49 protein-coding genes (1 of these 49 running past the window's edge) are annotated in these 57,671 nt (G+C 55.7%); 24 read left to right on the top strand and 25 right to left on the bottom strand.

What is annotated here, in order from left to right; genetic code table 11:
- The 4 genes from AC6I8B_RS22075 to AC6I8B_RS22060 form a co-directional block, all read right to left on the bottom strand.
- On the bottom strand, positions 1–118 hold the 5' portion of the coding sequence (locus AC6I8B_RS22075; protein ID WP_010256805.1) for a substrate-binding domain-containing protein. Its footprint begins 803 nt before the window's first position; the window shows 118 of its 921 coding nt (coding positions 1–118); it begins with the start codon at positions 116–118; the stop codon falls past the left edge of the window.
- A gap of 68 nt (positions 119–186) precedes the next feature.
- On the bottom strand, positions 187–966 hold the full coding sequence (locus tag AC6I8B_RS22070) for a TIM barrel protein (RefSeq protein WP_497816587.1): 780 nt from the start codon (positions 964–966) through the stop codon (positions 187–189).
- Positions 966–1,979, bottom strand: a complete 1,014-nt coding sequence (locus tag AC6I8B_RS22065) for a Gfo/Idh/MocA family oxidoreductase (RefSeq protein ID WP_497817796.1) — start codon at positions 1,977–1,979, stop codon at positions 966–968. The genes AC6I8B_RS22070 and AC6I8B_RS22065 overlap by 1 nt, the downstream gene beginning before the upstream one ends.
- Complete coding sequence (locus AC6I8B_RS22060; RefSeq protein WP_497817795.1) at positions 1,976–3,439, bottom strand: sugar porter family MFS transporter; 1,464 nt, start codon at positions 3,437–3,439, stop codon at positions 1,976–1,978. Before AC6I8B_RS22060 ends, AC6I8B_RS22065 begins: the two co-directional genes overlap by 4 nt.
- A 189-nt stretch (positions 3,440–3,628) precedes the next feature.
- Here AC6I8B_RS22060 and AC6I8B_RS22055 point away from each other — a divergent pair, with 189 nt between their 5' ends.
- The 4 genes from AC6I8B_RS22055 (at position 3,629) to AC6I8B_RS22040 (ending at position 8,987) form a co-directional block, all read left to right on the top strand.
- Entirely contained in the window at positions 3,629–5,587 is a 1,959-nt protein-coding gene (locus AC6I8B_RS22055; protein ID WP_064689854.1) for a sigma-54-dependent Fis family transcriptional regulator, read from the top strand.
- Between the two features lie 144 nt (positions 5,588–5,731).
- Positions 5,732–6,346, top strand: coding sequence for a TetR/AcrR family transcriptional regulator (locus tag AC6I8B_RS22050; protein ID WP_497816585.1), 615 nt, complete (start codon positions 5,732–5,734; stop codon positions 6,344–6,346).
- Between the two features lie 237 nt (positions 6,347–6,583).
- Positions 6,584–7,867, top strand: coding sequence for a beta-ketoacyl-ACP synthase II (gene fabF / locus AC6I8B_RS22045; protein WP_497817794.1), 1,284 nt, complete (start codon positions 6,584–6,586; stop codon positions 7,865–7,867).
- A 241-nt stretch (positions 7,868–8,108) separates the two neighbouring features.
- Positions 8,109–8,987: an ROK family protein gene (locus AC6I8B_RS22040; RefSeq protein WP_010256830.1), complete on the top strand. Its 879-nt coding sequence runs from the start codon at positions 8,109–8,111 to the stop codon at positions 8,985–8,987.
- A 114-nt stretch (positions 8,988–9,101) separates the two neighbouring features.
- Here the strand turns inward: AC6I8B_RS22040 and AC6I8B_RS22035 are convergent, their stop codons facing one another.
- The 3 genes from AC6I8B_RS22035 to AC6I8B_RS22025 form a co-directional block, all read right to left on the bottom strand.
- On the bottom strand, positions 9,102–10,052 hold the full coding sequence (locus AC6I8B_RS22035) for an Rpn family recombination-promoting nuclease/putative transposase (RefSeq protein ID WP_497816584.1): 951 nt from the start codon (positions 10,050–10,052) through the stop codon (positions 9,102–9,104).
- 330 nt (positions 10,053–10,382) lie between these two features.
- Positions 10,383–10,505, bottom strand: coding sequence for a hypothetical protein (locus AC6I8B_RS22030; protein WP_254920079.1), 123 nt, complete (start codon positions 10,503–10,505; stop codon positions 10,383–10,385).
- 8 nt (positions 10,506–10,513) lie between these two features.
- Complete coding sequence (locus tag AC6I8B_RS22025; RefSeq protein ID WP_497816583.1) at positions 10,514–11,299, bottom strand: MipA/OmpV family protein; 786 nt, start codon at positions 11,297–11,299, stop codon at positions 10,514–10,516.
- A gap of 129 nt (positions 11,300–11,428) precedes the next feature.
- Here AC6I8B_RS22025 and AC6I8B_RS22020 point away from each other — a divergent pair, with 129 nt between their 5' ends.
- From AC6I8B_RS22020 to AC6I8B_RS22005, 4 genes are all read left to right on the top strand, one after another.
- Complete coding sequence (locus AC6I8B_RS22020; RefSeq protein ID WP_010256840.1) at positions 11,429–12,127, top strand: response regulator; 699 nt, start codon at positions 11,429–11,431, stop codon at positions 12,125–12,127.
- Positions 12,124–13,293: a sensor histidine kinase gene (locus AC6I8B_RS22015; RefSeq protein ID WP_033770228.1), complete on the top strand. Its 1,170-nt coding sequence runs from the start codon at positions 12,124–12,126 to the stop codon at positions 13,291–13,293. The genes AC6I8B_RS22020 and AC6I8B_RS22015 overlap by 4 nt, the downstream gene beginning before the upstream one ends.
- 93 nt (positions 13,294–13,386) lie before the next feature.
- The gene (locus AC6I8B_RS22010) at positions 13,387–14,520 is read left to right on the top strand and encodes an efflux RND transporter periplasmic adaptor subunit (protein WP_475010308.1); all 1,134 of its coding nucleotides are present in this window, start codon (positions 13,387–13,389) and stop codon (positions 14,518–14,520) included.
- Positions 14,517–17,561, top strand: coding sequence for an efflux RND transporter permease subunit (locus AC6I8B_RS22005; protein WP_497817793.1), 3,045 nt, complete (start codon positions 14,517–14,519; stop codon positions 17,559–17,561). Before AC6I8B_RS22010 ends, AC6I8B_RS22005 begins: the two co-directional genes overlap by 4 nt.
- 50 nt (positions 17,562–17,611) lie before the next feature.
- Here AC6I8B_RS22005 and AC6I8B_RS22000 read toward each other — a convergent pair whose 3' ends face one another.
- Together AC6I8B_RS22000 and AC6I8B_RS21995 are read right to left on the bottom strand one after the other, a co-directional pair.
- Complete coding sequence (locus tag AC6I8B_RS22000) at positions 17,612–17,857, bottom strand: hypothetical protein (RefSeq protein WP_010256845.1); 246 nt, start codon at positions 17,855–17,857, stop codon at positions 17,612–17,614.
- A gap of 71 nt (positions 17,858–17,928) precedes the next feature.
- On the bottom strand, positions 17,929–18,834 hold the full coding sequence (locus AC6I8B_RS21995) for a LysR family transcriptional regulator (protein WP_497817792.1): 906 nt from the start codon (positions 18,832–18,834) through the stop codon (positions 17,929–17,931).
- 104 nt (positions 18,835–18,938) lie between these two features.
- Here AC6I8B_RS21995 and budA point away from each other — a divergent pair, with 104 nt between their 5' ends.
- From budA to AC6I8B_RS21955, 8 genes are all read left to right on the top strand, one after another.
- Entirely contained in the window at positions 18,939–19,721 is a 783-nt protein-coding gene (gene budA / locus AC6I8B_RS21990) for an acetolactate decarboxylase (RefSeq protein WP_033781025.1), read from the top strand.
- 14 nt (positions 19,722–19,735) lie between these two features.
- Positions 19,736–21,415 (top strand): acetolactate synthase AlsS, encoded by a 1,680-nt coding sequence (alsS, locus tag AC6I8B_RS21985; RefSeq protein WP_346454720.1) that lies wholly within the window; start codon positions 19,736–19,738, stop codon positions 21,413–21,415.
- 21 nt (positions 21,416–21,436) lie between these two features.
- A complete protein-coding gene (locus AC6I8B_RS21980; RefSeq protein ID WP_163763561.1) occupies positions 21,437–22,210 on the top strand; it encodes a (S)-acetoin forming diacetyl reductase in 774 nt (257 codons plus the stop codon).
- Positions 22,211–22,415: 205 nt separating this feature from the next.
- A complete protein-coding gene (locus AC6I8B_RS21975; protein ID WP_124890774.1) occupies positions 22,416–23,867 on the top strand; it encodes a flagellin N-terminal helical domain-containing protein in 1,452 nt (483 codons plus the stop codon).
- 340 nt (positions 23,868–24,207) lie between these two features.
- Positions 24,208–25,521, top strand: a complete 1,314-nt coding sequence (locus AC6I8B_RS21970; RefSeq protein WP_157354252.1) for a CitMHS family transporter — start codon at positions 24,208–24,210, stop codon at positions 25,519–25,521.
- Between the two features lie 167 nt (positions 25,522–25,688).
- Complete coding sequence (locus tag AC6I8B_RS21965; RefSeq protein WP_045139830.1) at positions 25,689–26,528, top strand: MBL fold metallo-hydrolase; 840 nt, start codon at positions 25,689–25,691, stop codon at positions 26,526–26,528.
- Between the two features lie 184 nt (positions 26,529–26,712).
- Positions 26,713–26,964 carry a YoeB-YefM toxin-antitoxin system antitoxin YefM gene (gene yefM, locus AC6I8B_RS21960; RefSeq protein ID WP_010256861.1) on the top strand — a complete coding sequence of 84 codons (252 nt, stop codon included), beginning with the start codon at positions 26,713–26,715 and terminating at the stop codon, positions 26,962–26,964.
- Positions 26,961–27,215: a Txe/YoeB family addiction module toxin gene (locus AC6I8B_RS21955; protein ID WP_010256862.1), complete on the top strand. Its 255-nt coding sequence runs from the start codon at positions 26,961–26,963 to the stop codon at positions 27,213–27,215. Before yefM ends, AC6I8B_RS21955 begins: the two co-directional genes overlap by 4 nt.
- A gap of 55 nt (positions 27,216–27,270) precedes the next feature.
- Here the strand turns inward: AC6I8B_RS21955 and AC6I8B_RS21950 are convergent, their stop codons facing one another.
- On the bottom strand, positions 27,271–29,817 hold the full coding sequence (locus AC6I8B_RS21950; RefSeq protein WP_157354249.1) for an excinuclease ABC subunit UvrA: 2,547 nt from the start codon (positions 29,815–29,817) through the stop codon (positions 27,271–27,273).
- Between the two features lie 663 nt (positions 29,818–30,480).
- On the opposite strand from AC6I8B_RS21950, the gene AC6I8B_RS21945 reads away from it, so the two are divergent.
- The 3 genes from AC6I8B_RS21945 (at position 30,481) to AC6I8B_RS21935 (ending at position 32,419) form a co-directional block, all read left to right on the top strand.
- Positions 30,481–30,939 (top strand): STM2901 family protein, encoded by a 459-nt coding sequence (locus AC6I8B_RS21945; RefSeq protein ID WP_031292265.1) that lies wholly within the window; start codon positions 30,481–30,483, stop codon positions 30,937–30,939.
- A complete protein-coding gene (locus tag AC6I8B_RS21940) occupies positions 30,933–31,226 on the top strand; it encodes a DUF1493 family protein (protein ID WP_022624214.1) in 294 nt (97 codons plus the stop codon). The genes AC6I8B_RS21945 and AC6I8B_RS21940 overlap by 7 nt, the downstream gene beginning before the upstream one ends.
- A gap of 99 nt (positions 31,227–31,325) precedes the next feature.
- Positions 31,326–32,419, top strand: a protein-coding gene (locus AC6I8B_RS21935) for an IS3 family transposase (protein WP_332838066.1) whose coding sequence is annotated in 2 segments (ribosomal slippage) — positions 31,326–31,557 and positions 31,557–32,419 — 1,095 coding nt in all. Because the reading frame shifts where the segments join, the coding sequence is not laid out codon by codon here.
- 213 nt (positions 32,420–32,632) lie between these two features.
- On the opposite strand, the gene AC6I8B_RS21930 is transcribed toward AC6I8B_RS21935, so the two are convergent.
- A complete protein-coding gene (locus AC6I8B_RS21930) occupies positions 32,633–34,111 on the bottom strand; it encodes a YsnF/AvaK domain-containing protein (protein ID WP_033759886.1) in 1,479 nt (492 codons plus the stop codon).
- A 286-nt stretch (positions 34,112–34,397) separates the two neighbouring features.
- Complete coding sequence (locus AC6I8B_RS21925) at positions 34,398–34,967, bottom strand: pyridoxamine 5'-phosphate oxidase family protein (RefSeq protein ID WP_157354245.1); 570 nt, start codon at positions 34,965–34,967, stop codon at positions 34,398–34,400.
- Positions 34,968–35,225: 258 nt separating this feature from the next.
- Here AC6I8B_RS21925 and AC6I8B_RS21920 point away from each other — a divergent pair, with 258 nt between their 5' ends.
- Entirely contained in the window at positions 35,226–35,798 is a 573-nt protein-coding gene (locus AC6I8B_RS21920; protein WP_010256885.1) for a GNAT family N-acetyltransferase, read from the top strand.
- A gap of 55 nt (positions 35,799–35,853) precedes the next feature.
- Here AC6I8B_RS21920 and AC6I8B_RS21915 read toward each other — a convergent pair whose 3' ends face one another.
- The 3 genes from AC6I8B_RS21915 to AC6I8B_RS21905 all read right to left on the bottom strand — a co-directional run bounded on the left by AC6I8B_RS21915 (position 35,854) and on the right by AC6I8B_RS21905 (position 40,429).
- Positions 35,854–37,989, bottom strand: a complete 2,136-nt coding sequence (locus AC6I8B_RS21915) for a putative bifunctional diguanylate cyclase/phosphodiesterase (RefSeq protein ID WP_497817791.1) — start codon at positions 37,987–37,989, stop codon at positions 35,854–35,856.
- A gap of 405 nt (positions 37,990–38,394) precedes the next feature.
- A complete protein-coding gene (locus AC6I8B_RS21910; protein ID WP_010256895.1) occupies positions 38,395–38,634 on the bottom strand; it encodes a hypothetical protein in 240 nt (79 codons plus the stop codon).
- Between the two features lie 361 nt (positions 38,635–38,995).
- Positions 38,996–40,429, bottom strand: coding sequence for a methyl-accepting chemotaxis protein (locus AC6I8B_RS21905; RefSeq protein ID WP_157354242.1), 1,434 nt, complete (start codon positions 40,427–40,429; stop codon positions 38,996–38,998).
- Positions 40,430–40,776: 347 nt separating this feature from the next.
- Here AC6I8B_RS21905 and AC6I8B_RS21900 point away from each other — a divergent pair, with 347 nt between their 5' ends.
- Positions 40,777–42,558 (top strand): sensor domain-containing diguanylate cyclase, encoded by a 1,782-nt coding sequence (locus tag AC6I8B_RS21900; RefSeq protein ID WP_029519685.1) that lies wholly within the window; start codon positions 40,777–40,779, stop codon positions 42,556–42,558.
- Positions 42,559–42,582: 24 nt separating this feature from the next.
- Here AC6I8B_RS21900 and AC6I8B_RS21895 read toward each other — a convergent pair whose 3' ends face one another.
- Positions 42,583–44,166: a sensor domain-containing diguanylate cyclase gene (locus tag AC6I8B_RS21895; protein WP_089415087.1), complete on the bottom strand. Its 1,584-nt coding sequence runs from the start codon at positions 44,164–44,166 to the stop codon at positions 42,583–42,585.
- 397 nt (positions 44,167–44,563) lie between these two features.
- Complete coding sequence (locus tag AC6I8B_RS21890) at positions 44,564–44,737, bottom strand: hypothetical protein (protein ID WP_497817790.1); 174 nt, start codon at positions 44,735–44,737, stop codon at positions 44,564–44,566.
- Positions 44,738–45,256: 519 nt separating this feature from the next.
- On the opposite strand from AC6I8B_RS21890, the gene AC6I8B_RS21885 reads away from it, so the two are divergent.
- On the top strand, positions 45,257–46,168 hold the full coding sequence (locus tag AC6I8B_RS21885) for a GNAT family N-acetyltransferase (RefSeq protein ID WP_157354239.1): 912 nt from the start codon (positions 45,257–45,259) through the stop codon (positions 46,166–46,168).
- Position 46,169: 1 nt separating this feature from the next.
- Here AC6I8B_RS21885 and AC6I8B_RS21880 read toward each other — a convergent pair whose 3' ends face one another.
- Positions 46,170–46,415 carry a hypothetical protein gene (locus tag AC6I8B_RS21880; RefSeq protein WP_010256916.1) on the bottom strand — a complete coding sequence of 82 codons (246 nt, stop codon included), beginning with the start codon at positions 46,413–46,415 and terminating at the stop codon, positions 46,170–46,172.
- Positions 46,416–46,796: 381 nt separating this feature from the next.
- On the opposite strand from AC6I8B_RS21880, the gene AC6I8B_RS21875 reads away from it, so the two are divergent.
- Entirely contained in the window at positions 46,797–47,342 is a 546-nt protein-coding gene (locus AC6I8B_RS21875) for a chorismate mutase (protein ID WP_033781041.1), read from the top strand.
- A 22-nt stretch (positions 47,343–47,364) separates the two neighbouring features.
- Entirely contained in the window at positions 47,365–48,555 is a 1,191-nt protein-coding gene (locus tag AC6I8B_RS21870) for a cytochrome P450 (protein ID WP_157354235.1), read from the top strand.
- Positions 48,556–48,575: 20 nt separating this feature from the next.
- Here AC6I8B_RS21870 and AC6I8B_RS21865 read toward each other — a convergent pair whose 3' ends face one another.
- From AC6I8B_RS21865 to AC6I8B_RS21835, 7 genes are all read right to left on the bottom strand, one after another.
- Positions 48,576–49,580 (bottom strand): substrate-binding domain-containing protein, encoded by a 1,005-nt coding sequence (locus tag AC6I8B_RS21865; protein ID WP_033786377.1) that lies wholly within the window; start codon positions 49,578–49,580, stop codon positions 48,576–48,578.
- Between the two features lie 29 nt (positions 49,581–49,609).
- A complete protein-coding gene (locus tag AC6I8B_RS21860) occupies positions 49,610–51,025 on the bottom strand; it encodes a sucrose-6-phosphate hydrolase (protein WP_157354232.1) in 1,416 nt (471 codons plus the stop codon).
- Positions 51,025–52,395 (bottom strand): sucrose-specific PTS transporter subunit IIBC, encoded by a 1,371-nt coding sequence (locus AC6I8B_RS21855; protein ID WP_497817789.1) that lies wholly within the window; start codon positions 52,393–52,395, stop codon positions 51,025–51,027. The genes AC6I8B_RS21860 and AC6I8B_RS21855 overlap by 1 nt, the downstream gene beginning before the upstream one ends.
- A 67-nt stretch (positions 52,396–52,462) precedes the next feature.
- Entirely contained in the window at positions 52,463–53,998 is a 1,536-nt protein-coding gene (locus tag AC6I8B_RS21850) for a carbohydrate porin (protein WP_064689869.1), read from the bottom strand.
- Positions 53,999–54,154: 156 nt separating this feature from the next.
- On the bottom strand, positions 54,155–55,081 hold the full coding sequence (cscK, locus tag AC6I8B_RS21845; protein ID WP_022624231.1) for a fructokinase: 927 nt from the start codon (positions 55,079–55,081) through the stop codon (positions 54,155–54,157).
- Positions 55,082–55,300: 219 nt separating this feature from the next.
- Complete coding sequence (locus AC6I8B_RS21840) at positions 55,301–56,272, bottom strand: ParB family protein (RefSeq protein ID WP_010671957.1); 972 nt, start codon at positions 56,270–56,272, stop codon at positions 55,301–55,303.
- A complete protein-coding gene (locus tag AC6I8B_RS21835; RefSeq protein WP_010256940.1) occupies positions 56,269–57,471 on the bottom strand; it encodes an AAA family ATPase in 1,203 nt (400 codons plus the stop codon). The genes AC6I8B_RS21840 and AC6I8B_RS21835 overlap by 4 nt, the downstream gene beginning before the upstream one ends.
- Positions 57,472–57,671: the final 200 nt, after the last annotated feature.

Genomic DNA, 57,671 nt, shown 5'->3' with positions numbered 1-57,671 from the left:
GAATCGATACGAAGTTAAGATCGAAATTAGCCAGTGCGACACCGATTTTAGGTGTTTTAGCCCAGGCGGTAACGCTGATCATCAGGCTGAGCAGCAGTGCTAACATTTTGGTTTTCATCGCGTAATCCTGTAGGGTTTATTATTGATAGAACCGCCGGGCAACAGGCAAATACCCGGCGGCAGAGCTCACAACGTAAAGTGATCGCGGAACTGTGCCAGGGCTGTTTCGCTGTCGCCTTCGGCCCAGCTCTCCAGCGCAACGACGCCGCAATAGCCGACCTGCTCCAGCGCACGGGCAATGGCGCGATAGTTAATTTCCCCGGTGCCAGGCTGCATGCGCCCCGGCACATCAGCCACCTGGATTTCACCGATAGCGGGGCCGCAGCGTCGTATCAGCTCTATCAGGTTGCCCTCTCCAATCTGGGCGTGATAGAGGTCCAGATTCATCTTCAGTGCCGGGCTGTTGACCGCTTCGACCAGCGCCAGCGTATCGGCAGCCCGTGCGAACGGTGTACCCGGATGATCAACTGCCAGATTCAGGTTTTCGAGAGTAAATACCCGCCCGGCCTGCTCGCCGAGCGCAGCGACACGCCGCAGGGTGTCGGCCGCTTTAAGCCACATCTCACCGGTAACCACCTCAACCGGACGAACCGCCTGGCCGTGAGCATCCAGCCCGGTGCCATGCAGATTCAGGCTCGGGCAGTTCAGACGATCTGCAATCGCCAGTGAGGTTTCTGCGCTATGCAGCAACTCTGCAATCTCATCATCATCAGTCAGGTTACCGTTGAGGTAGCCGGTCATGGAGGTAAAACGCGCACCTGTCGCCACCAGCGCGTCGATATCTTTGTTGGCCCAGTTCCAGATCTCCACGCCAAATCCCAGCGCATGAATCCGCTCAACACGCGCGATAAAAGGCAGTTCGAGAAACACCATCTCCGCACAGACTGAAAGCTGAAAACCGGCCATTAGCGTTCTCCCAACAGAATGGGTTTGCGTTGCTGCACCGATTCAATACAGGCCAGCGCAATTTCCAGCGCGTTACGTGCATCAATGCCAGTAGCGCGCGGCGTGTCACCGTGCAGAATCGCGCGGGCGAATTCTGCCATTTCAGCAACATAGGCCTCACGCAGCAGATCGGTATCCATTCGAGACGTTGCGATGGCAATACCCTCGGCGTGATAGCGCACACAGTTGTCCTGATTGATGTTGCCCGCCTGCAGCATACCTTTACTGCCAAACACCTCACCGCGAACGTCATAACCGTAAACTGCCTGGAAGTTGGCTTCCGCAGTGGCAATGGCACCGTTATCAAAGCGGATGGTCACCACCGCGGTATCAAGTAATCCCTTATCTTTAAAATCGGGACGCACCAGCGCATCAGCCAGCGCATAGACCTCAACCGGCCGGGAACCCGGATTGAAGTGCAGCAGGGTGTCGAAGTCATGGATTAAGGTTTCAAGGAAGATGGTCCACTGCGGGATTGGGGCCGGATCGCGCAGGCCAGGGTCGCGTGTCACCGAACGGCTTAGCTGGGTGGTGCCATTGGTGCCTGCTCTGACAGCTTCAATAGCTGCGGCGAAGCCTGCACTGAATCGACGATTGAAGCCGACCTGCAACACAACGCCCGCATCCTGTGCGGCGGCAATAGCCCGATCTGCCTCATCCAGCGTTACCGCCATCGGTTTTTCGCAAAACACGTGCTTGCCAGCCCGGGCTGCAGCGATCACCAGTTCGGCGTGAGTGCGAGCCGGCGTAGCAATAGCAACGGCATCGATTTCGCTGTCATTGAGTAACGCCTGGATATCGGTATAGGCTTTCTCCACCCCCAGCCGGTCTGCCAGTTGCTGCGCTGCGCCGGGTTGCAGGTCGGCGACCGCTGTCAGCCGTGCCCCAGGCACCCGCAGCGCCAGATTCTCTGCATGAAAACTGCCCATGCGGCCAGCACCGATCAATCCCACTCGTACTGTTTTAAGGTTCATAACTGCTCCTGTTTTTTGTTGTCAGCCCAGTCAGGCTGAATAGGGTGTCCGGATGTCGCCTGCGCTTTGGCGGCAAAACGACGGGATTTTGAAAGCATCAGCGGCTCGATGTGCTCCAGTGAGATGCCTCGGGTTTCAGGCAGAAAACGTTTTACAAACCAGAAGGCCACCAGGCAGCCAGCGGCGCAGAGCATCAGTGGAAAAGCACCATGGAAGTGATCCATCAGCAAACGGCTACGGTTCATCATCGGGAAAGTCTGAGTAACGATGAAATTGGCGAGATACGTCGAAGAAAAGGCGTAGCCCATCGCGACGGCACGAATCCGGTTGGGAAATATTTCAGAGATCAGTAGCCAGGCACCCAGACTCCATGACATACCAAAAATCAGTACGAACGCCACCAGGCCCACAACCGGCAGCAGGCCACCGATCTGCGCTATAAAGGCCCAGGCGGTAATCACCAGGCTGACAGCGCAACCCAGCGCTCCCCAGCGCAGCAGACGCGTCCGTCCCCAGCGATCCACTGCGTTCAGACAAAACGCTACTCCGACCAGCAGCGCCAGTCCGAGGAAAATGCTGTGATAGAGGGAGGTCTGTGTATCCGGTGAGATGTTCTGCAGCAGCGACGGTGCGTAATACAGCAGGATGTTGATGCCCGAAACCTGCTGCAGAATCGCAATCGCGCAGCCGATCAGCAGGATGTAACGCATTCTGGCGTCGCGGAGCAGACGGGTTCCCTGCTGACGGGTAACAGAATCCGCGTCCGGCGCACTGATTTCTGCCAGCAGACGCCGCGCATGTTCAGGCGTCGAAAGCTGGGTCAGCACTGCCAGCGCGCGTTCACGCTTGCCGTTTAACGCCAGCCAGCGTGGTGATTCCGGCATAAAGGGCACCAGTGCCAGAAACAGCAGGCAAGGCACCACACCCGACGCCAGCATCCAGCGCCAGCCTTCACTGACTATCCAGGCATGGGGCATACCGCGTGCAATCAGGTAGTTCACCACATAGACCGTGACCTGACCGCCAACCATCAGCATCTGCTGCAGCCCAAGCATGCGCCCTCGCCAGTCCTTAGGTGAGACCTCTGCGATATAGAGCGGCGTAATTGCCGACGCCATCCCGACCGCCAGGCCACCCACCAGTCGGTAAATCACAAAACCGGTTAGTGAATCTGCCAGCGCAGAACCCACCGCAGACACGGCAAACAACAGCGCGGTGATCACCAGTGTAGGTTTACGCCCGATCCGATCTGAGATCGAGCCGACACAGCCAGCGCCGATGATACAGCCGAGGATGACATTTGAAACAGCCCATCCACTTTGCCACGGCGTTAGTGCGAGGTGTTCCGTCAATGGCTCAATAACGCCGGAAATCACTGAGGCGTCATAACCGAGGATCACCCCGCTCAATGAGGCGATGGAACAGATGAACAGCAACAACTTCAGATTATGTTTACGCATAACACCTTAACTTTCCCATTGTTTTTGACAGGTGAGAGTTAGTGTCAGCGTTGCAAAGTGGATGCCAGTTTTAAAGCGGGCTTTTATGTGAACGCGCTCGCAGATGGCGCGTCCTGATTGAAAATAAAATTTACATGTCAACTTAACATGTCATTAAAATGGACATTCCATCGACCACGGGAGAGTGAAATGCAATCTCTGCATGATTTGCTGCCTAATAAAGAAGAGAGCGATGCCATATTCAGCCTGCCGGAAGGCGGTGATGCGGCACAGTGGGAAGCTCGGTTTGCCCGGGGCTGGCAGGCATTTAGCCAGGGTGAACAGCCGCGCTGGATCCGCCGCAGTATTTTGCAGTCATGGAACCGCTCGCACGAACATGGCATCGATCCGGTATCTTTTGAGTACAGTGCCTCCGATCCAACGGAGCTGGCCGCCGTTCTGCGTCATAACAGTGAGCTGATTACTGTGGCGCATAGCGTGATGGAGAACCTGCTGGCTTACAATCCCGACGGTCATATCAATCTTACAGATGCGCAAGGCATCGTACTGAGTTTTTGCGGCAGCGACCTGACTCCGGTCGGCAGCATCCTGCGTGAGGAGGTGCTCGGCACCAACTGCACCGCGCGCTGCCTGCGAGAGCAGCGGCTGGTCTATGTACTCAGCGGAGAAAACTGGAAAATCGCGCTGCGTGAACGTAACCGGCAGTGCGCCGCAGCTCCTATCCGTGATGCCAGCGGTCGTATGACCGGCGTACTGACGCTGACCGCCACGCCTGACAATTTCAGTGCCCATACGCTGGGCACCGTGCAGGCTGCCGCAGAGGCAATTGGCCAGCAACTCACCTTACGCCGTCTGCTGGCCGAGCAGCAGTCGATACTGGAGACCCTGAATGAGGGCGTTGTGGTCTGCGACCGCGACGGACGCATCAAAACCCTGAATCGCTACGCTCGTCAGATCTTTGCCGGTATTGATACCGACAACGCCCTGATCGATCAGGTGCTGCAGCCCCAGTCCGGTTCATTGCTCACACTGCCCTGCTGTAATGACCGCGAGATGGTGTTCCGCCCCGATGGCAGACCCAGTGTTTCATGCCTGGTCTCGCTGATGCCGGCACCGGACGGCGGTCGCATCCTGTCGCTGCGGGAAAATCAGCGCATCCGTGCCATTACCCGTCGTGTGCTCGGCGTCAGCGCCAGCTATACCTTTGAGATGATTCGTGGTCAGGCACCCACGCTGCAGAAGGCTCTTCAGGATGCCCGCGCCAGCAGTCGCAGTGACAGTACCGTCCTGCTGACCGGTGAAAGCGGAACCGGTAAAGAGCTGTTTGCTCAGGCGATCCACAATGCCAGCAGCCGGGCGCATGAGTCCTTTGTCGCGGTTAACTGCGGCGCACTGCCGCGTGACCTGGTGCAGAGTGAGCTATTCGGCTACGTCGATGGCGCGTTCACCGGCTCACGGCGCGGCGGTTCGGCAGGTAAATTTGAGCTGGCCGACGGTGGCACGCTGTTTCTGGATGAAATTGGTGAGATGCCACTGGAGGCACAGACCAGCCTGCTGCGCGTGCTGCAGGAGAGTGAGGTGCTGCGCATCGGAGCGGCGCATCCGCTGAAAGTGGATGTCCGCATCGTGGCGGCAACCCATTGCGATCTGCTCAGTGCAGTGGAACAGGGTGCTTTCCGCCGTGACCTGTTCTATCGCCTCAATGTTATCTCCCTGACCATCCCTGCCCTGCGTGAACGCCAGAGCGACATTCCTGATCTGGTGAATACCTTCATTCACGCCCTGTGTCAGCGGCTGAATAAAACGCCTCCGCAGGTGAGCATTGAAGCAATGAACGCCCTGCAGGCATGGCACTGGCCCGGCAACGTGCGCGAGCTGGAAAATCTGGTCGAGCGGATCGTTAATCTTTGCCAGAGCAGCATCATCGACCTTGCCGATTTGCCGCCAGCGATGGTGACGCGCGCAGCCGAAAACAGACCAGCGGCCAGCAGCCTGTTGCAGGATAATGAACGAGCCTGCATCCTGCAGACCCTTCGCGCGCAGGGGGGTAATCTGCGGCAGTCCGCTAAGCTGCTGGGCATTTCTCGCACGGCGCTCTATAACAAGCTCAATCAGTGGAATATTTCTATAGATACGCTGCGCCAATAACCGGCTGGTGGCACTCAGCAACACCAGCATACATTCAGCCCGTTCAAAACATGGCTTTTGATCGCAACAGGGCCTAAAATGTGACCACCCCTAACAGTGGTCACTGAATTTTTTCACCCACCTTTGATCTGCCAGGTTCTGACAATGACTCAATCCGTAACGGAAAAAGGCACACGCGGCCCGGCCGGGCACAATGTGCGTGACCAGATTGTCGATGCTGCCATGCAGCACTTCGCGCATTATGGTTACGAAAAAACCACCGTCTCCGATCTCGCCCGTGCTATCGGCTTTTCCAAAGCGTATATCTACAAATTTTTTGAATCAAAACAGGCGATTGGCGAAGTGATCTGCTCCACCCGGCTTGCGATGATTATGCAGCACGTCGAAGTCGCTATCGCCGATGCGCCTGGAGCATCGGAACAACTGCGGCGACTGTTCCGCACGCTTTCCGTCACCGGCACTGAACTCTTTTTTCATGAACGTAAACTCTATGATATTGCTGCCGTCGCGTCGCGTGACCGCTGGCCGTCGGCGATGGCGCATGAAGAACGACTGCTCAGCCTGATTCAGCAGATCCTGCGCCGGGGGCGTGAATCCGGTGAGTTTGAACGTAAAACCCCGGCTGACGAAGCGGCGGAGGCAATCTATCGGGTGATCAAACCCTACGCCAGTCCGGTACTGCTGCAGTACAGCCTTGATGACGCTGAAGAAGCCTCTGCACAACTGGCAGCGCTGGTGTTACGTAGCCTTGCGCCCTGAACATTGCGCATGATGTGACTATTGACTTATTTAGTCACAAGAGCAACGATAGCACTCTGTCTGGTTATCGCTCAGGATTCTGATGCTGCTAAGCTTATCTCTCTCTGCTCTATTCCATCCCTGCGTTCATCCATCGCACTATTCTACGCAGGGTCTCACCTTCCGCGCTCAAGGCGTGTATCCATTGTCTGCGGCAGCATTTCAATCACTGTCCGGACTCTCTACGGGAGTAATCCAATGAGTCACTTAGCCTCATCACAACGCATTGTCATTACCGGCGCGGGCATCTTTTCGCCACTGGGTTGTGGCGTTGAAACCGTCTGGCGGCGATTAACGGCAGGAGAATCAGGTATACGTACCCTTCCCGATACGCTTACTGCTGGCACCGGTATTTCAGTAGGTGGCAGCGTGCCGGGCATCGATGAAGATCCGCTGGCAGGTTACGACCCCGAAGCGTTCATTGCGCCGAAAGAGCGTAAAAAGATGTCGCGCTTTATAGAATTCGCGCTGCTGGCAGCAGAAGAAGCGCTGAATCAGGCAGCCTGGCATCCTGAAGATGAGGCGACGCGTGAACGTACCGCGACGATTATTGCTTCAGGCGTCGGCGGCTTTGGTGCCATTGCCGACGCGGTGCGCACCACCGATGCACGCGGCCCGCGCAGGCTCTCACCCTTTACAGCACCTTCGTTTCTGGCCAACATGGCCGCGGGTCATGTCTCGATCAAACACGGCTTCACCGGCCCGCTGGGTGCGCCCGTTACCGCCTGTGCGGCGGGAGTTCAGGCGATTGGTGACGCCGCAAGGTTAATAAGAAGCGGTGAAGCGGACATTGCTATCTGTGGCGGCACAGAAGCGGCGCTGGATCGCGTCACGCTGGGCTGTTTCGCGGCTGCACGTGCGCTATGTGTGGGCTATGAAGATCAGCCGCACCATGCCTCACGTCCGTTTGATCGTGACAGAAACGGCTTTGTGATGGCCGAAGGTGCAGGCCTGCTGGTGATTGAGTCGCTGGCTCATGCCGAAGCACGCGGTGCGACGCCGCTGGCGGAGATTGTCGGCTATGGCACCAGCGCCGATGCATACCACTTAACCGCGGGTCCGGAGGATGGCAGCGGGGCTGCGCGGGCGATGAGAACCGCCCTGCGTCAGGCGGGCATCAGCCCGGAAGACGTCCAGCATATCAACGCACACGCAACCTCAACTCAGGTTGGCGATCACGGTGAGCTGGCGGCTATTCGTGCAGTGTTTGGCGATGATTCGCAGGTCGCGATCGCCTCAACGAAATCCGCCACCGGCCATCTGCTGGGTGCGGCAGGCGGCGTTGAGGCGATATTCACCCTGATGGCGCTGCGGCAGCAGCTTATTCCGCCGACGCTGAACCTCCATCATCCCGATGAAGCCGCAGGCAATCTTGACCTGGTGGCGCTCAATGCACGTCCCACGGCGCTGACTTATGCCATGTCGAACGGTTTTGGTTTTGGCGGCGTCAACGCCAGTCTCCTGTTGCGTAAGTGGCAATGACTTCAGAGTGACGATTAAGCCCGCGCTGCCAGACACCCTCTCAGCGCGGGTAATACATCGGACGTCCTTAAAAATCATGCACAGCTGTTCCCTGTGTGCCGGGGTTTATCAAAACACCCTCTGTACAACACTCGCTTTATAAATCTGTACCTTTCCTGACAAAATTGCCTCCGCCAGACCTCCTGCCCTTTTTCTTTCAGCACTACAATTAATCGGATGAAAACAACCTCAGAGAACGTTAATGAAGATTGCAGCTTTCGATATTGGTGGTACCTCTTTAAAAATGGGCGTGATTGATGAGCAGGGAAATATTCTGACCAGTGAGAGTGCTGATATTTCCCATAATTCACGCGACAAAATACTTGATGAGATCCTGGCCTGGCTGGAGAAAAATCCCGGCTGTGCTGGCATCGCCGTCAGCACGCCCGGTTATATTGATGCAGAAGCTGGATATATCGCCATGGGTGGCACCATTCGGGACTTCGACCAGTTTCATCTGAGCCAGTGGCTGACGGAAAAAACCTCACTGCCTGCCACGGTCGAAAATGACGCCCACTGCGCCTTACTGGCTGAACAGTGGCTGGGCAAAGCAAAAAAACTCAGTGATTTTCTGATGTTAACTATCGGCACAGGATTAGGCGGAGCGGCCTTCTGCAACGGCGCGCTGATCCGGGGCGGTCGTAACCGCGCGGGCGAGTTTGGCTGTCTGCTGACTTCGCGCCCCACCAGCAGCAATATTGAACGCCATACCATGAGCCAGAGTTGTACCATGACGGCGCTTCGGGAGAATTACAGCCAGCTCATCGAAAAATCTTCCGACGACGTCACGGGTAAAGATGTCTTTGACGCATACGATCGCAAAGAAGAAGCCGCGCAGCAGGTGGTGAATAAATTCTACCAGGATCTTGCAGCCTGCTTATATAACCTCTTCAGCGTGTTCGATCCGCAGATGATATTTATCGGTGGTGGAATTACCGAGCGGGAACCGTTCCTCGAGGAACTGGCAGAGCAACTGGCAAAATATGATCTTGATATCCGCATTGATACCGCGACCTACGGCAACGACTCCGGCATGTTGGGCGCAACCTGGAATTTCCTGCAGCGTCAGCCAGACAAATAATGGCTTGTAGTTCAGGACGTATGCAGGTTACACCTTTCTGATAATTATGATGATTTATCTGGTGCGGTATTCAAAACGATAACCCGGTCATGACCGGGTTTACTCTTGTTTATATTAGTGTCGTATTTGCGCCAAATCGTCTGACGTCAGGCCGGTCATTTCTATGACAGTTTTACGATCAAGGCCGTTTTGTAGCATAGTGCGCGCAATTTTCAGGGTAGCTTCACGCTGCCCTTCAGTACGACCTTTCTCAATACCACGCCGTTCACCAAGCTCGATACCTTCTGCGCGACCTTTTTCGATCCCTTTTTGTTCAAGCTGCTGTGCGATGGTCATCAGTGCGTCTCCGTGTTGTGGCACCCGCTGTGCCAGTTCGCGAACGAAAGCTTCGTAGTCAGCTGACTCACCAGCCTGCAGTAAATAGTGTATCAGCGTCATCACCTGGGGTGAAGAAAGATAATCGGCCATGAGTAGCGTGACCAGATGGTCAGTCAGGCTTGCAATGTCGCGTTGATGAATATGTTTCTGCAAAAGCGTCAGGGCGGCCATACTGCGATGAGTCATGATCTCATCATCCGGGATGACCGTAATGTCCACCAGCGGGAAGGCGCCTCTATAAAGGCTTTCCGCCACTACCGGATCATCAAATTCGTCGAACCAGCGGGTCGACCACGGATAGGGAGTGCGCTTACCGGTATAGAACAGTACAGGTATGACTAAAGGCAGTTTTTTATGGCCAGCTTCAAGGTGGCGCTGCATAGCGGCTACCGCATTCCGTATCAGGCGGAATGCCATATGCCTGTCAGGGGTGGATTGGTGTTCTATCAGAACATGAATATATCCGTCACCGGTTGAGGTTCTGAGACTATACAAAACGTCACTAAAGTATTGACGCAAATCGTCTTCAACAAATGATCCGGACTCAAGCTTCAGTGTGGTGAGATCGCAGATTTTAAGCAATTTCTCCGGAAGGTGGATTTGCATAAAATCTCTGGCAACATCCGGATGCGTAAGAAACTGTCGAAAAGTAGCATCATGAGGTGTAACACTATTTTTATTTTTCATCAGTTCAGCCCCTGTAAATTCCATACGCTGCTACCACAGCGAAGAGGCTATCTTAATAGATAAGATTTTAATTTATAATATTTAAATCTTGCCCAATCTATATAGATTAACTGCACCAATGCTCTTTTAAAAAATTCATTAGCAAGATGGATTACGACGCGATCTAAATTAACAACCTTAATCAATTTATATAGCGATAATTAAAACATCCGGATGTACCCGAAACTTCTAACGCTGACCATTAATGTCTGAACCGCTTTACGAAAAGTTAATTTTCTAATTAAGTTACGGCATAACCAGCCCGATCACGCTGTTTATACCGCCCGCTCCCTATCCTCGTCCCGGCGCATCCAACAGGCTAAGCGCCACGCCTGTCAGGGTATAGACCACGACATACAACAGAATCAGTGCCGCAAGCAAAAGACGGTGGCTGCGCATCTCACTTTTCTTCATGGTGCCATTCAGAAGGTGTAGCTCAATGCCAGGGTGGCCGATGCGCCGTTGTGCCGTGCAACGATGGGGCTATCTGAAGCATGCTTATCCAGCCAGCTGTAGTCACCGATCACACTGGCAGCCCAGGCGGGTGTGAACTGATGGCTCCAGGTCAGGCTGGTGTCGGTGCCATAAAATCCACCCGCGGCGTTATAGCGTTCAAATCCGCTGCGCGCACTTTGCTTGCTGTTAACGCCATACCAGGTATTCATATAACGCCCGTCGCCAAACAGTCCCGCCACCTGCAGTGCCACGGTATCGTCACTGGTCTGCCAGGGGATCAGGGTTACGGAAGTCCGGTACTGCACACCCTGACTATCACTTAATGGCAGCGTCGCTTTGCCCTCCAGCACCACCCACGGCGTTACCGACCATCCCAGCGCCAGCGCGGTGTTCATCGTTGCGTCGATGTTCCCCATGCCTCTGAGCCGGTCATCCCCATCTCGCCAGGATGAATTCTGGTCAGAACGGCCCAGCCCGTAGCCCAGCGTATGTTCCAGATACAGTCCATTATCTGCCTGCAGGTCATAGCCAATGCCTTTCTGTGAGTCTAAAAAGAAGGCCCCGTCGCGTGCCTGGATCACCGGCATCAGCTGCCAGTGCTGCTTATCGGCGCCGCTATAGCGTGGTGCATTGATACCTGCAATGCCCAGCGTGACGCTTGGCGGCGGCGTAGTCTCATCAGCCATGGCAGTCGCGGCACTGAATCCCAGCGAAAAACAGACCATGTGCAGCGTTATTTTTCCGGTTATCATCACGTTTCCTCATTATCACATCAGGTGCGGAGCTGAGGGGTTCAGAGCCGCGTCAATGGCCGGAGTATGCGAGGCGAGTGTCAATTAACGACCAGGGATTTATGAAGAAACAGTCAAGGTGATCCGAAAATGCAGTCAAAACGTGTACTGATTATTGAAGATGATGCTGATGCGGCGGGCGTACTTGAGGCCTACCTGAAACGTGAAAATTATGAGGTCATGATTGCCGGTGATGGGCCAGGCGGGCTGGATGCCGCCAGACGCTGGCAGCCCGATCTGATCCTGCTGGATATCATGCTGCCCGGCATGAATGGCACTGAAGTGCTGGCAGCGCTGCGACGTCGTGACGATACCCCGGTGATCATGGTAACCGCGATGGGTGATGCGCCGGACCGCATCGGCGCACTGCGCTATGGCGCGGATGACTACGTGGTCAAACCCTATCATCCGGGCGAAGTGGTGGCGCGCGTTCAGGCAGTACTGCGCCGTAGCCAGCAGAGTCAGGTGCCCGCGGCAGAAACCCTGCGCTGGGCGGGTTTAGTGGTGGACCCGGTGGCGCTCACCGCAGTGGTCGATAGCGACAGTGCTTCACCGCGCCGCCTCGATCTGACACCGACCGAATTTTCCCTGTTGGTCACCCTGATGCGCGCTCCGACGCGTCCGTTTACCCGCCTGTTTCTGCTGGAGCACTGTCTGCCGGAAAGCGATGCGCTTGAGCGGGTGGTCGATACCCACGTCTATAACCTGCGTCGCAAACTGGAAGCCGCGGGCATCTCTGATGTCTTACCGGCAGTGCGCAGCGTCGGTTACCGGTTCAGACAGCCATGAAGAACGATACGCATACTTCATTGTGGCGCTGGATCTGCATCCGGGTGCTGTTTCTGGCGATTGGCAGCGTGGTGCTCATTGCCATCTGTATGTGGCTGCGCTTCGCAGTGCAAGCGTACTGGGTCTATTATCGGATGCCGCCCGCGCTGCTGGATGAGTTCACCCGGTTGCGCCACCACCCTGCCAGCGATCCTGTGCGCTTTCATCAGATTATGGACCAGTGGTGGGGCATCAACTTCTCCGATCCGTCGCTGGCCTCGTCGGACTGGCTTACCGTGATCGTGCTGGTCGTGGTAACGATTCCGTTTATGGTGCTGATGGCGCTGCGTTTCGCCCGTCCGCTGTCGGCGCAGTTCAGCCAGCTGGCTACCGCGGCGCGAGCGGTTTCAAAAGGCGAATTTGGCCGATCGGCGGTAATCGTAAAAGAAGCCCCACAGGAGCTGGTACGTTTTACTGAAGATTTTAATCAGATGACGCAGCAGCTGGCGCGTTACGAGCGTGAGCTGCGCACCTCGCATGTGGCAATGGCGCATGAGCTTCGCTCGCCACTTACGGCGGCGATGGGCCGCCTGCAGGGGATTCTGGATGGCGTCTTTCCTGCCGAACCGCAACAGCTGGCAATGATCATGAAGCAACTGACGCAGCTCAGTCGCCTGACAGACGAACTGCATCTCTTGTCGCTGGCGGATGCCGGGCAGCTTACCCTGAACCGCGAGTGGTTTAATCTCAGCGAGTTACTGCGCGAGCGCTCCGGCTGGCTTCTGCCGCAGGCAGAACAGGCGGGGATTGCCATCAGCGTGACATCACCCAACGATCTGCGGCTGTATGCCGATACCTTCCGGCTGGGCCAGGTAGTGACCATCATCTGTGAGAATGCAATGCGCTACGCTGCCGACGGTGGCGCGTTGCTGATCACGGCCAGCCAGAACGATCAGGCGATCATAATGACCTTCCGCGATTATGGTCAGGGTGTGGAGCCGGACTTCCTGCCGCAATTGTTTGACCGCTTTACCCGCGCTGACTCCTCACGCGCCCGCCACTCCGGCGGCAGCGGTCTGGGACTGTCGATTGCCAAAGCGATTGTCGAGGCGCACGGCGGGTCGCTTCACGCCACACTGCCCGCCGACGGCGGTCTGCTGATCGGGATAACGCTGCCGACGAGATAAATTGTTCTGGCTTGACCATTTCTTGATGGTTCATGGAACGTTTCTGGACACATGCCGGGTTCAATGAGCACAACTCATTAAAGGAACCCGGTTATGACAGACTTCTTATCGGATGCTGCCCGCCAGGTGTGGCGTCATCTCTTCGGTATTCACATCTTTGCGCCGATCATCTTCGTGCTGCTCGGGGTATTCATCATGACCGGTTGCCGGGACAATAGTTCTGCTCCGCCTGCCGCCCCGCTCCGCCCGGTTAAATCGGTGATTGCTCCACCGCTCAGCAGTGATGCATCGCTGGTGCTGACTGGCGAAATCCGCGCTCATGAAGAGGTCGCGCTAGCCTTCAGACTGGATGGCCGGGTGGTGAGCCGTGCGGTTGAGCTGGGCGATCGCGTCAGCGCCGGGCAATCGCTGGCAGCGCTGGAAAATGATCAGTCACGCAATCAGCTAAGCAGCGCACGGGCCGATCTCGACAGCGCACGCGCCGCCGAACGGGTCGCCGCGCTTAACCTGCATCGGATGCGGCTGCTGATGCCCGGAGGGGCCATCGCCCGCAGCCAGCTGGACAGCGCCCAGGCGGACTGGCAGAGCGCACAGTCCCGCCGTCACAGCAGCGAAGCGGCTCTGAAAAATGCCCAGGATAACCTCAGCTGGACTCAGCTGACTGCGCCTGCAGCAGGCCGGATCACCGCCATCACGGTTCAGCCAGGTCAGGTGGTCAGCGCCGGACAAAATGTGATGACGCTGGCAGCAGGGGATGCACGCGATGCGGTGTTTGACCTGACAACGCCTGCGCTGCTGCATCCTGATGATCGGACACCGCTGAAAGTGACGCTGCTCGCCGATCCCGGCGTGCAGGCCAGTGGCACAGTGCGTGACATCAGCCCGCAGGCCGATCCGCAGACCCGCACATGGCGGCTGCGCATCTCACTGAATCAGCCGCCTGAGGCGATGGCTCCCGGTGCCACAGTCATTGTCACCCTTCCCGATGCGCAGCCGCCGGTCATCGCCCTGCCCGCCAGCGCCCTGACCCGCTCCGCAGACAAACCCGCGCTGCTGGTCGTTGATGCGGCGTCACGCCTGCAGCTTCGTCCGGTAGTGCTGGCCCGCTTTAACGCGCAGCAAATCTTCGTCACTGCCGGGATCAAGCCGGGAGAGCGCGTCGTCACCGCCGGCGTCAGCACCCTGCAGCCTGGCGAAAAAGTGGCGCTTTCGCAGGAGGCTCCATGAAAAAAACGTCTGGCTTTAACCTCTCCGGCTGGGCGCTGGCGCATCAGCAACTGGTGATCTTTTTCATGCTGCTGGTCATGGCGGCGGGTGTGCTGAGCTATGAACATCTGTCACGCAATGAAGACCCGGCGTTTACTATCAAAACCGCCGTAATATCAGCCCAATGGCCAGGCGCTGATGTGAACACCACGGTGCAACTGCTCACTGACGTACTGGAACAGAAGGTGCAGGAGATCCCGTCGCTGGATGCGGTTGAGAGCGAAACCCGTGCCGGACAAACCGTCATCTATGTCAACCTGCGCGATGACACGCCGCCCTCTCAGGTGGCCGGCATCTGGTACCAGCTGCGTAAAAAGATGCAGGATGTTGCCCCTTCACTGCCACAGGGCGTGCAGGGTCCGGCCGTTAACGATGAATTTGACGACACCTTCGGCACCATTTATGGCTTCACGGCAGAGGGTTTTACCGCCAGAGAGCTACGCGACCGGGTCGATAACCTGCGTCGCAATCTGGCCAGCCTGCCCGACATTGGTAAAACCAGCCTGTTGGGTGTACAGGAGCAGCAGGTGGTTATCGCCTTTTCGCCGCGCAAGCTGAACGGCATGGGGCTCGATTTACAGCAGGTCAGCGACGCCATTAAAGCTCAGAACGATGTCGTCCCGGCGGGCAGCCTGCGTACCGCCCGCGAGAATATTGCGCTGCGGGTCAGCGGCACCCTGACTTCGGTTGAAAATCTGCGGGCGATTACCCTGCATATCGGTGAGCGTTTTATTCCGCTGACCGATCTGGCCACCATCAGCCTGCAACCTGCCGAACCTCCGGCGCCGACGTTTAGAGTTAACGGCGTTCCGGCTATCGGGCTGGCGATCTCCATGGCCGGCAGCGGCAACATGCTCGATTTCGGTCAGCAACTCAGTCAGCGCATGCAGATGCTGGCCAGTCAGTTACCGCACGGTATTACTATGACCCGCGTGGCCGACCAGTCTTCCGTGGTGAAAAACGCGGTCAGCGGCTTTGTCCGGATACTGGGAGAAGCGGTCGTCATCGTGTTAGCCGTCTCCTTTGTCTCACTGGGACTGCGTGCCGGTCTGGTCGTTGCGGCGGCGATCCCGCTGGTACTGGCAATGACCTTTACCGGCATGTTAATGGCAGGCATCGGACTCCAGCGCATCTCGCTTGGCGCACTAATCATCGCGCTGGGGCTGCTGGTGGATGATGCCATGATCACCGTCGAGGCAATGGTGGCGCGACTGGAAGCGGGCGACAGCAAGTGGCAGGCCGCCACCTATGCGTTTAAAACCACCGCATTTCCGATGCTGACCGGTACGCTGGTAATGATCGCCGGGTTCATTCCGGTCGGGTTCGCCGCCTCCAGTGCCGGAGAGTATTGCTACTCATTGTTTGTGGTGATTACCCTGGCGCTGCTCTGCTCGTGGGTCGTCGCGGTCATCTTCTCTCCGCTCACCGGCTGCTGGCTGCTGTCGGCCAGGCACATCAAGGCCGATAAGCCGCCGGGCGTGCTGACGCGCAGCTATCACCGGCTACTGGAGGTGATTCTGCGTCACCGGCTGGTGACGATTGGCACAGCGATGGCGGTGCTGCTGGTCAGCCTTTACGCCACCACTTTTATGCAGGGTGAATTTTTCCCTGCGTCGGATCGCCCCGAGCTGCTGGTCAGCCTGACGCTTCCCGCCAGTGCAGCCCAGGCTGAAACCACCCGCCGAACCGCACAACTGGAACAGATGCTGCGCAACGATCGGGATGTGGCGAACTACACCAGCTACGTTGGCTCGGGCGCGATACGCTTTTATCTGCCGATGGATGTGCTGCTGGATAATGAAAACATCGCGCAGCTGGTGGTGGTGGCGAAAGATCTGGCGGCACGCGATCGGCTGCGCAGAAGGCTGGAGCAGAAGCTGGCGGTGGATTTCAGTGATATCACTACCCGGGTATCGCCGCTGGAGCTGGGGCCACCGGTCGGCTGGCCGCTGAAATATCGCATCACCGGCCCGGATAATGCCAGGGTGCGGCAGGCAGCCGATCGGCTGGCGGCGCTGATCGCCCGCTCACCGCTGACTCGCGAGGTCAATCTTACCGCCGGAGAGCCAGAACGGGTCATGACGCTGGCGGTGAACCAGACTGCAGCCCGCGCAGCCGGACTCTCTTCCGAAACGATAGCCACCGCGCTGAATACTCTGATGTCCGGCAGCGTGGTGACCACCCTGCGCGATCGTAACCGCCTGATCGACGTCGTGCTGCGCAGCAATGACCCGGAGCGGCAGGACACTGACACACTGGCAGGATTGATGATCACCAATGCCAGCGGACAGAAAATCCCATTGCGACAGGTAGCAACCCTGAACTGGGGAGTGGATGACCCGGTAATATGGCGACGTCAGCGGCTGGCTTACATCACCGTACAGACCGATATTGCGCCCGGTCAGCGGGCTGAACAGGTCTCGCAGCAGCTCGCACCAGCCGTCGCCGCCCTGCGCGCCTCGCTGCCGGCCGGATACGGTATTGAAGAAGGTGGCGTGGCAGCCGAATCGGATAAAGGCAACGGTTCAGTGTTTGCTCTGCTGCCGGTGACGATCTGCGTCATGCTGGTCTTGCTGATGATTCAGCTGCAACGTTTCTCCGGCATGCTGCTGGCACTGAGCATGGCACCGTTTGGCCTGCCCGGCATCGTATCCGCAATGCTGCCGGCTGGCACACCGCTGGGGTTCGTGGCGCTGCTGGGGATTATTGCCCTGGCGGGGATCATCATCCGCAACGCGGTGATCATGATCAGTGAAGTCGATGCGAATAGCCGGGCCGGATTGTCCGCGGGTGAGGCAATCCGGCAGGCTGCCCATCACCGTGCACGTCCCATTCTGCTGACCGCCTGTGCGGCAATACTCGGCATGATCCCCATCGCCCATCAGGTTTTCTGGGGGCCCATGGCACTGGCGATTATTGGCGGTCTGATCAGCGGTACGCTGGTAACGCTCACGGTGCTGCCCGCCGCGTTAAGTCTGTTGATGCAGCGCGGCTCACGTTAAAACAACACCCGGCGATCCCGTGCTGAGAACGGCGGGATCGCCGGAAAGGATCAGTTCATCACCTCGACCAGAATCAGCGGGCACTTTCTGACTTTGCAGGCCTGACTGTAGGCTAGCGAGCAGACCGAGCAGAGATCGCGCACGTCAGACTGGTACTCATACTCCATGAAATAGCGGAACTGGCCGCCCGCAGAATCTGTTCTCCAGAATCGCTGCGGCTCCAGAATTTCATCCAGTTGCCTGAATGTCAGGGCTGACGGGTTGTGAAACCCGACTCTTACGCGGTATGTAGTCATGCACCGATTATTGGCATCCCGGCCCCGTGCCGCCAGTTGATTATTGTTTTCAGTTCAATAGCTGGCGCTTATCAACCCGCTTCGCCTGGTGCCGCAGGCTGTTCTGCCAGCAGCGCCAGCAGGTGCAGCACCGCTTTTGACGGATGAAGCCGACGCCAGGCAAAGGCAACGTCGGTAAATAGCGTGTTGTTTTCGATATCGCAGAAGCTGACCCCGGGGTTATCGACGCAGCGCATCGACTCCGGCACCAGCGCAATCCCGCAGCCCGCCGCCACCATGCCCAGCGACGTAGTGATCTGCGGAGCCTGCTGAAAAGTGTGGCGCGAAAAGCCCGCTCGCAAACAGGCTGTGACAATCAACTCATACAGGCTGGGCGAGACGTCGCGTGGGAAGATCACCAGGGTTTCTCCCGCCAGCGCGGATAGTGCCACGGTGGGTGTGCCGCTGAGGGGATGGCAGCGCGGCAGCGCAATCAGCATCTTTTCGGTGGAGATGACGCGCAGATTAAACGCCTTGCTGCTTTCACACGGTAGCCGGATAAAAGCGGCATCCAGCAATCCCTCCTGTAAATCCTGCATCAGCAAAGACATATTCTCTTCGCGGGTCAGCAGCTCCATCGCCGGATAACGTTCTTTAAACTGGCGGATCAGGGTGAAGATGCGTGGATTAAACGCCACCGAGCTGGCAAAGCCCAGCGACAGCTGACCACTGATCCCGCGCGCAATACCGCGTGCGTTCTCCAGCGCCTGATCGGCCAGTTGCACAATCTGCCGGGCATCCGCCAGAAATGCTTTGCCCGCTTCGGTGAGTTCCACTCCGCGCGTCAGGCGCTTCAGCAACGGTGTGCCAATTTCCTGCTCCAGCCGCAGTATCTGCTGACTCAGCGGCGGCTGCGATATGCCCAGTATCTCGGCGGCACGAGTGAAGTGAAGCGTCTCGGCTACGGCAACAAAATAACGCAGATGGCGAAGTTCCATATCAAAAACGTCTCAAAGTTAACAGGTTTCGCTATTGGACCCACCGACTGAATCGGTTCACCATTAGGTTAACACGGCTTAACGGTTAATCGATGAGGCATCAAATGAGCAATTGTGTAACTGATTGTTCCTGTGAGGATCAACTAAAACATACTGTCCTGACGCTTTCACAGGATGCACCAGAAAGCGTTATCTATCAGACCTCTTTAATGAGTGCGCTGCTGAGCGGCGTTTACGACGGCAATGTCCGTATTGCCGACCTGCTGCGTAAAGGGGATTTCGGCCTAGGTACCTTTAACCGGCTGGATGGCGAGATGATCGCGTTTGACAGCAAGGTCTATCAGCTGCACGCCGACGGCAGTGCGCACCCGGCCGATCCGGCGCAGAAAACTCCGTTCGCCGTGATGACCTTTTTTAAACCGCAGCATCTGTATGAATTTGACCGGCCGATGTCGCGTGAGGCGATCCATCAGGTGATCGACAACGAAATCACCTCCGATAACCAGTTCTGCGCGCTGCGCATCAGCGGTCGTTTCAGTCGCGTCGAGACCCGCACCGTGCCATGCCAGTGTCGTCCCTATCGCTCAATGCCGGAAGTGCTGGGCGATCAGCCGACCTTTGCCTTCAGCCAGCGCGCGGGCGAACTGATCGGATTCCGTACACCGCAATATATGCAGGGCATTAACGTTGCGGGCTATCACGAACATTTTATTACCGACGACCGCGAAGGCGGCGGCCACATTCTCGATTATGCGCTGGAACAGGGCACGCTGACCTTTGGTGCCATCAGCAAGCTGGTCGTGGATTTGCCGCAGGACAGCGATTTTCTCAATGCCGACCTGAACCCCGCCAATCTTGACGCCGCGATTCGTGCGGTAGAAAGCTAATCAGAGGAATGACGATGAAAACTCCAACCGATACCACACTCTGGACCTGTGGCGCTGACCTGGTGGTGGCGCAACTTGAGGCACAGGGCGTCCGCCACGTCTTTGGCATTCCTGGCGCAAAAATTGATAAAGTCTTCGACTCACTGCTGGATTCCTCCATCCAGACCATCCCGGTTCGCCACGAAGCTAACGCTGCATTTATGGCCGCCGCAGTGGGCCGCCTTACCGGCAATGCGGGCGTGGCGCTGGTCACCTCCGGGCCGGGCTGCTCCAACCTGATCACCGGCATGGCCACCGCCACCAGCGAAGGCGATCCGGTGGTGGCTATCGGCGGTCAGGTGAAGCGCTCCGACAGCGCCAAGCAGGTTCATCAGAGCATGGACACGGTTTCAATGTTTCGCCCAATCACTAAATATGCGGTTGAGGTCACCGACCCCGCTGCACTTTCTGAATGCCTGTCGAATGCGTTTCGCCACGCCGAACATGGCCGGGGCGGCGGTGCCTTTATCAGCCTGCCACAGGATATTGTCGATCAGCCGGTTACCGGCAAAGCGTTGAGCAGCAAAGGCCGCCCTGTACTGGGCGCCGCACCTGAGTCAATGATCGACGCCGTCAGCGAGGCCATCGCCGGGGCTAAAAATCCGGTCATCCTGCTGGGATTAATGGCGAGCCAGACAGAGAACAGCGAAGCGATTCATGAGCTGCTGACACGCAGTCACATTCCGGTTACCAGCACCTATCAGGCAGCAGGAGCGGTCAGACAGGATCACTTCTCACGCTTCGCCGGGCGCGTCGGGCTGTTTAACAACCAGGCGGGCGACAGGCTGCTGCAACAGGCTGACCTGATCGTCACCATCGGCTACAGCCCGGTGGAATATGAACCGGCGATGTGGAACAGCGGTAACGCCACCCTGATTCATATCGACGTAATACCCGCTGAGACCGACAACCGCTATCTGCCGGATGCAGAACTGGTGGGTGATATCGCCGCCACGGTGCGTAAACTCGCCGCGCGCATCACTGCCCCACTCCAGCTGACCCCGGAAGCCGCCACCATCCTTGAGGATCGTCAGCAGCAGCGCAAATTGCTGGCGATGCAGGGTGCCAGCCTCAATCAGTTTGCTCTGCATCCGCTGCGCATTGTGCGCGCCATGCAGGACATCATTAACAGTGACGTCAGCCTTACCGTCGATATGGGCAGCTTCCACATCTGGATCGCCCGCTACCTCTACAGCTTCCGCGCCCGTCAGATCATGATCTCCAACGGTCAGCAGACGATGGGTGTGGCCCTGCCGTGGGCGATTGGTGCCTGGCTGGTCGAGCCGCAGCGCAAAGTGGTTTCAGTTTCCGGCGATGGTGGTTTCCTGCAATCCAGCATGGAGCTGGAAACTGCCGTCCGCTTAAAAGCCAACATTCTGCACATCGTCTGGGTCGATAACGCCTACAACATGGTGGCGATGCAGGAAGAGAAAAAATATCACCGCGTCTCGGGCGTCAATTTTGGGCCGGTCGATTTCAAAGCCTACGCCGAAGCGTTTGGGGCAGCGGGCTTTGCGGTGACCAGCGCGGCAGAGCTGGAGCCGACGCTGCGTAAAGCGATGGATGTTCAGGGGCCCGCCGTGGTCGCGGTGCCGGTCGATTACACCGACAACCCGCTGCTGATGGGTCAGCTGCATCTGAGCCAGCTTCTTTAATTTCTCAAAAAGGAAATCATGATGAAAAACAGAGTGGCATTTGTGACCGGCGCAGGCCAGGGCATTGGTGAAGCGATCGCCCTGCGTCTGGCGAAAGATGGACTGGCGGTTGCAGTAGCCGATTTTAATCAGGAGACCGCACGCCAGGTCGCGGAGAAGATCAACCAGCAGGGTGGCAAAGCGATTGCGCTGAAAGTCGATGTCTCGCAGCGTGATCAGGTGATGGCAGCGGTAGAAGAGGCGCGCCGCACGCTGGGCGGCTTTGACGTCATCGTCAATAATGCCGGTATTGCGCCCTCCACGCCGATTGCTGAGATCACCGAAGCGGTGGTCGACAAGGTCTACAACGTCAATGTCAAAGGGGTGATCTGGGGCATGCAGGCCGCGATTAAAGCGTTTGCTGCAGAAGGCCACGGCGGCAAAATCATCAACGCCTGTTCTCAGGCGGGTCATGTCGGTAATCCGGAGCTGGCGGTTTACAGCTCCAGTAAGTTTGCCGTGCGCGGGCTGACGCAGACCGCCGCCCGCGATCTGGCACCTGCCGGCATCACGGTCAACGCCTTCTGCCCTGGCATTGTCAGAACACCGATGTGGGAAGAGATCGACCGCCAGATCTCTGAAGCAGCCGGCAAGCCCGCCGGCTACGGCACCGAGGAATTTGCGAAACGCATTACGCTGGGACGTCTTTCTGAACCGGAAGATGTGGCTGCCTGCGTCGCCTACCTGGCCAGTCCTGACTCCGATTACATGACTGGTCAGTCGCTGTTGATTGATGGCGGCATGGTGTTTAACTAATCTTCGTTCGCCTGCTGCGTCATCGCGTGGCAGGCGTTTTTCCTGACCGGGTTGAACCGTTAATTTTTTTTATCTGAAAAGCGGTTAACCATCAGCCTCTTGACCGTCTGCCCCCGTATTTCCTGCCTTTTTGTCGCCACAGAGATTAAAGCTGCTTATCACCCTGCCGATAAAACAGAGACTCCTCTCCCTGTTCGAAGCGACCATGTTAACGATCAACCATAACGAAACCGCCGCGATTACGAACAAAACGCGGTACAGCACTGACTCTGTTCTGGGACGAACGGTTGAACGGTTATCATCAGGGATGAGAATTAACAGTGCCAAAGATGACGCGGCAGGTCAGGCGATTGCCAACCGCATGACGGCCAATATTAATGCCGATGCGGTGGTAGCGCGTGGCCTCAATGACGCCATCAGCTATTCCCAGACCGCCAGTGGCGGCCTTGGCAGCATCGTCGATCTGCTGATCCAGGCGCGCACCCTGTCGGTCCAGGCCGCTAACGGCACGCTGTCGGACGCCGATCGACAGAGCATCAACGGCCAGTATCAGCAGATTATGGCAGGCATCAATGAAGTGGCAGACCACACTGAGATTTTTGGCCGCTATCCACTGGCGACGAATAATCCCGATCTACCGCCTGCGAAGCTGGGTAACGTTGACCCTATCAACACGAAGTTTCCGGTGCCGGGCAAGAATTACTCCTTTACCTCTGGCGTGATCCCGCTGGCCTATATCCCGGCAGGCTCGACGGCGATAAGCATCACCATTGACTCACTGGGTATGGATGACGACCTCCAGCTCTTTACCCGCGACGGTAAGCACCTGGTCGGTACACCGCTGGACGGCAGTGCGCCTGATTACACCTGGGCCAGCAAAAGCATCACTAATGCGGCTACCGCGGATAGTCGCCTGCTGACCAGCAGTAACGGATTTGCCAGCGGTGCGGCTTATGACAGCTCGCAGTTGCTGGAGGGCGGCCCGAGCTGGACGCTGGCAGGCAGTAACAGCAGCACCTACAACGGCATGAACATCACTTACAGCGGTGACGGCGATCGCTATGAGGATGTCGCCAGCGGCGATTTCAACAACGGCACCATCACCAGTAACCGGCTTGAGCGCATCACGCTGGATACCGTCAGCGAGGATTTGATTGTGGTGGTGGTGGGCAATGGTTCCTTCACCGGTAATCTGACCTGGGGAAATCTGCCGGAACCCAAAAGCCTGCCTGCAACGCCGCCGAAGAAGAGCGAACCTATGGAGGTGGTCACCAGCGCCGATTACGGTCAGCCGATTCAGTCGGATACTATTCCGGCAACGCCATCGGATACCAAAACGCTGGGGCTGAACAACACAACGCTGCTTACAGAGGGCGATATCTCAACCACCATGAAAGCACTGGATAGCGCGCTCGAGAAGATCAGCGGTTATCAGTCGACCTATGGCGCAAAGATCAACCGTTACGAATCGAACCGTAATGTGTTATCGCAGCAGGGCGTGGATACCTCAGCGGCTCGCAGCCGCATACAGGATGCGGACTATGCTGAAGAAGCAAGCCAGCTGGCACGCAGCCAGATTATTCAGCAGGGTCAGACGGCCGTCAGCAAAATGGCGAATAAAACCCCTGAGATGATTATTCAGCTGTTAGGCAGCTAATAACGTTAACTGGCTGAGCATCATGGCTCAGCCGGTTACCCTGTTTCTCCACCACTCTACTACCCGCCTGATTCAGCCTCAGCTGGCCCGAAACCCCGGTTACACTTCGACACCCTTTGATCTCAGTCACACAATCTCGTTTAAGAACCGTTTAAAGATGATCATGATCACCCTTCTTTGTTAAAGAAATGCTAAATACTGACAACTATTTATTATCATCTTTGAATGCAGGGTTAATTAAAACAACAGGTTAATCATTACCACGCTAAGTAATTACCTGAATTTTCCTGCCGGTATGTAACTTTTTCATTACTTTTCCGCCATTGCGAGGGCTGTTAATTTGCTGACGATACTGGGTTTTTCCATGGTTGTTTGCTTCATGTATCTGATCATGACCAAACGCATGTCAGCCTTGATTGCGCTGATCCTGATACCAACCATATTTGCGCTGATTGGCGGTTTTTACGCAGGTCTGGGTGCCATGATGCTGGACGGCGTCAAAAAGCTGGCCCCTACCGGCGTGATGCTGACCTTCTCCATTCTCTATTTCGGTCTGATGATCGATGCCGGATTGTTTGACCCACTGGTGCGCTTTATTCTTCGGATGGTGCGCGGTGACCCCCTGAAAGTGCTGGTCGGAACGGCGGTACTAACGCTGCTGGTTTCTCTGGATGGTGACAGCTCTACCACTTACATGATTGCCATTGCCGCATTCCTGCCGCTCTATCACCGGCTGGGCATGAACGTGCTGATGATGACCTGTCTGGTGAACCTCGCCAGCGGCATCATGAACCTCTCACCCTGGGGAGGTCCGACAGCCCGTGCCGCAGCGGCACTGCGCATTGACGCCCTCGACATCTTTATTCCGATGCTGCCAGCGATGCTGCTGGCCTGCGCCAGCCTGGTGGCGATGGCGGTGCTGTTTGGCCTGCGTGAGCGTAAGCGCCTTGGCGTGATGACCATAAAAGATCATCATCTCGACAACATTGAGCTGGGGCTGGGCGATGCCGAAGAGTGCGCAGCCAATCGCCGTCCGAAAATGTTCTGGCCTAACTTCATCCTGACCACCGTGCTGCTGGTGCTGCTGGTGATTGGTTTAATGCCGATTCAGATCCTGTTTATGCTGGCGTTTGCGATTGCGGTGATGCTCAACTATCCCACGCTGGAGGAGCAGAAAGCCCGCATCAGCTCTCATGCCGGTAACGTGCTGGCTGTGACCGCATTAATTTTTGCCGCCGGTATTTTCACCGGCATCCTCTCCGGCACCGGCATGGTTGACGCCATGGCGAAGAGCCTGCTGGCGGTGATCCCGCCCAGCTTCGGACCTTACCTGGCGGTGTTCACCGCGCTGGTCAGTCTGCCGTTTACCTTCTTTATGTCGAATGATGCCTTTTACTTCGGCATTCTGCCGGTTATCGCCCAGACGGCGGCCGGCTACGGCATTACCGCAGAAGAGATTGCCCGCGCTTCTATTGTCGGCCAGCCATTCCACTTGCTGAGTCCGCTGGTGCCGTCAGTCTACCTGCTGGTGGGTCTGGCGAAAGTCGACATCGGCGACCACCAGCGCTTTGCAATTAAGTGGGGGATTCTGGTCAGTCTGGTGCTGATGGCAGGCGGTCTGCTGACCGGTGCTTTCCCGCTGTTCCACACCTGATAATCCTCTGCTTTCTGGCGGATAACCGGCAATTTTGCCCGGTTATCCGCTTCACCGCTCCGCCTACTGCGTCATCCCTCTCTACACTCTATAGCCAGGCTGATGTGCTACGCGCCGGACAGGCCGTAGCCTCTCAGAGATATCCCCATTGCCCCTATGGAGGCCCGATGAAAATTCACCACCTTAACTGTGGCTGTATGTGTCCGCTGGGCGGCGCGTTCTATGATGGATTCAGTAAAGGCCTGAAAGCACATCTGGTCTGTCACTGTCTGTTGATTGAGACGGATCGCGACGGGCTGGTGCTGGTGGATACCGGCTTTGGTCGTCAGGATATCCATGCGCCCGGCAGCCGCCTGTCCGGCTTTTTCCGCGCATTAAACAATATTCAGCGCCGCGATGAACTGACCGCACTGTCACAGTTTACGTCACTGGGTTTCCGGGCTGAGGATGTGCGGCATATTATTCTGACCCATCTCGACTTCGATCATGCTGGCGGACTAACCGATTTTCCGCAGGCGCGAATCCATCTGTTGCAGCAGGAGGTTGATACTGCGCATCAGCGCCATAGCTGGCTGTCACGGGAACGTTACCGGCCCGGACAATGGGGTGGGATCAGCAACTGGGAGACCTATCAGCCGCAGGGAGAAAAGTGGTTTGGTTTTGAGGCGGTTAATCGCCTGCGTGACTTACCGCCGGAGATCTTGTTAGTTCCGCTGGCGGGCCATACGCCGGGTCACGCGGGTATCGCGATTCAGCAACCCGATGGCTGGCTGCTGCACGGCGGCGATGCCTGGTTTTACCGCGGCGAAATGCGGCAGCAGACGCGGCACTGCACGCCGGGACTGCGCTTTTACCAGTGGATGATGGGCATGGATAACGTGGCCAGACGACACAATCAGCAGCGACTGCGTGAGCTCTCCTGCCAGCGCGGCGGCGAAATCACCTTTTTTTGCAGTCATGATGCCCGTGAGCTGGATGCGTTACAGGTTAATGCGCCGCTGCGCTGATGAGAAAATACCCGTATTCACTGATTCGAGCAGCATGGTGACCGGATGAAAACTCAGGGTTATGGTTTGTCAGGCGCCTGTTACTTTGTCGCTTTCGCGATTTCATATCCAGTCTTCTCACTTAAGCTTCCTTGTCATAGCTTATCATTGTACAATGATTTGTATTACTTACTACGGAGGTACTATGAGAGCAATCAGTTACAGCGAAGCCCGACAGAATCTGTCTGCCACTATGGTTCAGACAGTTGAAGATAAAGCGCCGGTATTGATCACTCGCCAGAACGGTGAATCCTGTGTGCTGATGTCGCTTGAGGAATATAACTCACTGGAAGAGACGGCATACCTGCTGCGGTCACCTAAAAATGCGCGCAGGTTGATGGATTCTATCGAAAGCCTGCAAAGCGGTAACGGGACTGACAGGGATATTATTGAGTGAAACTAACCTGGTCCGCAGAAGCCTGGGAAGATTATCTCTACTGGCAGGATGCCGATAAAAAAACCGTTAAAAAGATAAACGAGCTGCTCAAAGATGCCAGCAGGACGCCTTTTGAAGGCAAAGGAAAACCCGAGCCGTTAAAGCATAATCTTGCAGGTTTCTGGTCACGCAGAATCACGGCAGAACATCGGCTGGTGTACGCTGTCAGCGGGGATGCTCTATTGATTGCATCATGCCGTTATCATTACTGACGGGCTCAGGAGCTTGCGCCTGAGCCCTTACAATGCACCAGTTTCAGCGGCGTAATCATCCACCGCAATCCGGATCGCCCGCCCTCTTTTTCAGCTGTGCGGAAAGCCAGGGTGCAGTCAGACTCTCTGCAGATGCGCTGACCTCTTCCGGTGAGCCGGAGGAGACAATCCTTCCTCCTTTAAGACCCGAGCCGGGACCCAGATCAATCACCCAGTCCGCCTCTGCCACTATGCGCATGTTGTGTTCCGCCATGATCACGGTGTGACCACGCTTCACCAGTTCATCCAGCACTACCAGCAGCTTATCCATGTCAGACGGGTGCAATCCTGTCGAAGGTTCATCAAGCAGATAAAGCGTGGGCGTACGCTGGACCCGCTGCAGCTCCCAGGCAAGCTTGATACGCTGGCACTCGCCGCCAGAGAGTTCAGTGGCGGGCTGACCCAGGGTCAGATATCCCAGCCCCAGCGACGTCAGTGCCTTAAGCGAACGCTGGATCCCGTCATGCCCATGAAACACCTTAGTGGCGTCGTCCACGGTCAGATCAAGCACATCCGCTATCGTCAGGTTGTTCCATTTCACCTCCAGCGTTTCGGGGTTATAACGGCTTCCCGCGCAGACGGAACAGGTTGCGGTAGCGCTCGGCATGAAGAGCAGCTCAATCGAAATCTGTCCCTGCCCTTCACACGCAGGACAGCGTCCGGCTGGCAGATTGAAGGAAAACCGGCTAGCGCTGAAGCCTTTGGCTTTCGCCGCGTCGGTGTCTGCAAACAGCCTGCGGACGATATCGAAAAATCCGGTGTAAGTGGCCAGATTTGAGCGTGGCGTCCGGCCAATAGGACGCTGATCGATTCTGACCAATCGGCCGATGGCGTCACTTCCGCTGACAACCTGACCCTTAACGTCCGGCACCAGATCCTCTTCCTCGCCCTCCTCGATGTCAGGCGTTTTGTCAAAACGTCCGAGCATTTCCGGAAGCACGCGATTCAGCAGCGTCGATTTTCCGGAGCCGGACACGCCGGTGACGGCCGTCATTCTCCCCAGTGGGATGGCGATATCCACTCCGGCAATATTGTTGCAATAGACCTGTTCAAAGCAGAGCCAGCTCTCTGCGGGCCGGCGCTGGCGCAGCCCGGTATAGCTTCGTGAGAAAAGATAGGCCGAGGTGGGTGACGCACTGACTTCTTCAAGTCCTGCTGGTTCGCCGTTATAGACGATCTCGCCGCCATGCGTTCCCGGACCGGGGCCGACCTCGATAAGCCAGTCTGCCTCGGCGATGAGGTCAATATTATGTTCGACGACCACCAGCGAATTACCGGCACGCACCAGGTTCTTCAGGGATGCGAGCAGCGATTTGACATCATCGGGATGCAGCCCGGCTGACGGCTCATCCAGCACATAAAGCACGCCAAACAGCCGCGATATCAGCTGAGTGGCCAGACGCACGCGCTGCAGCTCGCCGGATGAGAGTACGGTGGTACGGCGTCCCGGCGCCAGATGACCCAGACCCAGCGTTTCCAGCTGCTCAAGCCGCATACAGATATCCGACGCCATCCGGATGACCGCCTCACGCAGTGCCGCCTCTGCCGGCAGGTCCGGTGATGCGCCACGCGCATAAGGCTTCAGCAGTTCAGCGAGCTCAGAGACCGACAGCTCACTCAGGCTGGCAATGTCATGCCCGGCAAAGGTCACGGACAGCGCATCCCGGTTTAGCCTTTTACCGTGGCATTCAGAACAGGGAGTGACCGTCACAAAGCGCGCCAGCCGTTTCTTCGTCGTCTCGCTGCCACCCGAATAACTCTGCAGCACGATTTTTGCTGCACTGGTGTACGTGCCGGTATAAGCCGGCTCTTCGCCCGCCGCCAGCGCGTTTTCGCGCTGCTCAGCATTCAGACCGACAAAAATCGGCACCGATGGCTGTTCGTCAGTCAGTAACATCCACTGCTGGTCGCGGGCTGAAAGCGTATTCCAGGGCGCATCGACATCGTAGCCGAGCGTCTCAAGGATGCTGCGCAGGTTTTTGTTATGCCAGCCTCTGGGCCAGGAAGCGATAGCCCCCTGGCGGATACTCAGTGAACTATCCGGTACCATCGACTCGGTTTTAACGGTGTGCACTCTTCCCAGTCCCTGGCAATGCGGACAGGCACCTTCAGGATTGTTAGGCGAGAAAAAATCGGCGGTCATAAAGGGAACGCCTTCAGGCCTTACGCCCGCACGGGAAAACAGCAGACGCAGCGTGACAGAAATTCGGGTGAGGCTGCCCACCGTTGAACGCTCCTGCGCGCCAGCCCGGCTCTGCTGAAGCGCCACCGCGGGTGGAAGTCCGTCAATATTATCCACATCCGGTGCAGCAGCCTGATCGATCAGACGACGGGCATGTGGCGACACCGATTCGATAAACCGGCGCTGGGCTTCCGCATAGAGGGTATCAAAGGCGAGGGACGATTTACCGGAGCCTGAAACCCCGGTGAACACCACCATGGCGTTACGGGGAAATCGCAGCGAAACATCTTTGAGATTATGTGTTCTTGCACCCTGTACCGAGATATAAGGATCAATGTGCTCATCAGCACGGTAATGATCGGCGTTGCGTTGTTCTGTCATGATTTCCCTGATTGATAATGCACGGCAGATTCACGATCGCCTGCCGTTAATGACTAAAAATTGCAGATGCTAATCCGGCGTTCAGGCTATCCGGCCCGCTTTGGGAATAGAAACAACAGCAAGGGTAGTCAGGGATCGCGGTCTGCACAACGCGAGGGGGGTTCATCGCTTCGTGGCAGCACAGACTGGTAACCAGCATGTACAGGAAGCCTTCTTATCTCTTAAGAAAACCCTGGAGCAAACTTAAATAAGGCAAAGCCATCACTAGCAAATCGCTTATGTGACTCTGATGTAGATTCCTGTGGTATCGATAAATGCAGGTCTATGTAAGGTATGGATATAGACAATGGGAAATGTTTAATACCCCAGGAACCTTTCTATAACCTTTATCTCTCTATGGCCAGGTATGCACCCCAGAGTGCCTGATGACGCCCCGCTCCCGTTATTCAGCGCGCTGACGGCATAAAAAATCATTTAAGACATAAGGATAGCGAAACCATGCCCATTTCTGAAATGATGCCGCGAGTGCCTGCATGGAGATGAGGTGAAATTACCGTTTTTTATTATCCTGTCCCAGACCGTCAGGTTGTCAAGCATGAACGCGCGAGGTATTGTTTAAAAAGCATCAGGATGATGAATGAAGTGAACTTGTGGGAGCTGGCAGTGGATACGACTGAAGAACTCAATAACACCTATTTCTACGCAGGTAGACCGAACCTCACCGCTGGTGAGCTCTTTTTCATGATTTTCTGTGAAGAAGTCGCTGAACAGCTGGGCATTGATGACTTCGGAGCGATCGTGGCCATCCTGTCTGGACGTAATGTCCTGACTACCCGCACCAAACCGCGCGATGCTCTCAAGGGTACCTCCTATGCCTCACGGGCAGCACGCAGAGTATTCCCTAACGCCAAGTTTCCTTTCGGCATACAGCTCCCCACCATCGTAGGGGGATACCCGCCCCGGACCGCGCGTATCCTTTTTACGCATAAGCTCAGCACCTTTGTTGGTCGGGCGATACCCGTCGTGGGCTGGGTGATTCTGGCAAGAGACGTTGCCGATATCAGTTTCAATTCGGTCAGACTGTACAATGCCATCGCTCGCGGGGAGGATAAGTTATGGTAGATGACACACAGGCACGCGTAATGGCACTCATTGAGCCGTGGAACGGCCGATCGCTGCTTACGTTCCGGAAAAAAACACTCACGCCAGAGATGTCGCTTAATCAGGACATGAAGCTTGACCCGGAGGACGCTGCGGAATGCCTTCAGAACGTCTTCGATGCGTTTGGAATGGATTCTGATCTGGTGACTTTCAGCCTCTACTATCCAAAAAACCCGCGCGAGGCCATCCCTCTTACTATCGGGATGGTAATCGAGTCAGCCCGTGCCAGGCGATGGTGCTATGACTGATATGACCTGCTCCTCGTTGATTAGTACACCCCGATGTTAGTAATGTCTTCATAAGCCACATGAGGGCATCCCCATGAAGAAGCGTTTTCCGACGAACAGATCATCAGTATCCTCCGCGAGGCCGAAGCCGGGGTTTCTGCACGGGAACTCTGCCGTAAGTATGCTATTTCAGACGCTACTTTCTACACCTGGCGCAAGAAGTTTGGCGGCATGGAAGTCCCTGAGGTAAAGCGGCTTAAGTCACCTGAAGAGGAGAACGCTCGCCTTAAGAAGCTGCTCGCCGAATCCATGCTGGATAAGGAGGCGCTTCAGGTGGCTCTGGGTCGAAAGTTCTGACGACAGACCAGAAGCGGGAAGCCGTGGAAGTCATGTGTGAGGTCGCCGGTCTGTCGCAACGTCGTGCCTGCAGGCTGGCAGGTCTGTCTCTTTCAACCTGCCGTTATTCAGCTCAGCGTCCGGCTGCTGACGCGCAGCTATCTCTACGCATCACAGAGCTGGCACCTGAACGCCGTCGCTTTGGTTACCGGCGGATCTGGCAGTTATTGCGTCGTGAGGGCCTTCACGTCAACCACAAGCGGGTATACCGCATTTATCACCTTAACGGCCTGAGTGTGAAGCGCAGACGACGTCGTAAGGATCTGGCGACTGAGCGGCTTCCGCTGCTTCGCCCGGATGCGCCCAATCTGACCTGGTCAATGGATTTCGTCATGGATGAACTGGCCACCGGTCGCAGGATCAAGTGCCTTAACTGCGTCGATGACTTCACAAAGGAATGCCTGACTGTCACTGTTGCCTTGGGGATTTCAGGCGTGCAGGTCACGCATATTCTGGACAGTATTGCGCTGTTTCGCGGATATCCGGCTACGATAAGAACTGACAAGGGGCCGGAGTTTACCTGTAGAGCACTTGACCAATGGGCCTTTGAGCATGGAGTGGAGCTGCGGCTTATTCAGCCCGGTAAACCGACACAGAACGGATTTATTGAGAGTTTTAACGGACGCTTTCGCGATGAATGCCTGAATGAACACTGGTTCAGCGATATTGTTCATGCCCGGAAAATCATTAATGACTGGCGGCAGGACTATAACGAGTCCAGACCTCATTCATCGCTGAATTACCAGACGCCGTCTGAATTTGCAGCAGGCTGGAGAAATGGAAAATCAGAAGGTGAACAAACCGACATTACTAACTGATCGTTGTATCTAATACTAGGGGCAGCTCACGAATAACGTACACACACTTAAGACGAGAGCTCTATACAACTTTCAATGTGGCCATTCTCCATCAACGGGTGTCAGGTCTAAGTGATGCCATTAAATTGCCTACAGAATTTCAGTGTGATTTATGAAAAAAACCCGTCTGCGACGGGTTTTCAGGTATAGAAGGCGACAATCACCGATCCGGCATTACGGCTTTTTAAACTTGTCCTCGACCTTCTCTTTCGCTTCCGCGATTTTATCACCGGCCTTCTCCGCGAAACCCTCTTTATGCGCTGGCTCGCTGCCTGGCGTTACCGGACGGGTGTCGTGGTCAGCGCGGGCCTGACGCGTGCTTTCAAGCAACGGATCGGCCACAGTACGATTCCCGGTCAGCCGGTCTGCGCCGAGAGGATCTGTACTCGCATGGTCAATATCCACTTCCTGACGGCGTACCGAATCGTTGATAGTTTCAACCCGATCGCTTGTCTCTTTGCGTAACACCACCTCTTCAATGATCTCCGCGGTCTTATTAATCACGGGCTGCTCATGCGTCTCTTCCACTTCGACAGTTTTTTCAGACCAGTCAACATGGGTAGGTGAACCTGATTCATTCACCGGACGACGGAAGATTGCGGCGTGCTGCTCATGCAGCGAGACATTTTCTGAGACCTGATCGGTGACAGTGTAGCGACGAACGCGGGTTGAACCTTCACTGACCAGACGTTTACCCACTTCCAGTCGCTCCTCGGCCAGACGCAGTACATCCTCGTCACTTTCGTCACCGGTCAGGGCAGTACGGGCAGCGCCACGATGGGCAGGATCGGTAGAGAGCGGATCGACGGCGGCATTATCCTGAAGCGTTCCACTGGCAGGTGCAGTCAGACCATCACTGGTCGCGTAACCGGGTGCGTAATCATCGGGCAGCGCCGCACTGCGCTCGGTAAGTTCTTCATGTGCATCAAGGATGCCCAGGGCGCGAGGTAACTCATCTTCATCGGCCCGCAGCGACAGCACTACTCCGCCGGTTCGCATCGCGTCTTCATACACTTCGGCCTGATCCTCCTCCAGCGTATTGCCGAACAGGCGTTGCCAGAAGCCAGGGTGACGGGCCTCCTGACCTTCGGTACGCAAACGATCACCGGAGATGATATCAATGTCATCATCCAGGAACCCGGCCTTGATCAGGTTACGCTTTGCACCCTCTGCCAGTGAGATATTGCTGAACATTGTTACGATTGTTTCACGCGCCATGTTGTGTTCCTCGGTGATGGATTCGGACGGCTCTGAATAGGGTGTTCGGGTCAGGTGAGCGTGCTGTTTGCGCAGGGAGACGACCTGTTCTGTCGCTTCCTCACTGACAACTTTGCGGATATGCCACTCCTCTTTCAGCACCAGATGACGAACGATCTCGATTTCCTCTTCAACGACAGGAATGATCAGAACGCCATTTTCTTCACGGATCTCCGGCATCTCAGCCAGCCGTTCCGATTTAGGAATGCGTTCTATTTCCGCCGTCTGGTGCCGGAGCATCAGCGCAATCTTCTGCTGATGCTCAGTGACCTGTCGGGTAACCCTGACATGACCGTCGATGACCCGCTGTTTTGAGACCTCAACGGTTTCCTCCGCCAGGCTTAACACCTGGTCGCTACCCTCTGACCCTGGTTTTTCAGGAGGTTGATTGTTCATGTTTAACCTGCCTGTGATACAGAGCGATCATTTGTACTTTTCTTTACCTTGAGCATAAGTCACTGCTTTTCGGTTAGTTAAAGCCTGGCACAAACAATGACAAAAGATAGGAAAAAGCAGAAAAACGCCATTATATGAAGATAACGTGGTGCTAAAATCGATTAAGCGGTGCGGCAGATAAAAAACAGCTAACGAAGCGGCAGACAGTGAAATCTCTTTTATCGCGTGCGCGAAAAGAGGATCAATCAGGCGTTAACCCGACCCGAAGTGAATCAGGCATATCGGGTCAGGGGTTAAGCCATTCGCTTTCCTGCAACTCGCCGTTAGCCGAATAGCGAAACAGGGCGCGCTGATTTTCGTTTCGCTGAAGCTGATAGGCGTCCAGCACACTGGCCTGCAAAATCACCACGCCAAAGCGGGATTCCCCGGTTTCCGTTGCTGCCGCGTCAGGCGTCTCATCAGCCGTTGCCCGTGCTTCCCCCGGAGGTCCGCCGGTGTAAGTCTGCCGCGTGTGCTGCGGTAACGCACGCCAGGCTGCCCGGGCAACATCACTTCCCGCCGCATAACACGCAACCCGCCCTGCCAGTCGTAACTGCAGGCGACGCTGATGGCAATATCCCAGCACGGTGACCTGCGGATTCGCCGCCATCTCCTGCCACTTCGGGCTGCGAACATCCGTATGAAATGTCAGCATCCTGCGGTCGTCGGCACACTGGCGCAGAACCACTGTGCGCGCCTGAGGTTGTAGCAGAGTATCGACCGTACAGAGCATCAGATAACGAAATCCACCCTGTGGATCGGTTGCAGATTCCTGCAGCGCAGCCCAGGCTGCTGTTTCAAACGTTTTCAATTCCATGGGGATTACTCTCATCAGGATCAATTTTCAGCCATCTGGCTAAAAGCGTAGCAATGAAGTGGGCAGAAGGCCTGACAGCGCAGCGATAAGAGCAAATGTGGCAGCGGGAGCTGGACAATGCACGAGACCAGGAGCTGGTGAAATAGCGTCGGGATTGCGGGATACCTCGCAGAGCGGCAAAAGCGCGTCCCGCCAGTCAGCCACTCTGTGTTATTTTGCGCCATCGCCTCAGAGATCCGATCAACAGGGAGTTGCACGATGACAACTGAAGAGTCTGCTGAAATACTGCTGAAAGTCACCTCGCCGCGCCTGACTTATCGGTCACTTCGGCAGGAAGACTGGCCCTTCTATCTGGCAGTCAGTCAGGATAGATCGGTGATGCAGTACATCAGCGATCCGCGCAGCGCTGAAGAGATCAGAACCCACTCATTTGATGTCCGCCTGCCCGCCTGGTACAAGGGCTGCAGGCACTGGCTCTGTCTGGTTATCGGAGAAAAAACATCCGGTGCTCCGGCTGGCTTTTGCGGGTTTATCGATCGTGGAGAGGGTATTGCGGAGTTTGGCTTTATTCTGGCCGCAGATGCGCAGGGCAAAGGCTACGGCAGCGAGTCTCTGCATGCCATTATCACGTTCTGCTTTGAGCAACAGGAATACCGCAAACTGATCGCGACGGTGACAGCAGGCAATGCGGCCTCACGCCGGACCCTGATTTCAGCGGGCTTTGTGCAGGAGGGGACGTTGCGGCAGAACTTCTTCCTCAACGGCCAGTGGCAGGATGACTGGATCTTCGGCTTGCTGAAACAGGAATACCAGCCCGCACACTCACCCTGAGGCGCAGACTATCAGCGTCGGGCATCCTCCGCTACGCTCGCCACAATCAGACCGATTAGCGTGGCGTAACGTCATAACCGCTGGCGATAGCGATAGCGGGCGCACAGTGCTCCTCTCCGCACAGCATCGCCTCAAAGTCCGCCGGCGTCAGTGGCTGGCACAGGCCATTGCCCTGCATAATGTCGCATCCGGCGGCCGTAACAAAAGCGATCTGCTCTTTGTCTTCCACCCCTTCGGCGGCCACCCGGATACCCAGGCTTTTGCCGAGCGCGGTAATGGCCCGGAACATCATACGCACCCGCATGCTGGAATCCAGCTCGTGCGTCATCGACTTATCGATTTTAAAACCCGTCACAACGCTATAGCGCAGCAGGTTAATCGCCCCCAGCGTACGCCCGTAATGATCGATAACGAACGAGGCTCCCGTTCGGCGTACGGCGTCAACCTGAACCGGCATATCCTGCATCAGCACGGCCAGCAGTGGCTCATCCACTTCCAGCTCAACAAAACCGGCATCGCCTCCGGCACTCTCACGTATTACCGTCTCCAGGCTGTTCCCTGCCAGCTGGCGCGGAAACAGGTTAATGCTGACGCGAAGCTGAGGAGAGCGAACCTGCCACTGCCGGACCTGTGCCAGAGCACTGCGGATGATCCATTCACCCAGCGTGACTGAAAGCGGACTTTTAACCAGCATGCCGATAAATTCAGCCGGCAACAGCAGCCCGCGCGTCGGATGCTGCCAGCGCACCAGCGTCTCGCAGCCAATAAGCTTTCCGCTTTCAACGTCGTAGCGGGGCTGATAGTAAAGAGTGAACTGCTGCTGCCGCACCGCCGTTTCCAGTTCGCGCTCAAAACGGCGCCGCTGCTGCTCCGTTTCACGAAACGCGGGCATAAACAGCATGCTGCAGCCTTTACCCGACGCTTTGGCGCGATAGAGCGCCAGATCTGCGGCGGACATCACCGAAGAGGGATCCCTGCCGTGCTCCGGATAGGAGGCGATGCCGGTGCTGGCACCGACCACCACCGGTGAGTCGTGATAGCGGAACGGCGTCTGAACGGCCGCAATCAGTTTCTCCGCCGTGATCGCCGCCTCTGCGCTGCCGCCTGCTAACAGGATCACAAATTCATCACCGCCCAGGCGCGCAGCCGTCACGGCACTGGCGCACACCGCACGAATCTGTTCGGCAACGTGGCACAATAACGCATCGCCTGCAGCATGCCCCAGCGTATCGTTAACCTCTTTAAAACCATCGAGATCGGTCATCAGTAACGTATAGGGGACGCCCGCCCTGGTCAGCTGGCCGACCTGATCCATAAACGCGCTGCGGCTGGCGAGACGTGTCAGCATATCCAGTGAGGCCAGCTCACAGAGCCGCGCCTCACTCTCATAGCGGGCCGTGACATCGCGGATGATCATGCCCACCAGCCGTTCGCCCTCTTCACGCCAGCCCGAAAAAGAGACCTCTGCCGGAAATTCACGACCTTCACGCGTGACACCCCATATCTGCAAAGAGCGTGGGTGCGAGATAGCTGCTTCGTCAGAGGTAATCCGGACCAGTTCATTACGGTAGTCAGTCTGACAGCGAGCAGGGATCAGCTCGCTGATATACTGGCCGCGCATCTCCTCTGCGCTGTAGCCGAACAGCGCGGTGGCGGCCGGGTTCCAGAAGGTTATGCCACGCCGAAGGTCAGTGCAGACAATGGCGTCAGGCGAAGTGGATGAGATCGCCTCGAGTCGCTGCTGGCTGGTGTAGCGCAATAACTCCAGACGATGCATCTCCATGCGATCCATCACCAGTGCAGCAATATCGTTCAGATGCTTTCGATCCTCTGCAGTTAACGGCTCACGAGGATGGCTGTCGGTCAGGCAGACCGTGCCAATATGATGCCCATCCGGGGTCGAAAGCGGGATCCCCGCGTAAAAGCGGATAAAGGGGTAGCCGTGAACCAGCGGACTGTCGCGGAAGCGCGGATCTTTCAGCGTATCGGGCACGCAGAGGATATCGCCCTGCGCCAGCGTATGGTGGCAGAAGGCGACGTTGCGTGCCGTACCTGAAATATTTAAACCGTACCGGGAGGCGAAGAACTGCCGCTTTTCGTCGATAAGCGAGACAAAAGCGACCGGCACCCGAAACAGCCGCGCGGCAAGCGTAGTGAGGCGATCCAGCGCATCGGTCGGCGGTGAATCCATCAGATGATACTGCTTAAGTGCGTCGAGGCGAGCCGCCTCGGCATCATGATAAACTGGACGTTTCAGCGTAACTCTCCTCTGATGTTATCTGCTGTGGCTGGCCTGACACAGCATAAAGAGGACACGTTCAATCAGACAGAACGCGCAGAGTTCGCTGCCGATCCGTTGCCGGAAGAAAGGCCCGTCAGTAAACCCGGCAGCAACAGGTTGCCGCGCTGAGTCCGATAAAGCTGACACCGCAGACAGCGAGGCATCAGTTAACACGTTATGCCTGCCAGAGAGGGTGCGGCGGACCGCCCAGGATTATCTGGCCAGAGCATATCAGACAGGCGGTAATGCGCCTCGCTTAGCTCTCTATATCGGCCCGACATGACTTTACTTAAGAGAAAACAGAGGATGAACGCCTTACTTTTTCAGCTTTGGTACCAGTTGATAGTGCGGATGCTCTCCGGCGAGCAGCATCAGCAGTTCATACTCTCCCTGACTGAGCAGCGCAGGATTTTTCGATGCTTCTTTGGTCTGCCAGACACGCTGGCTAAGATCGAAACGCTCGGCTGCAATCTCCTGAGAGAGACCGGCCGCAAGGCGCAGTTCACGCACGTTGTGCTGGACGGCGACAGGCCGCTGTAAAATCTGATTTCCCATATAAACGCTCCGCATACGGTGCCCCGGCGAGATGGCCGGGCGGAAGTACACGCCTGCGGCCAAAACATAAATTTGAGTTAAGTTTTAACAGCCCGGCGTTTTACACTTATCAGGAAAGCGTAACGCACCAGTAAAAACAGAGAAAATAACCTGAATTATATTTAAATCGCTGCCCGGATAATTTTTGCACCGCTGAGAATAGTAATTGTCATTCTGAATGGTGGCGTTGATCGAATGATGATCAACGTCAATCACAGTCACAAAAAATGACCGTTTCATTCCTCTTTTAAAAAGAGTGAACGTTAATCGTTATTCCGTCCCGGACAGACATTATCTACAGTTCAGAAAAAATACGTTCAGGCTATGCCCGCGCAAACGTTGCCCAGCCGCCTTTTTCATCAGGCGTGACGCGTTTAGGCTCTACGGCAAGAGGGTGATGCGGCAGGGTAAAGCGCGTAATCACGCTGCCCAGCGTTTCAGTCTGTCCACTGAGACTGCCTGCCGTCGCCGAAACCTGCTGAACCAGCGTCGCATTCTGCTGCGTTACGCGGTCAAGTTCTGCAACGGCGACCGTGACCTGGGCAATCCCTTTGCTCTGTTCATCCGAAGCCAGCGCAATCTGTCCGATCAGTTCATTCACGCCGCCGACGCCGCGCAGCACGGCCTCCATGGTGGTTCCTGCGCTCTCAGCCGCCCGCCGTCCATCGTCAACGCGTGCTACGGTATCGGCAATCAGCTCTTCGATCTCTTTAGAGGCAGCAGCACTTCGCTGTGCCAGTGAACGTACCTCACTGGCGACCACCGCGAAGCCGCGGCCCTGCTCACCCGCACGGGCAGCTTCTACAGCGGCGTTTAACGCCAGAATGTTGGTCTGAAACGCAATACCATTAATAGTGGTGGTGAACTGCCGGATTTTTTCTGATCCCTGAGCGATGCTGGTGATGGCTGCCGATACCAACTGAACCAGTTCCACGCCCTGCTGAGTCGTATCCGTGGTGCTGGCAGCCAGTTCACGTGCCTCGCGGGCATTCTCTGCATTGTGACGCACGGTGACGGTAATCTCCTCCATGCTGGCTGCGGTCTGCTCCAGCGCAGCAGCCTGAGTGGATGTCCGGTCGGAGAGATCGGCGTTACCCGCTGCGATGTCCCCCGCTTCACGATGAAGAATGGCTGCGTTGTCTCGGATAGCGCTGACCGTCTGCAACAGACTGTGCTGCATCTCTTTGACCAGCGGCACCAGTTGCCCGACACAGTTGCGCCCCAGATCTTCCGGCTCGCGCGTCAGATCGCCATCGGCAATAATTTTTAAATGACCGCGAATTTTACCTACCGGACGCACCAGATGGACGACCAGATAGCGGTCGCAAAACAGCAGCAACGCCACTGCCGCCAGCAGTGCTGCCAGCAAGACGCCCTCAAGCCGATGCCGGTCAGCCTTCAGGGGTGCCTGATTCCGGGCCAGCTGCTGCGTCACCTTGTCCAGCTGCGCACGTGCAACCGTTGCGTATTCTGAGGGGGTTGTCGTAAGTGCCGCGCGGACGTTATCCCAGTCAGCATCGGCCGGGGTTGAGGCGACGAGCGCGTTTTTATCGGCTGGCGTACCGCTCTGCATGACGATAGCGCTGTGCGCCAGAAAGCTCAGTTGCTGCGTCAGAACGGCTGAACGATCGGTTTGACGAAAGATATCGCGCACGACCTGGCTGCTGTAGCCACCGGCCAGCACGACGATGCCCAGTGAGACGATCATCATCCACAGCACAACGCGGCGGATAGTGAAATGCCTGAGTGAATTCATGAGGTTTCCCCGATGTTGTCATTGGTGTAGTTAAAATTAAATAAAAAATAAGTTATGTCATCTACTTTAGTGCGTTATTATATAGTGCACTATGTTTATACTCTGTATACTGGCAGGATATTTAAGAAATTAAAAGTTTTTAACGACAAAATAATAGAATCGTGATTACTAAAATATTTCGTTAAAGAAAAGTGATTTGCTATTCTGACCAGCAATGCCGTGCAGTGTGATAAAAAATAAATGGTCATGACTCTTTCTTTTTGCAGAATTTGCCTGTAGTCATGACATCATACCCTTCAATTTTTCTGTTTAATTTCGCGCCGTAATCAGCCGGTGCGGAGGAATCCATGCTTATGAGTCTCAGCGACGGCGACGATTGCCGTACGCGAACCCTGCACGCGCTGCGCAGTAACGACGAAAGTCGTGACGATGTGTTGCGACAGTTCGTCCGACTGGCCAGCCAGGCACTCGGTATACCCGGCAGCTTTATCTCCGTACTGGATGATGAGATGCAGCATGTTAAGGCTGCGCAAAATTTCACACTCACTCAATCCTCCCGGCAGGACTCGCTCTGCCGGCATGCAGTGGACAGTGACAGCACCGTGGTAGTACCCGATACGTTGCTGGATACCCGCTTTGCTGAGCATCCGCTGATTGTTGGCGCGCCTTTTATTCGCTTTTATGCCGGCGTACCGCTTAAAAGCAGCACAGGTCTGATACTGGGTACGCTGTGCGTGACTGACACCGCGCCTCATCCCTTTAATGCGGATCAGGTCGCCATGCTGAAGATGCTGGCGGCACTGGTGATGTCATTTCTTGAGGCCTGGTACTCGGCTGGCTTTGCCGACCCGGTAACCGGTCTGCCCAACCGCCAGCGTCTGATTCGCGACCTGCAGTTTCTTGCCGCCTCCGGTGACACCACGCCACGGCGGCTGGTGCTGATTGACTGTATCGATATGCCGCGCGCCTACGAGCTTGCGCGCTCAATGGGCATGGGACCGGTTGAAAGCCTGTTGAAAGATGTGGCGACACTGCTGCCGCTGCGCCTGAGGCCTGCACCAGGAGAGATGCTCTACACCGTAGCCACCGGGCGCTTTGCCCTGCTGACACGTCAGGAGAGCAGACTCACTGCTAACTGGGTGGCAAACAAGCTGGCCGGGATTAGCGCGGATCTCGGCGATGGGCTGTCGGTTGCACTGATGACTCACACCGGTGAGGCGAGTTTCAATACCGGGGAGATGCCTGCCCAGGAGATCCTGCGGCGTGCGGTCAGCGCGCTGCACGAGGCCATCACACGCGACGTCGCCTCGATGCCTTTCAGCGAGGCCACTGATACGCGCCATACGCAGGACTTCACCCTGATGCATGACCTGGCCATCGCGATACGCCAGGATAAGGGGTTATGGCTGGCGTATCAGCCTAAAATCTGTCTGCACAGCGGCAAGCCAATTGGCCTGGAGGCCCTGATCCGCTGGCAGCATCCGCAGCGCGGCGAACTGTCTCCTGCACAGTTTTTACCCTTTGCCGTGCAAACCGAGCTGCTCAGCGAACTGACCACCTGGGTGACAGAGCACGCAATCGCCCGGCTCTCCCGGCTGCGCAACAGCTATATTCAGTTGCCCATCACCATTAACGTCAGCAGCAGCGATTTTTCACGTGACGGTTTTGCCGACGAGCTGGAAGAACAGATGATCAGGGCGAAGCTCCCGGTTTCGCTGCTGGGCATTGAGTGTCTGGAGACGGAACGGATTCTGGAGAGCGCGACCGCAATGCGGGGGCTTGAGATGCTGAAACTTCGTGGATTCGGTATTTCACTGGATGACTTTGGTACCGGCTACAGCAACATCAGTTATCTGCGGCGCATTCCGCTGGATGTGATCAAGCTGGACCGTTCACTGATCAGCGAAATTTCATCTGACACCGCATCGCGCGTCATCGCCCGCAGTATTATTGCGATGCTTAAAGATCTCGATTATATGGTGCTGGCTGAGGGCGTGGAGAATGCGGAAACCGTTACGGCGCTGACCGAGTTCGGCTGCGACCAGGCGCAGGGCTTTTTCTACTCCAGGCCGCTGCCGGAAGCGGCACTGGATGAGTGGCTCGGCTGGCGATTACGCAGTAAGTGCTGAGCCTGTCCCACCCACCCCGGAATCTTACCCGGCCGAATCAGACGCGCTGAACTCCTCAGCTCCGGCAATGATGACGGTATTACGCCCGGCGGCTTTTGCTTCGTAAAGCGCTTCATCGGCACGCCGCAGCAGAGAGTCGCGATCGCTATCCTGATCGCTGCGCGAAGCCACCCCGGCTGAGATGGTCATCGTTCCGGCAAACGGAAAGGTGGTGGCGCTGACGGTCTCACGGATGCGTTCCGCGGTGCGGACGGCATCAGCCAGCGTGGTATGCGGCAGCAGCAGAATAAACTCCTCGCCACCAAACCGGCTGACGATATCGCCGGTGCGACAGGCCTGACGCAGCAACGCTGCCAGGCTCACCAGAACCGCATCGCCCGCGTCATGCCCGTACCAGTCGTTTATCTTCTTAAAATGGTCAATATCAATGGCGATGGCACACTGTTCATGCTCACTGTCTGACTGCGCCGCCAGCGCCGAAAATCCGCGTCGGTTGCAGAGCCCGGTCAGCGGATCGGTCATCGCTTCATCGTTTAGCGCGGCAAGATGACCCGCAACGGCGTGCCGATGAGCCTGCACGGCTTCTTTGAGCCGATCAGCCTCGTAATACCAGGTTTTGACTGTGGCGAGAGATTCCGCCTGGGCTTCGCTGCCGCCATCGCGCACTCTGTCCGCCAGCTTTTCCAGTGGAGAGGCGATCCGACCGGCCATAAAGGCAATAATGGCCGCTGTTACGGCAATAATGCCCAGAACGAACCAGACGGCGCTTTCTGCCGTGCGCATCAGAATATGCCTGACCGTTTCAGAGGTGCCGGTAATAAAAACGTTCCAGCCGGTTTTATGCAGTGTGCCATAGCCGGTCAGATAGTGCTGTCCCTCACTCTCCAGCGTGAAATGCCCGCTTTCTGTCGTGGCGAGCCGTTTCTGCAGTGCCAGACTCAGCAGCATCTTTGTTCCGACGCGCGCCGCGTCATGACTGAAAATAATCAGCCCTTCATTGCTGACCACGCTGACCGTTGAACCATTGGAATAGAAATGCTGGCTCAGGATTTCGCTCAGCATGCTCTGTTTCTTGAGATAAATAGTCCCGCCAATGTAGCCCAGATAGCGGCCATCTTCGCTGAACAGAGATTGTGATAAAAACACCACATAGTTACCGGCCGCAGAGGTAAAAGGAGCAGAGATAAAAGGCTTCTGGGTCGCTATGGCCTGCAGGCTGGCCGCCGAATGCAGCTTCACGCCAATAAGATTAAGACTATCGGGTGAGGTTGCTGCAATAATGGCATCATGATTTACCACCACCACCGAGTTGAAAAAGCCCGACTGCATTCGCAGGCGATCGCTCTCTCCTTCCAGTCGTTTAATATCACTAAGCCCCTTGATCTGCGACGCACTCCAGGCCAGTTCACGTTGCGCTGTCGCCAGGTAACGATCGGTGGTATCAGCCAGCTTGCGGGCATAGGCAATGTTCCCTTCAAGCAGACTGTCTTCGATGTTGGCCTTCTGAAAGAGCAGCAGCGCACTCAGCAGCAGACCGGAGGTCAGAATGACGCCCCCGATGGAAAGCAAAGTCAGCAGCGAGCGAAGGCGCATTTTTTCATGGGGCATTGCAGTCGGGATCCGGATTAAGTGTCATCTGAGTGTAACAGTAGACGTTTCACGTCAAGGGCCGAACAGAAGATGATTTACACAGGATCACGGCGCATTGCCGGCGCAGCACACAACCGTCCAGCCCTGCATAAAGGATTGTTTAGCGTTTCGATAGCCCTGATAAGCAGCAGCAGAAAATGATTAAGCGGTAATAATGATACTGAGCAGGCCGGTATCTGTGCAGATGACGCATTATTATTACTGTTGACCGTGATAACAACGCCATATGGTCGCTGAAAATAACGGGGCAGGCTCTGCCCCGTTTATCATTACGTTAAAAATATGCGTAGAACAGTTAAATAAAACCTGCATCAATAATAAGTAATTGTGCATCAGCCTTATCTTTTAAGCGAATTTAACGCCAGAACGATTTAATATAAGAGCGGCTGCTGAGCCTTTTAATAAAATGATGCGGACAGGTATAGCGGCGCCCTTCCCACTCCAGATTAAACCACTGAAATTCACAATTTTTAATTTTTTCCAGCAGGGTCATTGCCTGCATCGGCGTCTGAAAAGCATAAGCTTTCATCACGCCCTCCTGGGTGCATAAATCAATATGAACCATGTAACCCCCGGGTGTTAAAAAGATCGGACATTTTATAATTATTGAAAAGCCTCTTTATCATAATCCATTTATCGGCTGCCGATTATCTGATTCCGTATTTTTTACGTAAAAATTTCACCTCTATTTCCCATTTAAATTTTTGGGCAACCCTGCCTTATTTCATCAATTAATTTGACCATGTATACGAAATCCAGCCAGACCCGAATAGATCGTAACCCATGTTTAATGCAGCTCAGAGGGTGGCGACGATAAGCGATCGCAGAAGATGACGTATACCTGCTCACATTGTCAGCATTGCACCGTCTGGCAGGTCCAGAGCCGTCATGCAGAGGGGATGTAATGGTGCTGGCTGAGAGGTTGAGATGGTCATAAACAGAGCACATCGTTTACACTCTCATCAGCCTCATCTGCAATCCGGCAAAGGTACAGATGTATCGTGGAGAGAGGCAGGAGATCACTGACGGCGGGCAATAAGGAATCTATATGCTGGATTATATGGTGTCGCTCTACCGTACTGTTCCTGTCTCATCTGAACGTCTCAGCGACTGGCTTGCCAGCTGGCTGGCGCAGCAGCAGACACGATGCCACGATCACCATTTTTCTGCCGCCTTTCCATGGCGTGAAACCGGTCTGCCCCAGCACGCCTTTTTGCAGCGAGAACTGACGATAAACGGCCAGCGTTATCTCACCGGGCCGCGCTATCTGGGTGGCGATCCTGCACAGCCCTTTATTGAGGTTGTTGCGCGTGACGGCATCATCGATTACAGGGTCGCTAGCGCCATTATGCAGGCATGGCAGCCGCTGAAACCCCTGAAGCTGCGCATCCTGTTGCCTGCGACTTATCCTGACATCGGTATAACCGATCAACTGCTTTTCCTCAGCGACCTGGCTTCACTCTCTGTTCCTGTCGACGAAGATATTTCACTGGTGACAGCCCGCCGGAAGGATTATCCCGCCTGTATCACGGCGATTAACCGCGCCTATCGTGCCAGCTGGCACACGCTGCCGCATCTGCGCGATCAGTTACTGGCAACCAGCAGGCAGGAATTACGGGAGGATATCGCCGCGGGACATGTGTTTCTGATTATCTGGCAGGGCATAGTGGCAGGGCTGATGATTTGTGTCCCCCGGCGACTGACCTTTATTGAGGGGTTTCAGATTATGGATGAGGTGATTATGCCCGCTTATCAGGGCCGTGGACTCGCCGCGCGCGCTCAGCAGCGTTTGCTGCAGCAGCTTCATCATCATTATGATGAGAAGGCACTGCTGACCGGTACCATTCTGCCCGGTAACACCCCTTCACTGCGCAGCGCGCAAAATGCCGGGCGACGCTGCGTGCTGAAATATCAGTTTTTTACCCCTGCCGATTTACGTGCGGGCCGACGGGCAATTTAAATCACCATAAAGCCAGCTCAATCAACTTATCCTGCACACTGTAAACGCGCTGCTTAAGGCTCAGGCTCTCGTCTGCGCTGATCCATTTTGCAGCAAACGCACCATTAATTTTTTCCAGTGCGATTTTGGTGCTGCTTTTCAGACCTTCGTGCCAGTTCGCGTCTGAACGTTTTGCCGCCTGTTTTTCCAGGCTCTCAACTAACGCCGCGACACTTTTACCACCGGTAGTAGCTTCGGATACAGACATACCTACCTCGTTTTGCTGCTAAAAAACGGCCACACTCGCAGAACATATTATACCTGAACCCTGATCGGCATGGCGCTTTCCTGTGCGCACTACCCGGCATGCCTCGTAAACTCATTCTGGCATCACAGAGATGACGTAAATGGCGCAACGCCACCTGCATCAGGGGGGAATCCATTCAAACGTCATATCCAATCAACCCGCCAGCATTGCAAATTAATGTGAATCTTTAATGACCATAAAGATAAAAATAACTTTAAAATTAATGACCTGTTCTCATTTCACTGACCCGCCTTGTGATTCACATTTTGAAAACAAAATAATCACACATAGTTATTTTTTCATGCATAAATTAGTGCCAGTTTTCATTTATGGAGCAGGCAAATGACTCACTTTGTGGCAATTTTTTTCTCTTCACTGTTTATGTGCAGTAACGTTTTCGCAGGTTCAGTCTCATCCGTCTCTCTTGGGGCGCTTTCTACCTCACTCAACGAACGGATGCAGGTAATGAAAGCGGTGGCGGGTTATAAAGCATTGCATCATTTACCTATTGAGGATCTGCCACGGGAACAGGTGGTGCTGGATAACATGCTGCAAAACGCACAACAGGCCGGGCTTGAACCCCACTCCGTGGAGCCGTTTGTGCACGCTTTGATGAACGCCAGCAAGGCGATCCAGTATCGCTATCGGGCTGACTGGCTCTCATCACCAGACAGCGCTGTTCCTGTCAGGGATCTGGCCGAGACCAGACAGCAGATACAACAGCTGGATACCCAGCTCCTGACGGCGATCAGCCAGCGGCTGATGACCGGCGCCTTCTCGCAGGAGGACAAAGAATTTCTGATGTCACACCTCACGGCACCTCACCTCAGTGAGAGTGATAAAAACAGCCTGTTCGCTTCCCTCTCCCGCATTCAGCGCCAGCACTAATCCTCTATCAGCGGAGTACGCTATGCAGCTTCATGAACTCATGGACCCCGACTACTCTGACAATCCCTTTCCCCTTTATCGAAAACTGCATCAGCAGGGACCGCTTATCCCTGCCGGAGATAAGATCATCATCAGCGGCAGTCACGCCGTGGTGGACGCCCTGCTGAACGACCGGCGGGTCGGTAAAAATTATATGGAAAGTGTCAGAGTAAGATTTGGTGATGATGCAGCCGGACTGCCGCTGTTTCATGGTATCAGCAGAATGTTTCTGGTGCTGAACCCACCCGATCATAACCGGTTAAGAGGACTTGTTATGAAGGCGTTCAGCGCCCGGGAGATTAAATCTCTTCGGGAGATGGCGCTGACGATAGCCAATGAACTGGTTGATGAACTGGAAGGGCGTCGTGCCTGCGATTTGGCTCAGGCATTCGCTTTTCCGCTACCGGTGCGCATTATCTGCCGGATGCTTGATGTCTCAGAATCTGATGCACCAGAACTGGGTCGCCTTACCTCTGCGCTGGTCAGGGTTTTCGATCCTCAAATCAGTCAGGCGGATTTGCTGAAAGCCGCTGAAGCTTTTGCCGTACTGGAAAGTTACTTCAGTGCCGTGATCGTCTCCCGACGTGATAGCACCGCCAGCGATCTGGTGTCGCTTTTTCTGCGCAGCGGCAGTGACGGCGACCGGCTGGATCACGATGAGATCATCGCCAATGTGATACTGCTGTTTCTTGCCGGTCATGAAACTACGTCAAACATGCTGTGCAACACCATTCTGGCCCTGCATGCTCATCCGCAGGAACTTGCGAGCCTGAAACAGAATCATGCGCTGATACCCGATGCCATAGAGGAATGTCTGCGCTACGACAGTTCGGTCCAGATGCTTTACCGCACGACTCTGGAAGAGATTGAGCTGGCAGGAGAGCTCATCCCGCCCGGAACCCGCTTCTTCCTTAGCCTTGGTGCAGCCAATCACGACCCGCTGGTATTTACCTCTCCGGAACGGCTGAATATCCGGCGGCATGAGGGGCGCTGTCTGGCATTCGGTGGCGGTATACATCACTGTATGGGCTACCGGCTGGCACTGGCGGAAATGGAGGTGGCGCTGGAAGTATTACTGACGCGATTGCCAGAGATGCGGCCTGTGGCCGCTGGCGTTCGCCGCAACCACAGAGCTAATCTGCGCGGCGTCAGCGCCCTGCCGGTCGAATGGTAAAGCACTGCAACGCCCGGCGGTTAACCGCGCAGCCGCAGCGTGGCGGGCAGGATAAGCTGACTGTCAGCGGGATCCTCACCAGCGATCATCGTGGTCAGCATAGAAAAGCAGGCCTGCGCCAGTGCCGGGACATTCTGCTCAACCGTGTCGATCGGAATGGAGAGTGAATCATAGAGATAGTGATCGTCGAAACTGGCAATGCGGATGTCGCTGGTCAGCAGGTTATGCTCGCTAATGTAGCGCAGTACTCCCTCCAGCAGACCGCAGGCGGCGGTGAACATCGCTTTAGGGGGGCGTCCCAGCCTGCGACAGAGCGCGGCAAACATCTCATAGCCACTGCCGGGATGGTAGTTACCCTGAATTATCCACTCCGGCCGCAGCGTCATACCCGCCCGCATCAGTCCCTCTTTGAATCCCGCCAGACGATCCTGGGTCGGGGAGAGGTCAGACTGTCCGCCAAGAAAGTAGATCTCCTCAGGACAGGTGCGCGCCAGCTTTTCGACCAGCTCAGCGGTGGGCGTCACAGAGTCGGTGATGACCCAGGGCAGCCTTGTATTGTTCATGTGGCGGTCAAACAGCAGCACCGGCAGCTGTTCGCTGAGGCTGACATAGTCGCTGTCGCTCAGCATACTGGAGGCGACAATCAACCCGTCGACCTGACGCGCCACCAGGTTATTGACCACGGCCATCTCCTGACCGGCATTTTCATCGGTGCAGGAGATCAGCAGTTGCAGACCGGCGGCGCGACAGAGATTTTCCAGCGCATGGGAAAAGGCCGCAAAGCCGTGGTTGGTGATCTCCGGCACCACCAGCCCCAGCGTATGACTGCGGGCGTCATGTAGCATACGGGCGTGTATGCTGGGCTGATAATGGTGTTCACGGGCCAGTGTCAGAACCCGCTCACGCGTCTCCTTCGCCACCCGTAACTCTTCGCCACGGCCGTTGAGCACCAGGCTGGCAGTGGCTTTAGAAACCCCAGCCAGCCCGGCGATGTCACTGATGGTAACGCGTTTGGTTTTTCTCACGGCAAGGCATCGGTTAGTGAAACAAGGGCTTATTCTACCATGCAGCGACGTAACGACCAGTAGCGGGCCTGCAGTTCTGCGCGACCGCGCAGGGTTAGTATCGCCGGATGGTCCGGAAAATAACGGCTGCTCATCACCCCTTCCCCGTCGTTGATGAAGATCTCAACGCTGGAGTGGTCACACAGGATCTGCAACCGGCGTGCAGCCCCTGTCCAGTAACGATAGGTCCATTGACCCGATACCAGGCTGCGACGGGCAAGCCGCAGTTCATTCTGCTGCCACGTCAGGATCAGCGTATCGGCGAAATTGAGTTCTATATCGCCCAGGCTCTCCAGCTCAAGCTCAAACTCCAGCCGCTGCGCGGCGATCGGCGGCGCGTCATCGGCGCGGCCCTGATAATGCAGCTCCCTCTCCCGCAGCGCCTGCAGTTCTGCAATCGGCTGCTGACAGAGCCGGCCATTGCGGGAGCTCAGTTCACGCAGACAGGTCATCTGATGGATCCAGTGATGCGCCACAGTTGGCTGGGCCATCTCTTCACCGTCTGGCGTTCCCATCCAGCCCACCAGCAGACGCCGGCCGTCAGCGGTCAGCGTGGTTTGTGGTGCATAGAATTCAAACCCGGCATCCATTTCGTTCAGCGGGCCATGCAGGTAGGCAGCCTGCTGATAATCCAATGAGCCACTGAGCCAGGCGCAGGCGTGACTGTTCAGATAGCGTTTCTCTTCAGGCACAACACCCTGCGGACAGCAGATCAGATACGTGCTGTCGCCGAGGGTGAACATATCCGGGCACTCCCACATGTAGCCAGCGGCGTCCAGCCCGCCCAGTTCGCTGCCCGCAATCTCGCCGAGATTCTGCCATTCGCGCAGATTATCAGAACGCAACAGCAGCACCCTGCCCTGCAGCTGGGTAGTCTGCGCGGCCAGCACCATGTACCAGTGATCTTCATGACGCCACACTTTGGGATCGCGAACGTGGCCGGTGTAACCCTCCGGCACGGCGATAACCGGACCGAGTTTGTCAAAACCGCCCGCGCTGTTCTGCTGCGCCAGACACTGCCACGCGGTGCGCGAACCATCATCAAACTTCACATTACCGGTGTAGATCAGCGTCAGTACACCGTTATCCTCTACCGCACTGCCCGAGTAACAACCGCTGCGGTCATACTCCTCGTCCGGCATCAGGGCGATGGGCTGATGCTGCCAGTGCAGCAGATCGGCTGAGCGCCAGTGTCCCCAGCATTTTTGCTGATGCGCGCACTCCAGGGCGTTCCACTGATAGAAGAGATGATATTCACCGTCGAAATGGATAAAGCCGTTGGGATCGTTAAGCAGCCCGGTTACCGGTGCCAGATGCCAGCCAGGGTAGTGGCTGTCGCTGAGCGCCTTTGGCATACCCTGCATCACCGCCTGCAGAATGGCGGCAAGACGTGTTGATGAGGCCATTATTCAGAATCCGTTTTGTATTTAAGCAGGTAAGAGATCACAAACGCAGTGGTAAACGCGATTGCGATGCCGATGACATAGTTGAGCAGAGAGCCCGCCTGGACAATCGCCATGCCCGGCAGACCGGTCAGCCCGACCGCAGTCATATAAACATGGACCGACACCACCCAGGCACCACCCAGCGCGCCACCCACCAGACCCGCTATAAAGGGTTTCATAAAGCGCAGGTTAATACCAAAGATAGCCGCCTCGGTAATCCCCAGCAGCGCGGAAAACGCTGAAGGCAGCGAAATCGCTTTGATCTTCGCATCGCGGGTTTTAAACCATACGGCCAGACAGGCACCGCCCTGAGCCACGTTCGCCATCGCCCAGATAGGCAGCAGGAAGTTCACGCCGATGGAAGGATTGCCCAGCAGCCCGGCTTCGATAGCGTGAAAGCTGTGATGGATGCCGGTAATCACAATCACCGAATAGAGTCCACCAAACACCAGTCCTGCCAGCCAGCCGGCGTGCGCAATCAGCGTACTGAGAATAAAGGAGATGCCATCACCCAGCATACGACCTGCCGGACCGATAATCAGCAGCGCAATAAAGCCGGAGATAATCACCGTCAGGAACGGGGTCAGGATCAGATCCAGCGCATCCGGGATAACCCGACGCAGCTGCTTTTCCAGCATGCTCATAAACCAGACCGCCAGCAGCACCGGGAACACCGTGCCCTGATAGCCAATCATCGCCACTTCAATGCCGAAGAAGTTCATGGTGTGGAAACCGGCGGCGACGCCCCAGGCGTTGGTCAGCGCCGGATGAGTGAGAATGCCGCCCAGTGTCGCACCAAGAAACGGGTTACCACCAAACTCGCGGGCAGCCGTAAAGCCAATCAGGATCGGCAGGATAATAAAGGCCGCCGAGCTGCACATATCCAGCATGATATAGAGCGCATTTTCCGGATTGACCCAGCCGTAAGTTTTGACCATCCCCAGCAGGCCCATCAGCAGACCTGATGCCACAATCGCCGGAATGATCGGCACAAAGATGTTCGACAACAGGCGGGCGATGCGCTGGAAAGGGTTGAGCTTACGTGCGGCTATATCAGCGGCCTCAGATTTGCTCGATTCACTGATGCCCGCCTCGGCGATAAAGGCAGCGTAGACCTTGTTCACCACGCCGGTGCCGAAGATAACCTGAAGCTGGCCCGCATTGCGGAAGCAGCCTTTAACGCCTTCAATCCGGCCAATCGCGGTGGTATCCGCTTTTTCATCATCGGCCAGCACCAGCCGCAGCCGGGTGGCACAGTGAGCAGCGCTGGCGATGTTCTCTTTACCACCCAGCAGGGGCAGCAATGCCCGCGATATTTTTATATAGTCCATACACACCTCAATCTTGTTATGTTTTTATCCATCCTGATCTCTGGCCCCGGCATCCGGGGCCGCCCGGTCAGAACCAGGTTTCCATCTGTACGCCGAAGTTCCATTCGCCACCGGCATCGAATCCTTTACTGCCGAAAGCGTCGTCACTGGCATAGTTATCCAGCCGGTGATCCCAGTTCATCCAGGTTGCAAAGAGACGAATTTCCGGACGTTTGAGGAAGTCACCGACATCACCGGCTTTCAGGGTTGGCGCAACGGTGAGTTTGGTAAAGCTGCCGCTGACCGCATTACGGTTGTTGTAGCCTTCGGGACGCAGATCCATGTACTGATAAGAGCCTTCATACTGCATCTCAAAGTTCTGGGTGATTTCCTGAATCAGCCGCAGGTTGACTGTCGCCCAGTCATAGCTGTCACCTTTGACGTAACGATCGTCACTACGCTGAGCCAGTAAAGCAGGTGCAATGTGCCAGCCACCGCCCAGCGGGGTAATACCGTAACTCGCCAGACGCCAGGTGTCCGCTTCCGGCAACAGTGCGCCATCAGAACCAATCGACTTCACTTCTGCGCCCAGTCCATGACCATAGAGCAGTGCAGTTTTCGACGTGCCTTCTCTCAGCCCATAAAAGCTGTCGTTATGCAGGCCAAGCAGCGCATGTACGCCGGTTTCTGCCGCATCGCTTTTGACTCTGAGGCCGTCGATGTCACGGCGATCGTCGTTATCCTTGGCCCGCATACCGCTGACCATCAGCTGCACCGGCCCGACAAAGTTATTCAGCGACAGGATGTAGTTCTGCGCAGTGTTTTCATTGTTTTCGATGTCGCCAAAGGTACGACCATAAAGGGAAATGTTACTGCGCGCCTGATCGCTCCATTTCATGTCGTAAATACCGGCACCGGTACCGGCAAGGAACACCACATCGGAGTCGATCCAGTGAATATCAAAGTTATCGCGATCAAAACGCTTACCGGCCCAGACCGTGGCGTTATCGAATGCGCCGCTGAAGGTGGGAAGCTGCCCGAGCTCGACAAACGCCTGACGCAGGTTGAGATCGCTGCTGGCGGCGGTCCAGTCGTTGTAGGTGCGCTGTCCATCGGCCAGCATCGCTTTGAAACGGGTGGTCGCGCCGTTGTCCAGCGTCTGTTTATGTTCGAGGTTGAGCTCAACGTAGGTATCCGGTTCATTACCAAGGCGACCAACGTGACCGCCGGTTTCCCCGGCAGGGGTAACGGTCGGGCCACCCTGAGTTTTGGCGGCCGAGCTGTTCATCAGCAATCCTGAACGGGCATAACCGTGGAACTCGAAGCCACCTTCATCGGCTGATTTCTGTTCCAGTTTCGCGGTGCGCTGCGCGACCTCAGCGGTGGAGTTTTGGGTCTGTTGTTGCACGGCAGCCAGCTGCTGTGCCTGCTTCTCAGCCATCTGTGCCTGTTTCTCCGCGACCTGTGCGCGGGTTTCCGCTGCATTCGCTCGCTGCTCGGCTGCCTGCAGTCGCTGCTCCATGGCCGCAAGGCGTGCTTCAATGCTGCTCATACTGGAGTCGGCCCAGACTGATGTGGAAAGTAATATCGTTGAGAGACTCACTGCTAACGTGCTTTTTTTCATTTTTTTATGTCCCTGAAGAGAGGCTATCATCACCGGATTTTTGCTAAACCGGTTTAGGCGCAAATCATAGCCACGGGTAATTTCCCTGCGCAATGAAAATTGCTAAACCGGTTTAGTGATTGTGAGATAGCTCCCAAAACAGGGGCAATAAGATAATTAGCCTGGCAGGTCGTCCAGCTGGTGGAGCCGCGGAAGTGCTGTCATGGCCCCTTTAGCCGTGGTTGCCAGTGCACCGCAGCGTTGTGCACTGGTAAGGCAAATGGCCAGCTGCGATTCATCGGCAGGAAGACCCGACTTAGCCAGCCCCCAGAGTAATCCGGCCACGAAGGCATCACCTGCGCCCGTGGTGTCGATGCTGGCCACGGGCGAAGTAGCATAGTGGTATAGCTGGCCCTGATAGCAGGCGATCACACCTTCCCTGCCCCGCGTGACCAGCAATAATTTTATGCTGAATCGCACTGCCAGCTGCGGCATGGTGATAGCCGGTTCCTGATCCGGACAGAGAAAATTGAGTTCCTCGTCGGACAGTTTAACCACGTCCGCATGGCTCAGCGCCTCGTTCACCACCGCATGCAGCAGTTCCGGATCGGGCCAGAGGTCATGACGCAGATTTAAATCGAAACTGACATGCCCGCCTGCTGCCCGGATCTGCTCCATGGCAGTCAGGGTCGCCGTGCGTGAAGGTTCAGCTGATAAGGCAATCGAACAGCAGTGCAGCCACTCCCCGTGCCGGAATACGGGCAGGTCTTGCACCTCAAGAAACAGGTCAGCACTCGGCCTCACCATAAAGGTAAAGGAACGTTCGCCATGGTCATCCAATCCGACCACCACGGTTGAAGTGCGGTGCTGCGTATCAGCGATCATGTAGCGGGTATCAACCTTCTCTTCAATGAGCGTTTGCCGCATAAACTCACCAAAGGGATCATCCCCTACCCGCCCGATAAAAGCGCTGTTTCCCTGCAGACGGGCAACTCCAACGGCGACATTGGCGGGCGCCCCACCCGGACACTGCATCAGGCGACCCGGCATTTCGGGAAGCAAATCAACCACGGCATCCCCGAGGCACCATACGCGTACAGACATAAAAAAATCCTCTGATTAAACCTGATAGCTAAACCGTTTTAGCTATAGCGATAAACCGTGCTGAGTTCAAGTATTACCCTGCGGAAATGATGCGTAATTAACAGAAGTCGTTATCAGGCGAAGAGATAAGATGCGGATTGCACTGTCGGGAGGCCGGTGGAGGAAAGAATTAAAAAACCGGCACAGAGGCCGGTTCTGGTATCAAAAACGTAAAGAGGATTATTTTAATGTGGAGAGTATCTGTCTGATTGACGCGTCGATCTGTTCAGCAATCTCTTTTGGCAGACGGCTGAATTCATACTGCACAGTGCGCTTCTCATCATTAGTTTTACGACGCGCATAGGTATTAGCTGTGGTAAAAGTAGCCAGCTTTTCCGTCACCGTCTTGCTGACGGGTGCAGGTTTTTTTAACTGACGACGGGCGCTTTTAAAGCCGTTAAGAATCGCGCTCTTCTTCTCATCCGCATTGGCGCTTAGCAGGGAATCATCAGCTTTAAGCGTTTGCTTAATATCGCTGACCAGCGCGGTGACATCAACCGCTTCCGCTTTCGCCTCTTCCCAGACATCGAGCAGTAGCTGGTAATCCTGAAGTGTCAGCTCTGATACGACCGGAAAGAGTTCAATAAATTCAGCGGGTACGGCTGCGGCCTGGAACGCACGTGAGACCTTTGCGTTTGAGATGCCTTCTGCTTTAGCAATCTCTGTTTTACTCATGCCATTTTCGTTCATCAGCATAAAGCGCAGGCCTAATTCACGCAGGTTATGCTCTTTTGCTGTCTGAATGTCCGCAGCCAGCTGACGCGCATCACTAAGGCTCAGTTCATCAGCGGTGACCAGTACTTCCAGACTGGCACCGGAAAGAATGCATGCGGCGCGGCGGCGCGAACCATCCATGATTTCAATCCGGTCACCGTTGACACGACCAATAGCCGGAAAAAATTGCTGCAGCGTAATAGTACGGGTGATCTCCTGAAGCGATTCCGGCGTCAGCGTGCTCTGGTCACGTCCGTTGATTTTTGGGTCAACGCTGGTTCTGGTTTCAATATCATCATGCAGGATTAGCTGGCGCACAAAGGTGGCCTTCGCGCCCGACTTCAGCGTAAATGTGCGCGACTGGCTGCTGCTGTCGATCATGTTTGCGATAGCAGAATCACCAAACTTGCGCCCGATGCGCTGTATAGGTTTGCTCACAGGGTACTCCTGATATATTCAATGCGGTCAAACACAGCCCTTGAGAACTGCTCGGCTTCATATTTAGCTTTGCGCAGAGCGTCCGCACTGCCCGGATAAGAGGAGGGATTGGCACTGATCACCGTATCAAAGGATTCGCCGCAGCGTTCAAATCCATCCAGTCGCGGCAGGCTGCAGTCCAGCATCGATTTAGTAAACACTTCCCTGGCATAGCTTTGCGAAGTCAGGTGATCGTGTTTAGAAGTCATTTTGGACATAAAGCCGATATTGGCTTTAAGCCGTGGCTCAATGCCTTCGGACTCAATACGCTCCAGCATTTCAGGCAGACGCGTCAGATACTTCATGGTGGAGTGGAAATCGACCTGTGCAGGAGGCGTCGGCGTCAGCAATACATCACTGGCCGCAATTGCATTCAGCATGAATGAATCAAGGTGAGGTCCGGTATCAAGGAAGATAAAATCGTAGTCACCCGCCAGACGATCAATCACGTTGCGGCGTAGTACTTCCGAAGGCGCAACGCCTGGCAGATGCTCAGCAACCAGCTCTTCCCAGTCGCTTGCAACAAAACCATCGTCGATAGAGGCTGGGATCACATCAACGCCTGGCATGACAGTAGGTTTAATGAATTGCTTACGAAGCTGGTCAGCATCCAGATCGTTCAGCATCGCCTGCGCTGCCGTCTCCAGAACTGAACCGACACTGTTGGTATGGCTCAGGAACATCGTGCTTGATGCCTGTGGATCCAGGTCGATAACCAGAATACGCAGGTCATTATGTAACATAGAAGGATGTGCACGCATACCGTGGGCCAGCGTGACTGTGCTCACTGTTTTTGAGACACCACCTTTAAGGCTGACAACGAATACGACAAAGGGGCCATCGTGCCGATCGCGATATTTCGGTACTTTACGATGCTGATAGATGTCGACCACATTCTGGATAGTCAGGGCATATTGTGAGGTGCTGCCGGTCTGTTTTTTCCCAAACTGATAACCTGCTGCTTCCATATCACCAATTGCGGCGACAACAGCATGCTTACTCAGCAATGGCATGTTGGCGACAGCATTCCGGGAGAAGGTCTGGTAAAAACCGGTCTGGTTAAATTCCTGACGCTGCTGCTCAATATGGTTACTCAGTCCATGTAACATGGAATTGGCACGTGTGGCCATTTCCAGCACTCCACCATAATCACGCTTCATAAGCCCCTCTGCGTTAATGTTTTTTGCATACTACACAAAAAGCACATACCTGCCAATTTTTTAGAAAAATGCCAAAAACCTGGATTTTTTCTCCGCGATGGTGAGATGCAAGCAGAGTGCTATTGTAAATCCTGGAAAGTGAATCGCTCTGCTTTTTTGTGTCTTACAGGTTTGTGGAGACAGAGAACTTAAAATGGCGA

The organism is Pantoea sp. X-Soil-ISGK-285, from assembly GCF_059730815.1.
This window is presented reverse-complemented; position numbering and strand designations above follow the sequence as displayed.

What these genes read in the sequence shown, in the direction of transcription:
- AC6I8B_RS22010 (WP_475010308.1), top strand. Translation starts at nt 13,387, where the DNA reads ATGACAGACTTCTTATCGGATGCTGCCCGCCAGGTGTGGCGTCATCTC.
- AC6I8B_RS22030 (WP_254920079.1), bottom strand. Translation starts at nt 10,505, where the DNA reads ATGAAGAAAAGTGAGATGCGCAGCCACCGTCTTTTGCTTGCGGCACTG.
- AC6I8B_RS21870 (WP_157354235.1), top strand. Translation starts at nt 47,365, where the DNA reads ATGCAGCTTCATGAACTCATGGACCCCGACTACTCTGACAATCCCTTT.
- AC6I8B_RS21925 (WP_157354245.1), bottom strand. Translation starts at nt 34,967, where the DNA reads ATGGAATTGAAAACGTTTGAAACAGCAGCCTGGGCTGCGCTGCAGGAA.
- AC6I8B_RS21940 (WP_022624214.1), top strand. Translation starts at nt 30,933, where the DNA reads ATGGTAGATGACACACAGGCACGCGTAATGGCACTCATTGAGCCGTGG.
- fabF (WP_497817794.1), top strand. Translation starts at nt 6,584, where the DNA reads ATGAGTCACTTAGCCTCATCACAACGCATTGTCATTACCGGCGCGGGC.
- AC6I8B_RS21855 (WP_497817789.1), bottom strand. Translation starts at nt 52,395, where the DNA reads ATGGACTATATAAAAATATCGCGGGCATTGCTGCCCCTGCTGGGTGGT.
- AC6I8B_RS21995 (WP_497817792.1), bottom strand. Translation starts at nt 18,834, where the DNA reads ATGGAACTTCGCCATCTGCGTTATTTTGTTGCCGTAGCCGAGACGCTT.
- AC6I8B_RS21860 (WP_157354232.1), bottom strand. Translation starts at nt 51,025, where the DNA reads ATGGCCTCATCAACACGTCTTGCCGCCATTCTGCAGGCGGTGATGCAG.
- AC6I8B_RS21880 (WP_010256916.1), bottom strand. Translation starts at nt 46,415, where the DNA reads ATGTCTGTATCCGAAGCTACTACCGGTGGTAAAAGTGTCGCGGCGTTA.
- AC6I8B_RS22070 (WP_497816587.1), bottom strand. Translation starts at nt 966, where the DNA reads ATGGCCGGTTTTCAGCTTTCAGTCTGTGCGGAGATGGTGTTTCTCGAA.
- AC6I8B_RS21850 (WP_064689869.1), bottom strand. Translation starts at nt 53,998, where the DNA reads ATGAAAAAAAGCACGTTAGCAGTGAGTCTCTCAACGATATTACTTTCC.
- AC6I8B_RS22035 (WP_497816584.1), bottom strand. Translation starts at nt 10,052, where the DNA reads ATGAAAAATAAAAATAGTGTTACACCTCATGATGCTACTTTTCGACAG.
- AC6I8B_RS21900 (WP_029519685.1), top strand. Translation starts at nt 40,777, where the DNA reads ATGCTTATGAGTCTCAGCGACGGCGACGATTGCCGTACGCGAACCCTG.
- AC6I8B_RS22020 (WP_010256840.1), top strand. Translation starts at nt 11,429, where the DNA reads ATGCAGTCAAAACGTGTACTGATTATTGAAGATGATGCTGATGCGGCG.
- AC6I8B_RS21835 (WP_010256940.1), bottom strand. Translation starts at nt 57,471, where the DNA reads ATGAAGCGTGATTATGGTGGAGTGCTGGAAATGGCCACACGTGCCAAT.
- AC6I8B_RS21975 (WP_124890774.1), top strand. Translation starts at nt 22,416, where the DNA reads ATGTTAACGATCAACCATAACGAAACCGCCGCGATTACGAACAAAACG.
- AC6I8B_RS21905 (WP_157354242.1), bottom strand. Translation starts at nt 40,429, where the DNA reads ATGAATTCACTCAGGCATTTCACTATCCGCCGCGTTGTGCTGTGGATG.
- budA (WP_033781025.1), top strand. Translation starts at nt 18,939, where the DNA reads ATGAGCAATTGTGTAACTGATTGTTCCTGTGAGGATCAACTAAAACAT.
- AC6I8B_RS22000 (WP_010256845.1), bottom strand. Translation starts at nt 17,857, where the DNA reads ATGACTACATACCGCGTAAGAGTCGGGTTTCACAACCCGTCAGCCCTG.
- cscK (WP_022624231.1), bottom strand. Translation starts at nt 55,081, where the DNA reads ATGTCTGTACGCGTATGGTGCCTCGGGGATGCCGTGGTTGATTTGCTT.
- AC6I8B_RS22040 (WP_010256830.1), top strand. Translation starts at nt 8,109, where the DNA reads ATGAAGATTGCAGCTTTCGATATTGGTGGTACCTCTTTAAAAATGGGC.
- AC6I8B_RS21875 (WP_033781041.1), top strand. Translation starts at nt 46,797, where the DNA reads ATGACTCACTTTGTGGCAATTTTTTTCTCTTCACTGTTTATGTGCAGT.
- AC6I8B_RS22050 (WP_497816585.1), top strand. Translation starts at nt 5,732, where the DNA reads ATGACTCAATCCGTAACGGAAAAAGGCACACGCGGCCCGGCCGGGCAC.
- AC6I8B_RS22005 (WP_497817793.1), top strand. Translation starts at nt 14,517, where the DNA reads ATGAAAAAAACGTCTGGCTTTAACCTCTCCGGCTGGGCGCTGGCGCAT.
- alsS (WP_346454720.1), top strand. Translation starts at nt 19,736, where the DNA reads ATGAAAACTCCAACCGATACCACACTCTGGACCTGTGGCGCTGACCTG.
- AC6I8B_RS22025 (WP_497816583.1), bottom strand. Translation starts at nt 11,299, where the DNA reads ATGATAACCGGAAAAATAACGCTGCACATGGTCTGTTTTTCGCTGGGA.
- AC6I8B_RS22060 (WP_497817795.1), bottom strand. Translation starts at nt 3,439, where the DNA reads ATGCGTAAACATAATCTGAAGTTGTTGCTGTTCATCTGTTCCATCGCC.
- AC6I8B_RS21915 (WP_497817791.1), bottom strand. Translation starts at nt 37,989, where the DNA reads ATGGATTCACCGCCGACCGATGCGCTGGATCGCCTCACTACGCTTGCC.
- AC6I8B_RS21890 (WP_497817790.1), bottom strand. Translation starts at nt 44,737, where the DNA reads ATGAAAGCTTATGCTTTTCAGACGCCGATGCAGGCAATGACCCTGCTG.
- AC6I8B_RS22055 (WP_064689854.1), top strand. Translation starts at nt 3,629, where the DNA reads ATGCAATCTCTGCATGATTTGCTGCCTAATAAAGAAGAGAGCGATGCC.
- AC6I8B_RS21910 (WP_010256895.1), bottom strand. Translation starts at nt 38,634, where the DNA reads ATGGGAAATCAGATTTTACAGCGGCCTGTCGCCGTCCAGCACAACGTG.
- AC6I8B_RS21930 (WP_033759886.1), bottom strand. Translation starts at nt 34,111, where the DNA reads ATGAACAATCAACCTCCTGAAAAACCAGGGTCAGAGGGTAGCGACCAG.
- AC6I8B_RS21950 (WP_157354249.1), bottom strand. Translation starts at nt 29,817, where the DNA reads ATGACAGAACAACGCAACGCCGATCATTACCGTGCTGATGAGCACATT.
- AC6I8B_RS21885 (WP_157354239.1), top strand. Translation starts at nt 45,257, where the DNA reads ATGCTGGATTATATGGTGTCGCTCTACCGTACTGTTCCTGTCTCATCT.
- AC6I8B_RS22065 (WP_497817796.1), bottom strand. Translation starts at nt 1,979, where the DNA reads ATGAACCTTAAAACAGTACGAGTGGGATTGATCGGTGCTGGCCGCATG.
- AC6I8B_RS22015 (WP_033770228.1), top strand. Translation starts at nt 12,124, where the DNA reads ATGAAGAACGATACGCATACTTCATTGTGGCGCTGGATCTGCATCCGG.
- AC6I8B_RS21920 (WP_010256885.1), top strand. Translation starts at nt 35,226, where the DNA reads ATGACAACTGAAGAGTCTGCTGAAATACTGCTGAAAGTCACCTCGCCG.
- AC6I8B_RS21965 (WP_045139830.1), top strand. Translation starts at nt 25,689, where the DNA reads ATGAAAATTCACCACCTTAACTGTGGCTGTATGTGTCCGCTGGGCGGC.
- AC6I8B_RS21980 (WP_163763561.1), top strand. Translation starts at nt 21,437, where the DNA reads ATGAAAAACAGAGTGGCATTTGTGACCGGCGCAGGCCAGGGCATTGGT.
- AC6I8B_RS21895 (WP_089415087.1), bottom strand. Translation starts at nt 44,166, where the DNA reads ATGCCCCATGAAAAAATGCGCCTTCGCTCGCTGCTGACTTTGCTTTCC.
- yefM (WP_010256861.1), top strand. Translation starts at nt 26,713, where the DNA reads ATGAGAGCAATCAGTTACAGCGAAGCCCGACAGAATCTGTCTGCCACT.